The sequence below is a fragment of the Cellulosimicrobium sp. 22598 genome (genome assembly GCF_052044445.1).
In the GTDB taxonomy this organism is placed as follows: Bacteria; Actinomycetota; Actinomycetes; order Actinomycetales; family Cellulomonadaceae; genus Cellulosimicrobium; species Cellulosimicrobium cellulans_G.
The window spans coordinates 1-56,653 of record NZ_JBQEMZ010000010.1 but is presented as its reverse complement, the minus strand read 5'-3'; the positions used below and the strand labels follow the sequence as shown (position 1 = coordinate 56,653).

At 75.7% G+C, this 56,653-nt stretch carries 52 protein-coding genes and 1 riboswitch; of the genes, 25 read left to right on the top strand and 27 right to left on the bottom strand.

Going from position 1 to position 56,653, the window contains the following annotated elements:
* Positions 1–67: 67 nt before the first annotated feature.
* Entirely contained in the window at positions 68–658 is a 591-nt protein-coding gene (locus ACTJIY_RS12335; protein ID WP_440674065.1) for a GNAT family N-acetyltransferase, read from the bottom strand.
* A gap of 91 nt (positions 659–749) precedes the next feature.
* Between ACTJIY_RS12335 and ACTJIY_RS12330 the strand changes: the two genes are divergently transcribed.
* Positions 750–923, top strand: a complete 174-nt coding sequence (locus tag ACTJIY_RS12330; RefSeq protein WP_047233613.1) for a CsbD family protein — start codon at positions 750–752, stop codon at positions 921–923.
* Positions 924–1,025: 102 nt separating this feature from the next.
* Here ACTJIY_RS12330 and ACTJIY_RS12325 read toward each other — a convergent pair whose 3' ends face one another.
* The 3 genes from ACTJIY_RS12325 to ACTJIY_RS12315 form a co-directional block, all read right to left on the bottom strand.
* The gene (locus ACTJIY_RS12325; RefSeq protein ID WP_440674064.1) at positions 1,026–1,673 is read right to left on the bottom strand and encodes a GNAT family N-acetyltransferase; all 648 of its coding nucleotides are present in this window, start codon (positions 1,671–1,673) and stop codon (positions 1,026–1,028) included.
* 191 nt (positions 1,674–1,864) lie between these two features.
* A complete protein-coding gene (locus tag ACTJIY_RS12320) occupies positions 1,865–3,301 on the bottom strand; it encodes an aminotransferase class V-fold PLP-dependent enzyme (protein WP_440674063.1) in 1,437 nt (478 codons plus the stop codon).
* Between the two features lie 35 nt (positions 3,302–3,336).
* Positions 3,337–3,452, bottom strand: a riboswitch (SAM riboswitch).
* Positions 3,453–3,496: 44 nt separating this feature from the next.
* On the bottom strand, positions 3,497–4,069 hold the full coding sequence (locus ACTJIY_RS12315) for a hypothetical protein (protein ID WP_440674062.1): 573 nt from the start codon (positions 4,067–4,069) through the stop codon (positions 3,497–3,499).
* A 264-nt stretch (positions 4,070–4,333) separates the two neighbouring features.
* On the opposite strand from ACTJIY_RS12315, the gene ACTJIY_RS12310 reads away from it, so the two are divergent.
* From ACTJIY_RS12310 to recD, 6 genes are all read left to right on the top strand, one after another.
* Positions 4,334–4,813, top strand: coding sequence for a rhodanese-like domain-containing protein (locus tag ACTJIY_RS12310; protein WP_440674061.1), 480 nt, complete (start codon positions 4,334–4,336; stop codon positions 4,811–4,813).
* Positions 4,810–6,060 carry an O-succinylhomoserine sulfhydrylase gene (locus ACTJIY_RS12305; RefSeq protein ID WP_440674060.1) on the top strand — a complete coding sequence of 417 codons (1,251 nt, stop codon included), beginning with the start codon at positions 4,810–4,812 and terminating at the stop codon, positions 6,058–6,060. The genes ACTJIY_RS12310 and ACTJIY_RS12305 overlap by 4 nt, the downstream gene beginning before the upstream one ends.
* 104 nt (positions 6,061–6,164) lie before the next feature.
* Positions 6,165–6,902 carry a class I SAM-dependent methyltransferase gene (locus ACTJIY_RS12300; RefSeq protein WP_440674059.1) on the top strand — a complete coding sequence of 246 codons (738 nt, stop codon included), beginning with the start codon at positions 6,165–6,167 and terminating at the stop codon, positions 6,900–6,902.
* A gap of 213 nt (positions 6,903–7,115) precedes the next feature.
* Positions 7,116–10,577, top strand: coding sequence for an exodeoxyribonuclease V subunit gamma (gene recC / locus ACTJIY_RS12295; RefSeq protein ID WP_440674147.1), 3,462 nt, complete (start codon positions 7,116–7,118; stop codon positions 10,575–10,577).
* Positions 10,574–14,161, top strand: coding sequence for a UvrD-helicase domain-containing protein (locus tag ACTJIY_RS12290; RefSeq protein ID WP_440674058.1), 3,588 nt, complete (start codon positions 10,574–10,576; stop codon positions 14,159–14,161). The genes recC and ACTJIY_RS12290 overlap by 4 nt, the downstream gene beginning before the upstream one ends.
* Entirely contained in the window at positions 14,158–16,173 is a 2,016-nt protein-coding gene (gene recD / locus ACTJIY_RS12285) for an exodeoxyribonuclease V subunit alpha (protein ID WP_353707458.1), read from the top strand. Before ACTJIY_RS12290 ends, recD begins: the two co-directional genes overlap by 4 nt.
* On the opposite strand, the gene ACTJIY_RS12280 is transcribed toward recD, so the two are convergent.
* Positions 16,149–16,271, bottom strand: coding sequence for a hypothetical protein (locus tag ACTJIY_RS12280; RefSeq protein WP_353707457.1), 123 nt, complete (start codon positions 16,269–16,271; stop codon positions 16,149–16,151). The two genes, recD and ACTJIY_RS12280, sit on opposite strands and share 25 nt — an antisense overlap.
* Positions 16,272–16,343: 72 nt before the next feature.
* Between ACTJIY_RS12280 and ACTJIY_RS12275 the strand changes: the two genes are divergently transcribed.
* The 4 genes from ACTJIY_RS12275 (at position 16,344) to ACTJIY_RS12260 (ending at position 19,971) form a co-directional block, all read left to right on the top strand.
* The gene (locus ACTJIY_RS12275; RefSeq protein WP_440674057.1) at positions 16,344–17,408 is read left to right on the top strand and encodes an LLM class flavin-dependent oxidoreductase; all 1,065 of its coding nucleotides are present in this window, start codon (positions 16,344–16,346) and stop codon (positions 17,406–17,408) included.
* Between the two features lie 140 nt (positions 17,409–17,548).
* Positions 17,549–18,037: a DUF7832 domain-containing protein gene (locus ACTJIY_RS12270; RefSeq protein ID WP_440674056.1), complete on the top strand. Its 489-nt coding sequence runs from the start codon at positions 17,549–17,551 to the stop codon at positions 18,035–18,037.
* A gap of 11 nt (positions 18,038–18,048) precedes the next feature.
* Positions 18,049–19,056, top strand: coding sequence for an MBL fold metallo-hydrolase (locus tag ACTJIY_RS12265; RefSeq protein WP_440674055.1), 1,008 nt, complete (start codon positions 18,049–18,051; stop codon positions 19,054–19,056).
* 42 nt (positions 19,057–19,098) lie between these two features.
* Positions 19,099–19,971 (top strand): LLM class flavin-dependent oxidoreductase, encoded by an 873-nt coding sequence (locus tag ACTJIY_RS12260; RefSeq protein ID WP_353707453.1) that lies wholly within the window; start codon positions 19,099–19,101, stop codon positions 19,969–19,971.
* Here ACTJIY_RS12260 and ACTJIY_RS12255 read toward each other — a convergent pair.
* The 6 genes from ACTJIY_RS12255 to ACTJIY_RS12230 all read right to left on the bottom strand — a co-directional run bounded on the left by ACTJIY_RS12255 (position 19,958) and on the right by ACTJIY_RS12230 (position 23,640).
* On the bottom strand, positions 19,958–20,269 hold the full coding sequence (locus ACTJIY_RS12255) for a hypothetical protein (protein WP_253055155.1): 312 nt from the start codon (positions 20,267–20,269) through the stop codon (positions 19,958–19,960). The genes ACTJIY_RS12260 and ACTJIY_RS12255 overlap by 14 nt on opposite strands.
* Before the next feature lie 71 nt (positions 20,270–20,340).
* Complete coding sequence (locus ACTJIY_RS12250) at positions 20,341–21,492, bottom strand: GNAT family N-acetyltransferase (RefSeq protein WP_440674054.1); 1,152 nt, start codon at positions 21,490–21,492, stop codon at positions 20,341–20,343.
* Between the two features lie 10 nt (positions 21,493–21,502).
* Positions 21,503–22,222, bottom strand: coding sequence for a phosphoribosylformylglycinamidine synthase subunit PurQ (gene purQ, locus ACTJIY_RS12245; protein WP_253055153.1), 720 nt, complete (start codon positions 22,220–22,222; stop codon positions 21,503–21,505).
* On the bottom strand, positions 22,222–22,509 hold the full coding sequence (purS, locus tag ACTJIY_RS12240) for a phosphoribosylformylglycinamidine synthase subunit PurS (RefSeq protein ID WP_087470936.1): 288 nt from the start codon (positions 22,507–22,509) through the stop codon (positions 22,222–22,224). The genes purQ and purS overlap by 1 nt, the downstream gene beginning before the upstream one ends.
* Positions 22,510–22,696: 187 nt before the next feature.
* The gene (locus ACTJIY_RS12235) at positions 22,697–23,269 is read right to left on the bottom strand and encodes a hypothetical protein (RefSeq protein WP_253055152.1); all 573 of its coding nucleotides are present in this window, start codon (positions 23,267–23,269) and stop codon (positions 22,697–22,699) included.
* Complete coding sequence (locus ACTJIY_RS12230; protein ID WP_253055151.1) at positions 23,266–23,640, bottom strand: PadR family transcriptional regulator; 375 nt, start codon at positions 23,638–23,640, stop codon at positions 23,266–23,268. The genes ACTJIY_RS12235 and ACTJIY_RS12230 overlap by 4 nt, the downstream gene beginning before the upstream one ends.
* 173 nt (positions 23,641–23,813) lie before the next feature.
* On the opposite strand from ACTJIY_RS12230, the gene ACTJIY_RS12225 reads away from it, so the two are divergent.
* Positions 23,814–24,191 carry an HNH endonuclease signature motif containing protein gene (locus tag ACTJIY_RS12225; protein WP_253055150.1) on the top strand — a complete coding sequence of 126 codons (378 nt, stop codon included), beginning with the start codon at positions 23,814–23,816 and terminating at the stop codon, positions 24,189–24,191.
* Here the strand turns inward: ACTJIY_RS12225 and ACTJIY_RS12220 are convergent.
* Positions 24,169–25,113 (bottom strand): phosphoribosylaminoimidazolesuccinocarboxamide synthase, encoded by a 945-nt coding sequence (locus ACTJIY_RS12220; protein WP_440674146.1) that lies wholly within the window; start codon positions 25,111–25,113, stop codon positions 24,169–24,171. The genes ACTJIY_RS12225 and ACTJIY_RS12220 overlap by 23 nt on opposite strands.
* A gap of 372 nt (positions 25,114–25,485) precedes the next feature.
* On the opposite strand from ACTJIY_RS12220, the gene ACTJIY_RS12215 reads away from it, so the two are divergent.
* Positions 25,486–27,081, top strand: coding sequence for a ricin-type beta-trefoil lectin domain protein (locus ACTJIY_RS12215; protein WP_440674053.1), 1,596 nt, complete (start codon positions 25,486–25,488; stop codon positions 27,079–27,081).
* Positions 27,082–27,228: 147 nt separating this feature from the next.
* Here the strand turns inward: ACTJIY_RS12215 and purD are convergent, their stop codons facing one another.
* Both purD and ACTJIY_RS12205 read right to left on the bottom strand, forming a co-directional pair.
* Entirely contained in the window at positions 27,229–28,551 is a 1,323-nt protein-coding gene (gene purD / locus ACTJIY_RS12210) for a phosphoribosylamine--glycine ligase (protein WP_440674052.1), read from the bottom strand.
* Positions 28,552–28,638: 87 nt separating this feature from the next.
* Positions 28,639–29,925 carry an adenylosuccinate synthase gene (locus ACTJIY_RS12205; RefSeq protein WP_047233596.1) on the bottom strand — a complete coding sequence of 429 codons (1,287 nt, stop codon included), beginning with the start codon at positions 29,923–29,925 and terminating at the stop codon, positions 28,639–28,641.
* A gap of 305 nt (positions 29,926–30,230) precedes the next feature.
* On the opposite strand from ACTJIY_RS12205, the gene ACTJIY_RS12200 reads away from it, so the two are divergent.
* Positions 30,231–30,665, top strand: a complete 435-nt coding sequence (locus ACTJIY_RS12200; protein ID WP_087470930.1) for a DUF3151 domain-containing protein — start codon at positions 30,231–30,233, stop codon at positions 30,663–30,665.
* A gap of 75 nt (positions 30,666–30,740) precedes the next feature.
* Positions 30,741–31,103: an STAS domain-containing protein gene (locus tag ACTJIY_RS12195; protein ID WP_047233594.1), complete on the top strand. Its 363-nt coding sequence runs from the start codon at positions 30,741–30,743 to the stop codon at positions 31,101–31,103.
* A gap of 27 nt (positions 31,104–31,130) precedes the next feature.
* Here ACTJIY_RS12195 and ACTJIY_RS12190 read toward each other — a convergent pair whose 3' ends face one another.
* Positions 31,131–33,353 carry a SpoIIE family protein phosphatase gene (locus tag ACTJIY_RS12190; protein ID WP_440674051.1) on the bottom strand — a complete coding sequence of 741 codons (2,223 nt, stop codon included), beginning with the start codon at positions 33,351–33,353 and terminating at the stop codon, positions 31,131–31,133.
* A gap of 138 nt (positions 33,354–33,491) precedes the next feature.
* On the opposite strand from ACTJIY_RS12190, the gene ACTJIY_RS12185 reads away from it, so the two are divergent.
* Positions 33,492–33,917, top strand: a complete 426-nt coding sequence (locus ACTJIY_RS12185) for an STAS domain-containing protein (RefSeq protein WP_440674050.1) — start codon at positions 33,492–33,494, stop codon at positions 33,915–33,917.
* A 141-nt stretch (positions 33,918–34,058) separates the two neighbouring features.
* Here ACTJIY_RS12185 and fbaA read toward each other — a convergent pair whose 3' ends face one another.
* The 3 genes from fbaA to ACTJIY_RS12170 form a co-directional block, all read right to left on the bottom strand.
* Positions 34,059–35,081 carry a class II fructose-bisphosphate aldolase gene (gene fbaA, locus ACTJIY_RS12180; RefSeq protein ID WP_253055145.1) on the bottom strand — a complete coding sequence of 341 codons (1,023 nt, stop codon included), beginning with the start codon at positions 35,079–35,081 and terminating at the stop codon, positions 34,059–34,061.
* Between the two features lie 69 nt (positions 35,082–35,150).
* The gene (locus ACTJIY_RS12175) at positions 35,151–35,933 is read right to left on the bottom strand and encodes a TrmH family RNA methyltransferase (RefSeq protein ID WP_440674145.1); all 783 of its coding nucleotides are present in this window, start codon (positions 35,931–35,933) and stop codon (positions 35,151–35,153) included.
* Positions 35,934–35,956: 23 nt separating this feature from the next.
* A complete protein-coding gene (locus tag ACTJIY_RS12170) occupies positions 35,957–36,796 on the bottom strand; it encodes an SDR family oxidoreductase (protein WP_440674049.1) in 840 nt (279 codons plus the stop codon).
* Positions 36,797–36,913: 117 nt separating this feature from the next.
* Between ACTJIY_RS12170 and ACTJIY_RS12165 the strand changes: the two genes are divergently transcribed.
* Together ACTJIY_RS12165 and ACTJIY_RS12160 are read left to right on the top strand one after the other, a co-directional pair.
* Positions 36,914–37,729 (top strand): VTT domain-containing protein, encoded by an 816-nt coding sequence (locus ACTJIY_RS12165; protein ID WP_374615324.1) that lies wholly within the window; start codon positions 36,914–36,916, stop codon positions 37,727–37,729.
* A 1-nt stretch (position 37,730) separates the two neighbouring features.
* Positions 37,731–38,504, top strand: a complete 774-nt coding sequence (locus ACTJIY_RS12160) for an HAD-IIA family hydrolase (protein WP_047233591.1) — start codon at positions 37,731–37,733, stop codon at positions 38,502–38,504.
* Here the strand turns inward: ACTJIY_RS12160 and ACTJIY_RS12155 are convergent.
* The 7 genes from ACTJIY_RS12155 to ACTJIY_RS12125 all read right to left on the bottom strand — a co-directional run bounded on the left by ACTJIY_RS12155 (position 38,407) and on the right by ACTJIY_RS12125 (position 48,177).
* On the bottom strand, positions 38,407–42,843 hold the full coding sequence (locus tag ACTJIY_RS12155; RefSeq protein WP_440674048.1) for an HtaA domain-containing protein: 4,437 nt from the start codon (positions 42,841–42,843) through the stop codon (positions 38,407–38,409). The genes ACTJIY_RS12160 and ACTJIY_RS12155 overlap by 98 nt on opposite strands.
* A gap of 265 nt (positions 42,844–43,108) precedes the next feature.
* Positions 43,109–43,684 (bottom strand): orotate phosphoribosyltransferase, encoded by a 576-nt coding sequence (gene pyrE / locus ACTJIY_RS12150; protein WP_253052456.1) that lies wholly within the window; start codon positions 43,682–43,684, stop codon positions 43,109–43,111.
* Positions 43,685–43,709: 25 nt separating this feature from the next.
* A complete protein-coding gene (locus ACTJIY_RS12145; protein WP_253052454.1) occupies positions 43,710–44,474 on the bottom strand; it encodes an SDR family NAD(P)-dependent oxidoreductase in 765 nt (254 codons plus the stop codon).
* A 59-nt stretch (positions 44,475–44,533) separates the two neighbouring features.
* A complete protein-coding gene (locus tag ACTJIY_RS12140) occupies positions 44,534–44,932 on the bottom strand; it encodes a universal stress protein (RefSeq protein ID WP_440674047.1) in 399 nt (132 codons plus the stop codon).
* Positions 44,932–46,503: a tripartite tricarboxylate transporter permease gene (locus ACTJIY_RS12135; protein ID WP_440674046.1), complete on the bottom strand. Its 1,572-nt coding sequence runs from the start codon at positions 46,501–46,503 to the stop codon at positions 44,932–44,934. The genes ACTJIY_RS12140 and ACTJIY_RS12135 overlap by 1 nt, the downstream gene beginning before the upstream one ends.
* On the bottom strand, positions 46,496–47,122 hold the full coding sequence (locus ACTJIY_RS12130) for a tripartite tricarboxylate transporter TctB family protein (RefSeq protein ID WP_440674045.1): 627 nt from the start codon (positions 47,120–47,122) through the stop codon (positions 46,496–46,498). The genes ACTJIY_RS12135 and ACTJIY_RS12130 overlap by 8 nt, the downstream gene beginning before the upstream one ends.
* Positions 47,119–48,177 carry a Bug family tripartite tricarboxylate transporter substrate binding protein gene (locus ACTJIY_RS12125; protein WP_440674044.1) on the bottom strand — a complete coding sequence of 353 codons (1,059 nt, stop codon included), beginning with the start codon at positions 48,175–48,177 and terminating at the stop codon, positions 47,119–47,121. Before ACTJIY_RS12125 ends, ACTJIY_RS12130 begins: the two co-directional genes overlap by 4 nt.
* Before the next feature lie 183 nt (positions 48,178–48,360).
* Between ACTJIY_RS12125 and ACTJIY_RS12120 the strand changes: the two genes are divergently transcribed.
* From ACTJIY_RS12120 to ACTJIY_RS12100, 5 genes are read left to right on the top strand one after another with little or no spacing between them, the layout of a single operon-like run.
* Entirely contained in the window at positions 48,361–50,052 is a 1,692-nt protein-coding gene (locus ACTJIY_RS12120; protein ID WP_440674043.1) for an ATP-binding protein, read from the top strand.
* Positions 50,049–50,783: a response regulator gene (locus tag ACTJIY_RS12115; RefSeq protein ID WP_440674042.1), complete on the top strand. Its 735-nt coding sequence runs from the start codon at positions 50,049–50,051 to the stop codon at positions 50,781–50,783. The genes ACTJIY_RS12120 and ACTJIY_RS12115 overlap by 4 nt, the downstream gene beginning before the upstream one ends.
* Positions 50,784–50,825: 42 nt before the next feature.
* Positions 50,826–51,611 (top strand): exodeoxyribonuclease III, encoded by a 786-nt coding sequence (locus ACTJIY_RS12110; RefSeq protein WP_440674041.1) that lies wholly within the window; start codon positions 50,826–50,828, stop codon positions 51,609–51,611.
* Positions 51,612–51,645: 34 nt separating this feature from the next.
* Positions 51,646–52,248, top strand: coding sequence for a DUF4190 domain-containing protein (locus ACTJIY_RS12105; protein ID WP_440674040.1), 603 nt, complete (start codon positions 51,646–51,648; stop codon positions 52,246–52,248).
* A 2-nt stretch (positions 52,249–52,250) separates the two neighbouring features.
* Complete coding sequence (locus tag ACTJIY_RS12100; RefSeq protein ID WP_440674039.1) at positions 52,251–53,033, top strand: septum formation family protein; 783 nt, start codon at positions 52,251–52,253, stop codon at positions 53,031–53,033.
* Positions 53,034–53,056: 23 nt separating this feature from the next.
* Here the strand turns inward: ACTJIY_RS12100 and ACTJIY_RS12095 are convergent, their stop codons facing one another.
* Positions 53,057–53,734: a TetR/AcrR family transcriptional regulator gene (locus ACTJIY_RS12095; RefSeq protein ID WP_353707441.1), complete on the bottom strand. Its 678-nt coding sequence runs from the start codon at positions 53,732–53,734 to the stop codon at positions 53,057–53,059.
* Positions 53,735–53,832: 98 nt separating this feature from the next.
* Positions 53,833–54,636, bottom strand: coding sequence for a peptidoglycan-binding protein (locus tag ACTJIY_RS12090; protein WP_440674038.1), 804 nt, complete (start codon positions 54,634–54,636; stop codon positions 53,833–53,835).
* A 292-nt stretch (positions 54,637–54,928) separates the two neighbouring features.
* On the opposite strand from ACTJIY_RS12090, the gene ACTJIY_RS12085 reads away from it, so the two are divergent.
* The gene (locus ACTJIY_RS12085) at positions 54,929–55,642 is read left to right on the top strand and encodes an ABC transporter ATP-binding protein (RefSeq protein ID WP_440674037.1); all 714 of its coding nucleotides are present in this window, start codon (positions 54,929–54,931) and stop codon (positions 55,640–55,642) included.
* Positions 55,642–56,535, top strand: coding sequence for a hypothetical protein (locus tag ACTJIY_RS12080; RefSeq protein WP_440674036.1), 894 nt, complete (start codon positions 55,642–55,644; stop codon positions 56,533–56,535). Before ACTJIY_RS12085 ends, ACTJIY_RS12080 begins: the two co-directional genes overlap by 1 nt.
* Positions 56,536–56,653 lie beyond the last annotated feature (118 nt).

The window sequence follows — 56,653 nt, the reverse complement described above, 5'->3', positions numbered from 1 at the left end:
GTCGAGCGGATAGCGACACCAACCCGTCCTCGACACCACGGAGGCTCGTGCTCGGCGAGCCCGCCGATCAGGCCAGACGGGCCAGCAGGCCGTCGCGGACGGTCGGCCACTCGTCGAGCAGGACCGAGAAGTAGGCGGTGTCCTGGCGCGACCCGTCGGGCGCGACGCGGTGGCTTCGGAGCACGCCCTCGGGCACGGCGCCCAGACGCCGGATCGCGCCGATGGACCGGCTGTTGCGCGCGTCGGCCCGCAGCGCGACGCGCGCGACGCCCAGGTCCTCGAACGCGTGCCGCAGCAGCAGGTACTTGCACGCCGGGTTGGTCACTCCGCCCCACCACTCGCGCGCGTAGAACGTCGAGCCGAGCTCGATCCGGCCCTGGGAGGGCACCCACTCGTAGAGGGACGTCGACCCGCGGACGACGTCGGCGCCGTCGGTCGCGGCATCGGCCCCGGGGCCGACGACGGCGAACGCGAGCCTCCCGGGGGCGGCGACGGCGTCCCGGACGTACCCGGCCATCGCGTCGGTCCCGCTCGGAACGCGGCTGGACATGCCGGCCCAGATGCCGTCGTCGACGAGCGCGCCGAGCGCGGGCGCATGGCTCTCGTCGAGCGGGACGAGGCGGACTCCGAAGCCTTCGAGGGTGGTGTCGTGCAGCACCCGCACATCCCACCACACCCGGGGTGCCCGACCGCGTGCGAGCGACCGGGACCGTGCCTACGGTCGAGCGGTACCGACGAGAGGAGCACTCATGGGACTCGGAGACAAGGCCAAGCACGCCGCCGAGGAGGCGGGTGGCAAGCTCAAGGAGGGCGCGGGCAAGCTCACGGACAACGAGCGGCTCGAGGCCGAGGGCAAGAAGGACCAGGCGAAGGCTGACGTCAAGCAGGCGGGCGACGACGTCAAGGACGCGTTCGACCGCTAGTCCCTGCCCCTGATCTGCTCGCGAGGGCTCCGCTCCGGCGGGGCCCTCGCGGTGTCCCGCGTCCGCGGCACCGCCGTCGAGCCTGCCGGCCAGGGCGACGGCCTACGACGCGGCGAGCGGCAGCGAGGTCACCGGGTGCGCCGGGGCGAGCACGGGCACGACGCGCGGCGCGTTGATGCGCTCCAGGAGGCCGACCTCGACGGTCGGCCACTCGGGCGCGAGGATCGAGAACATCACGGAGTCGGCGCGCGTCCCGTCGGGCGCGGTGCGGTGGCCGCGCATGACGCCCTCCTCGTAGGCGCCGAGCCGCCGCATGGCCCCGAGCGAGCGCGTGTTGCGCGTGTCGACGCGGAAGCCGACACGGTGCACGTCCCACGTCTCGAACGCGTGCCGCAGCAACAGCCACTTGGTCACGGGGTTGACGAGGCTCCCCCACGTGGAGCGGGCGTAGAACGTCCGGCCGACCTCGACCCGGCGGTCGACGAGCGACAGGTCGCGGAACGCCGTGCTGCCGAGCACGTCGCCCGGGGCCCCGTCGGGGCCGGTGGCGCGCACGACGAAGCCCGTCAGGTCGGGCGCGGCGCGCGTCGCGGCCACCAGCTCGGCCATCCCCGCGACCCCGAAGGGCATGGGGATGCTCATGCCTGACCACATCGCCTCGTCGACGAGGCCGGCCAGTGTCTCAGCGTGCTCCAGGGCCAACGGCTCCAGGCGGAAGCCGTGCCCCGAGAGGACGACGTCGTGCAGCACAGCGCATATCAGAGCACACGCGGACGACGCCGCCAAGAGGCTCCGGCGACACGGTGGACAACGCTCGTCGACGCTCGGGTGAACAGCTGCCCGAGCGGCCGCGAGAGAGCGACGCCCGTCCGAGGTAGCGACGTCCGGTGCCTCGACGGGGCTGCACGTCGCTCCCTCAGCGGGAGGTCGCTATCTCGTGGTCATGCGGCGGGGCCGCACCCCGCGGCGTCGGCGAGGAAGCCCGCCGCGGCGGTCGCGAAGAGGCCCTCCAGGCCCGAGCCCGCCGGCACCGGGCGCGGGTCGTCGGCGACGGCCCAGCAGCCGTCGACGACCTCGTACCGCGTCGTCGGCCCCTGTTCCACGTACGACCGCACGGCCTCGACGAGGCGGACGACGTCGGCACCCGTCGTCCCGACGCCGACGGACGCCCGGATGGCGCCCGCGTCGTACCCGAGGCGCGCGAGCAGCGGGTGGGCGCAGAAGCGACCGTCGCGCACGCCGATGCCGTGCTCGGCGGAGAGGTACGCGGCGACGAGGCCCGGGTCGTGGCCCTCGACGGAGAACGTCACGACGCCGACCGGGTCGACGGCGTCCTCCCAGACCCGCACGACGCGCACGCCCGGGACCGCCTCCAGCCCGGCGACGAGCGCCGCGCGCAGGGTCGCCTCGTGGGCGTGGAGGTCGGCCGGGTCGAGCGCCGCGAGCGCGTCGCACGCGGCCGCGAGCGCCGCGGCGCCCACGACGTTCGGCGACCCTGCCTCGTGGCGCGCGGGCGCCGTCTGCCACTGCGTGCCGGTGAGGGCGACCTGCCGCACCGCCCCACCTCCGGCGAGGTACGGGGTCCCCGCGTCGAGCCAGTCGCGGCGACCCACGAGCGCGCCCGCGCCGAACGGCGCGTACGTCTTGTGGCCGGAGAACGCGACGTAGTCGACCCCGGAGCCCGCGAGGGAGAACCCGCGGTGCGGGACGAGCTGGGCGCCGTCGAGCACGACGCGCGCGCCGGCGTCGTGGGCGGCCCGCACGACGTCCGCGACGGGGAGCGACTCGCCCGTGACGTTCGACGCCCCGGTCACGGCGACCAGGGCGTACGGGAAGCGTGCGAGCTCGGTGCGCAGGCCGGACAGCGTCTCCGCGACGGACGCGCCGCCCGCGAGGACCGTCGCGCCGCCCGTGCGCTGCCACGGCAGGAGGTTCGCGTGGTGCTCGACGTCGAGGACGAGCACGCGCCCGGGCGTCCCGTCCGCGTTCGCCGGGACGCAGCCCGCGAGCAGGTTGAGCGAGTCGGTCGTGTTGCGCGTGACGACCGTGACGTCGTCCTCGCGCGCGCCGACGAACGCGCCGATCGTGCGGCGCGAGGCCTCGTAGAGCGCGGTCGAGACCTGCGACAGGTACCCGGCGCCCCGGTGCACGCTCGCGTAGAGCGGCAGCACCTCGGTCACGCGGTCCGCGACCGAGCGGAGCGCCGGCGCCGACGCCGCCACGTCGAGGTTCGCGTACGGGACGCTCCGGCCGTCGACGAGCGGGACGAGCGTGTCCGCGCCGACGACGGGCAGGAGGGCGGGCGCGCCGGCGACCGCTGCGAGGTCGGGCGCCTCCGAGACCTCGGTCGGACACGAGACGTGGGCGAGAGCAGTCATGACACAGTCCTCCGAGGGCAGTCCGGGGACGGTGATCCCCGCGCTTGCCGCGCGCCGGTCGGCGTACGGCCTGGTCGTCACCCGGGGCACCCCGCCGCGAGAGGAGGGTTGCCGGCCAGCAAACCGGGGTTTCACGCTGGCACTCATGACCTGCGTCCAGGATGTGCGCGCGGGACGGAGCGTGTCAACCGGTGGTCACGGTGTCTCGGATGGCGGGACGCAGTCCATGGGCAGGTCGAGGCGCCACCCGGACTCGTCGACCTCGAACGCGTCGAGCACCGCGCCGGTCCGCGCGTCGAGCACGACGACGGAGTCGGGCGGCCACTCGGCCGGGTCCCCCGGTGGCGTCTGCGGAGGACGCTGGAGCCGTACGCCGTTCGTGTGCGCCTCGACGACCTCACCGGTGCGCGTGCTGACCAGCACGACCTCCGGGTGCGCGTCGGCGGAGGCGTCGCACGCCTCGCCGTCGCCGTCCGAGGTCCACCAGCCCTCGTACCCGCCGACGGTGTGCTCGGCCAGGTCGATCGGCTCCCCCGTGTGCGCGTCGCCGTCGAGCGCCTCTCGGGAGGGGAAGGGCGAGACGAGGTCCTCGTCGGGTTCGACCTGGACGACCCGCGGCCGCTCGGTGGGCAGCCCGGGGACCGCGTCCCCGACGACGTGCACCACCGTCTGCGGGGCGTCCCCGCCTCCGGGCGCCGTCCACAGCAGGACGACGCCCGTCCCGACCACGCCCGCCACCACGGCCGCGCCCACCGCCCGTCGTCGCACGCTGGCCACCGTCTCCCCCCTTCGCTCCCGGGACCCCGCCCCGGCGCGCGATCACGCTAGCGCGACCGTCCGACGTCGGGCACCCCCTCCCGGAGGCCGCTCCCCGAGACGGGCGTTCCACGCGTCGGACGGGTGGCGTACGATCCCGAGCAACCATCCGGAGCGGCCGAGTGACGTGGCACGTCGACGCCGCAGCAACCCCCCGGTCCGTCGCGAGGCGGCCGGGCGCAGGGTGCTACTGCCACGATCGATGGAGGAGGACTCATGAGCGACCAGTCCCAGCAGAAGTCGGCCGTACCCGACGCGCGGCCCGCCGTCGGCTACGCCGGCGACCTCACCCCGCAGCAGGCGTGGGACCTGCTGACGAGCGACGAGCGCGCGGTGCTCGTCGACGTCCGCACCGAGGGCGAGTGGCGCACGATCGGCGTGCCCGACGCCACGGACCTCGCCCGCGACGTCGTGTTCGACGAGTGGGTGACCCCGGCCGGCCCCAACCCGCGCTTCCTGGACCAGCTCGTCGAGGCCGGGCTCACCCCCGGCGACGAGCGCCCCGTCGTGTTCCTGTGCCGCTCGGGCCAGCGGTCGATCGGCGCCGCGCGCGCGGCCACGGCCGCCGGTCTCGGGCCGTCGTACAACGTGCTCGAGGGCTTCGAGGGCGCCCAGGGGCTCTCGGGCCTGCGCGACGTCGAGGGCTGGAAGGTGCGCGGCCTGCCCACCACGACCTACGACGAGGCCGCCCGGTGAGCGCCGCGCAGCCCGGGAGCGTCCCCGGCGGCTCCGGCCGCAAGCCCCTGCCCGCGAGCGCGCGCCCCGCGACGCTCGCCGTGCGCGGCGGCCACCACCGCACGGAGTTCCAGGAGACCTCCGAGGCGCTGTTCCTCACGCAGGGGTACACGTACGACCGCGCCGCCGACGCCGAGGCGGCGTTCAAGGGCGAGCTCGACCGGTTCGTCTACTCGCGCTACGGCAACCCGACCGTGCACGCGTTCGAGGAGCGCCTGCGCCTGCTGGAGGGTGCCGAGGCCTGCTACGCGACGGCGTCCGGCATGTCCGCGGTGTTCACGTCGCTCGCCGCGCTCGTCGGTTCCGGGTCGCGGATCGTCGCGGCGCGCGCGCTGTTCGGGTCGAGCATCGTCATCTTCGACGAGATCTTCGCGAAGTGGGGCGTCCGGACGGACTACGTCGACGGGCACGTGCTCTCCCAGTGGGAGGAGGCGCTCTCGACGCCCGCGGACGTCGTGTTCTTCGAGACCCCGTCCAACCCCATGCAGGACATCGTCGACGCGCGGCGCGTGAGCGAGCTCGCGCACGCCGCGGGCGCGGTGGTGGTGCTCGACAACGTCTTCGCGACGCCGCTGCTGCAGAAGCCGCTCGAGCTCGGCGCGGACGTCGTCGTGTACTCGGCGACCAAGCACATCGACGGGCAGGGCCGCGTGCTCGGCGGCGCGATCCTCGGGACCGAGGAGTACGTCAACGGGCCCGTGCAGACGTTCCTCCGCAACACGGGGCCGTCGCTCTCGGCCTTCAACGCGTGGGTGCTGCTCAAGGGCCTCGAGACGCTCCCGGTGCGCGTCGCGGCGCAGAACGCGGCGGCCGCGCAGGTCGCCGAGGCGCTCGAGCAGCTCCCCGGGATCGGCCGCGTGCGCTACCCGTTCCTCGCGTCGCACCCGCAGCGCGAGCTCGCGCGGTCGCAGCAGAGCGGCGGCGGCACGGTCGTGACGTTCGACCTCGCCGTCCCCGAGGGCACCGACCCCGAGACGGCGAAGAAGCGCGCGTTCACGTTCCTCGACGCGCTCCAGGTCGTCGACATCTCCAACAACCTCGGCGACGCGAAGTCACTGATCACGCACCCCGCCACGACGACGCACCGCAAGCTCGGCCCCGAGGGCCGCGCCGCCGTCGGGATCGCGGAGACGACCGTGCGCCTGTCGGTGGGTCTGGAAGACCCGCTCGACGTCATCGAGGACGTGGAGCAGGCGCTCGACGCCTGACGACCCTCGCGCCGACCACATGGTCGGCGGGCAACAGGCGCATGGTCGGCGCGGTGCTCCGGAATGGTGTGGACCGGCCGTGCGGGCCTTCGTAGCGTCGGGGGATGCCCGACGCGATCTTCGACGACCCTCGCCTCGCCGCGCTCTACGACCCGCTCGACCCGGACCGCAGCGACCTCGACGCGTACGTCGCGATCGTCGACGAGCTCGGCGCGCGGCGCGTGCTCGACGTCGGGTGCGGCACCGGGACGTTCGCGTGCCTCCTGGCGGGGCGTGGGATCGAGGTGGTCGGCGTCGACCCGGCGGGCGCGTCGCTCGACGTCGCGCGCACCAAGCCGGGCGCCGACCGCGTGCGCTGGCTGCACGGCGACGCGACGACGCTCCCGCCGCTCCGGGTCGACCTCGCGACGATGACGGCGAACGTCGCGCAGGTGTTCCTCACCGACGACGCGTGGACCGCGACGCTGCGCGGCATCCGTTCCGCGCTGGTCCCGGACGGGTGGCTGGTCTTCGAGACGCGCGACCCCGCGCGCCGGGCCTGGGAGGGCTGGGTCCGCGAGGCGACGACCGTGCGCGTGGACGTGCCCGACGTCGGGCGGGTCGAGTCCTGGACCGACCTCACCGACGTGTCGCTCCCGTTCGTGTCCTTCCACGACACGACCGTGCTGCCCGACGGCACCGAGCTGCACTCCGACTCGACGCTGCGCTTCCGCGAGCGCGACGAGGTCGAGGCGTCGCTGGTGGCGTGCGGCTTCGAGGTCGTGGACGTCCGCGACGCGCCCGACCGCCCGGGCCGCGAGTGGGTGTTCGTCGCACGGCGCGCTGAGCCGGAGGTCGAGTGACGCACGTCCGAGCGAGCGACGCGCTCCGGCGTGCGCCTCTCGGTCGGGCGTGCGTCAGCCGGCACGTCCGCCCAGGACGGCACCGTCGTTCCCGACGATGTGGACGGCGGTTCGACGGTGTGGGACGCACCTCGTAGATTCCTCGTAGCGCCCGGCCGACCGGCGGGCGCGACGACCGGTCCGCCACCACCGACAGGGGTCCCCTTGCTGCACGTGCACCGCTCCGAGCGTGCCGAGGCGCTCGTGGCGCCGCTCGCCGCCGTGCTCGCCGAGGCGCCGGAGGACCCGTTCACGCCGGACGTCGTGGCCGTCCCGACGCGCGGGGTCGAGCGGTGGCTCGCGCAGCGGCTCTCGCACCACCTGGGCGCGGGCGAGACGTCGGGGATCTGCGCGAACGTGGACTTCCGCGGCCCGCGCCGGCTCGTGGAGCAGGTCGTCGCGGACCTCACCGACCTCGACCCCGACCACGACCCGTGGCGCCCCGAGCGGCTCGCCTGGTCGGTGCTCGAGGTGCTCGACGCGCACCTCGCCGAGCCCTGGGCGGCACCGCTCGCGCGGTACGTCGGCGACCCGGGCGACGAGGTGCGCCGGGGCCGGCGCCTGACGCTCGCGCGTCGGCTCGCGGACCTGCTCGTCGACTACGCGCGGCAGCGGCCCGAGGTGGTGCTCGCGTGGTCGGCCCCATCGCCGAAGACCGGCGACACCCCGGACGACCTCGCCTGGCAGCCCGAGCTCTGGCGCCGCCTGGTCGACCGCGTCCCGGCCACGGACCCCGCACGTCGTGTCGAGGACGCGGTCGCCGCGCTCCGCGCCGACCCCGCGGCCGTCGACCTCCCGCCGCGGCTGTCCGTGTTCGGCCCGACGCGGCTCCCGGAGGACGAGCTGCGCGTGCTGCACGTGCTCGCCGAGCACCGCGACGTCCACCTGTGGCTCGTGCACCCGTCGCCCGCGCTATGGGAGAAGGTCGCGGCTTACGACGGCGCCCCCGCCACGAGCGACGACCTCACCGAGGACACCGCCCCGGACCACGCAGGCACGCGGCGTCGCGCAGACCTGCCCACGCTCGCCCGACACCCGTTCCTCGCGTCGACCGGCCGTGACGCGGTCGAGCTGCAGCTCCGGCTCTCAGCCGGCGGGTCGGTCGAGACGCACCACGCAGCCGCGCCGACCCCCCCGACGCTGCTCGGCGCGCTGCAGTCCGCGCTGCGGGCGGACGAGCCCGACGGCGCGCACCTGCTCGACCCGGCGGACCGGTCCGTGCAGGTGCTCGCCTGCCACGGCCGCGCGCGCCAGGTCGAGGTCCTGCGCGAGACGCTGGTCGGCCTGTTCTCCGCCGACCCGACGCTCCAGGCGCGCGACGTGATCGTGCTGTGCCCCGACGTCGAGACGTTCGCGCCCCTCGTCACGGCGACGTTCGGCGCGGTCCCCGAGCTCGGCGAGGACGCGCACCCCGGTCAGCGCCTGCGGGTCAGCCTCGCCGACCGCGGCGCCGGGACGACCAACCCCGTGCTCGCGCTGCTCGCCACCCTGCTGCGCCTCGCAGACGGCCGCGTCACGGCGTCGGAGGTGCTCGACCTCGCGGCGAGCGCGCCGGTCCGGCGCCGGTTCCGGTTCTCCGACGACGACGTGGACCGCCTGCGCCAGTGGGCCGTCGAGGCGGGCGTGCACTGGGGCGAGGACGGCGCGCGCCGGGCCCGGTTCGGGATCGACGGGCACGTGCGGCAGGGCACGTGGGACGCGGCGCTCGACCGGCTCCTGCTCGGCGCGGCGATGGCGGACGAGGACGCGCGGTTCGTCGGGCCGGCGCTGCCGCTGGACGACGTCGGCTCGACCGACGTGGACCTCGCGGGCCGCCTCGCAGAGCTCGTCGCACGGCTGACGGAGACGCTGCGCGCGCTCGACGGGGTGCACCCGCTGGCGCACTGGCTCGACGCGCTCGACCGCGCGCTCACGCTGCTCGCCGAGGCGCCGCCCACGGAGGGGTGGCAGATCGGCTCCGCGCGCCGCGTGCTGGGCGACGTGCGCGCGGCGGGCGCCGCGCACGGCGGGGTCGCGCTGCGGCTCGCGGACGTGCGCGCGCTGCTCGACGACCGTCTCGCGGGGCGCCCGACCCGTGCCGGGTTCCGCACGGGCGCGCTGACCGTGTGCTCGCTCGAGCCGATGCGCTCGGTGCCGCACCGGGTCGTGTGCCTCCTGGGCCTCGACGACGGCGTCTTCCCCCGCACCGCCGCTCCCGCGGGCGACGACCTGCTCGCGCGGCACCCGGAGATCGGCGAGCGCGACGCGCGCAGCGAGGACCGGCAGATCTTCCTCGACGCCGTCGCGGCGGCGGGCGACCACCTCGTCGTCGTGCACACGGGCGCCGACGAGCGCACCGGCGCCGCCCGCCCGCCGGCGGTCCCCGTCGCGGAGCTGCTCGACGCGCTCGACCGCGTGGCGCGGACTCCCGACGGGCGCCCGGCGCGCGAGCACGTCGTCGTGCAGCACCCGCTGCAGACCGTGGACGAGCGCAACTTCATCCCGGGCGCTCTGGGCGTGCCGGGTCCGTTCAGCCACGACGGCGCGGCGTTCGACGGCGCCCGCCAGGCGCGCGAGACGCGTCAGCCGGTCGGGGCGCTGGTAGGCGCGCCGCTCTCGCTCCCGGCCGTGGCCGAGAGCGGCCCGCAGGCCGGCGAGGTCCCGGACGCCGGGGCGGACGCCCGCGCCGACGTCGAGCTCGACGACCTGGTCCGCCTGCTGGAGAACGCGCCGCGCTGGTTCGCGCAGCACACGCTCGACGTCGGGCTCGTGCTGGAGGAGGACGACGTCGAGGACCGCCTCCCGCTCGCGCTCACCGGCCTCGCGGGATGGGGCGTGGGCGACCGCGTGCTCCGCGCCGCGCTCGCCGGCGTCGACCCGAACCGGGCGATGCAGGCCGAGTGGCGCCGGGGCCAGGTCCCGCCGCGCGAGCTGGGCCGCTCGGCGTTGCAGGAGGTGGTCCGCGCCGTCGGCCCGCTGCGCGTCGCCGCCGTGGAGGCCGCGCGCGAGGCCGACCTCGCCGCGGGCCGCCCGGTGAGCCAGGACGTGCTGAGCTCCGCGGAGACGGTCGACGTCCGCGCCGTGCTGCCCGACGGCCGCACCCTCGTCGGGAGCGTGCCGGGCGTGCACGGGGCGCGGGTCGTGCGCACCGAGTACTCGCGGCTCGGTCCCAAGCACCGGCTGCGCGCCTGGGTCCAGGCGCTCGCGCTCACGGCGAGCGACCCGGGCCGCCCGTGGGACGCCGTCGCGATCGGTCGCTCGTCCCGGGGCCCGGGCGTCGCGTGGTCCACCCTCACCCCGCCGGACCGCGAGACGGCGTCCCGGGTCCTCGCGGACCTCGTGGCGCTGCGCGACGAGGCGGCGCGCGAGCCGTTGCCGCTGCTGCCCGACGTGTCGCTGCGCTACACGGAGGAGCGGCGCACGAGCGACGCGCGCGACGCCCTGATGCGCGCGGGCTGGGCGTGGAACAAGGGCTTCGAGTGCAAGGACCCGTACGTCGTCCTCGCGTGGGGCCAGGACCCGGCCCTCCCCGACGTCGCGGGGCTCGCCACCACGGCCGACCTGGGCCGCTTCCCCGACGACCCGACCCGCCTCGGTGCGCTCGCGCGCCGCGTGTGGGAGCCCCTGCTGGAGAACGAGCTGCGAGGTGCCCGGTGAACGGCGCGACGTCCCGGACCGCGACCGACGGCGCCCCCGCGCACGGGGGCACGGCGGGGACGAGCAGCGCACCCCGGCGCTTCGACCCGTTCGGCGCGCTGCCGAGCGGGACGGTCGTGCTCGAGGCGAGCGCCGGCACGGGCAAGACCCACACGATCGCGACCCTCACGACGCGCTACGTCGCCGAGGGCGTGGCCGCCCTGCCGGAGATCATGCTCGTGACCTTCGGCCGCGCCGCGACCTCGGAGCTGCGCGACCGCGTCCGCGAGCGCCTCGTCGCGACCGAGCGCGCGCTGCGCGGGCCCGCGCCGGCGTCCAGCCGGGACGACCTCGTCGCGTTCCTCGCCGCGGTCGACGACGACGAGCTCGACCGCCGCCGCGAGCGCTTGCGCGTCGCGCTGTCCCAGCTCGACGCCGCGACCATCACCACGACGCACGGCTTCTGCCAGCAGATGCTCACCGCGCTGGGGACGGCGGCCGACGTCGACCTCGCGACGAGCTTCCTGCCGGACGTCGCGGACCTCGTCGAGGAGGTCACCGACGACCTGTACGTGCGGCGGTTCGCCGACGAGCCGGAGCCGATCCTCTCGCCGCGCGACGTGCGCGACGTCGCCCGGGCGGCGGTGAGCGACCACGGGGCGGTGGTCGCGCCGGCGGACGCGGCCGAGGGGTCGGTGGCGGCGGCGCGGTACGAGGTCGCGGTCGCGGCCCGTCGCGAGGTGGAGGCGCGCAAGCGCGCGATGCACCTGCTCGACTACGACGACCTGCTCGTGCTGCTGCGCCGCGCGCTGACCGACCCCGAGCACGGCGCGACCGCGGCGCGACGGGTCCGGTCGCGGTTCCGCGTCGTCATGGTGGACGAGTTCCAGGACACCGACCCCGAGCAGTGGGAGATCCTGCGGACGGCGTTCCACGGGCACCCCGAGGAGTGCCGCACGCTGGTGCTCATCGGCGACCCCAAGCAGGCGATCTACGCGTTCCGCGGCGCGGACGTCGTGACGTACCTGCGCGCGGTCGAGGACGCGACGGACACCGCGACGCTCAGCACGAGCTGGCGCAGCGACGGACCGCTCCTCGCGGGCCTGCACGCGCTGCTGGGCGAGACGGCGCTCGGCGACCCGCGCATCGTCGTGCGCCCGGTCGACGCGGCGCACCCCGAGCCGCGCTTCTCCGGCGGCGCGCCGGTGCGGCTGCGGCAGGTCACGCGGCGTGCCTACCGCCTCGGCGGGTCGTCGGCGCCGTCGGCCCCGGACGCCCGCAGCCTGCTGGCCCGGGACGTCGCGGCGGACGTCGCGGGGCGGCTGGGGACCGCCGACGGCGGCGGCGACCGCGTGCGCGACGACGCCCTCGGCGCGACGGGCGACGACGGCGTGGGCACCGGCACGGGGCGGTGGCGGCCGCTGGAGCCGCGCGACGTCGCGGTGCTCACCCGGACGAACGCGCAGGCCGAGGCGGTGCGCTCCGCGCTCGTCGCGCTCGGCGTGCCCGCGGTCGTGTCGGGGCCGTCGAGCGTGTTCGGCTCGGCGGCGGCCCAGGACTGGCTCACCCTGCTCGCCGCGCTGGAGCAGCCCGGTCTGCACCGCCGCGCGACGGCGCTCGCCCTCACCCCCTTCGTCGGCTGGGACGCGCAGCGGCTCGCGACCGCCGGCGACGCCGACCACGACGAGCTCGGGGACACCGTCCGGACCTGGGCGCGTCTGCTCGCGGACCGCGGCGTGGCCGCGGTCGCGGAGGTCGCGGCCCGGGGAGGTACGACCGCGCGGGTCATGGCCCGGGTCGACGGCGAGCGCTACCTCACCGACCTGCGCCACGTCACGCAGGCGCTCCACGAGGCCGCCGTCACCGACGGGCTGGGCACGGCCGCCCTCACGGCGTGGCTGCGCGCCCGGATCGCCGAGGTCGGCACCGTCTTCACCGACGAGCGCACCCGGCGCCTCGAGACCGACGCCGCCGCCGTGCAGGTCGTCACCGTCCACGCCGCGAAGGGCCTGGAGTTCGGCGTCGTGTACGTCCCGTTCGGCTGGGAGCGGTTCGAGTCGGACGACCAGGAGCTGTTCGCGTTCCACGACGACCACGGGCAGCGCGTCCTGCACCTGGGCGGTGTCGGCTCCCCCGGGTTCGTGGACGCCAAGGCGCGCTGGCGCGACGAGGAGCTGGGCGAGGACCTGCGGCTGCTGTACGTCGCCCTCACGCGCGCCCGGCACCAGGTCGTCGTGCACTGGACGCCGACCAAGCGCAGCACCGGGTCCGGCCCGCTCACGCGCCTGCTGCTCGCGGACCGGATGCTCGGCGGCGAGCCGGGCCGCCACGCCCGCCCCGACGCGATGCGCGACGACGCCGTCCGGTCCGCGTTCGAGGCGGTCGCCGCGCGCTCGGGCGGGACGGTCGTCGTCGAGCAGGTCGATGCCCGGCCGAAGGGCGAGCGCTGGTCGCCCGGAGCCCGCGCCGGGTCCGACCTCGCCCTCGCCGCCGCGACGCACCTGCCCGACCGCGAGTGGCGGCGCGCGTCGTACTCGGCGCTCACCGCGGCGGCGCACCACGGTCCGGTCGGCGGGATCGAGAGCGAGCCCGAGGACCCGGGTGTCCAGGACGAGCCGGAGGAGACGCCGGACGACGACGGGACGGGCGCTGTGCCGGCCGAGGTGCCGGGCGGAGCGCCCACGACCCGTCCGGGCGCCGACGTCCCCTCGCCCTACGAGGGGCAGCCGGGGGGCACGGCGTTCGGCACGCTGGTGCACGAGATCCTCGAGTACGTCGACACCGCGGCGGACGACCTCGATGCCGAGGTCCGCGCCCGGTGCGCGCAGGCGGCGACGGTCCGCGTGCCCGGGGTGGAGCCCGTGTCGCTCGCGGCGGCGCTGGGCCTGTCGCTGCGCACCCCGCTCGGACCGATCGCGGGCGGGCTCACGCTCGCCGACGTCGACCCGCGCGACCGCCTGCCCGAGCTCGAGTTCGAGCTCCCGCTCGCGGGCGGGGACGAGACCGAGGGCGTCACGCCCTCGACGCTGCGCGACCTCGCCGACGTCCTGCGCGCCCACCTGCCCGCCGACGACGCGTTCGCCCGCTACCCCGACCTGCTCGCCGCGCTGGCCGACGAGGCGGCGGACGGCTCCGGGGCGACCGGAGCGGCGGGCGGCGGCGTCCCGCTGCGGGGGTACCTCACAGGTTCGATCGACGCGGTGCTGCGGGTTCCCGTCGCGAGGCCGGACGGTCGTCCCGACCCCGCGGGCCGCCGGCGCTACCTCGTCGTCGACTACAAGACGAACCGGGTCGGTCCGCCCGGGGTGCCGCTCGCCGTCGGCGACTACCACCCGGACGCGACGCGCGACGCGATGCTCGCCTCGCACTACCCCCTCCAGCTCGTGCTCTACCTCGTCGCGCTGCACCGCTACCTGCGCTGGCGCGTGCGCGACTACGACCCCGACCGCGACCTCGCGGGCGGCGCGTACCTGTTCGTGCGCGGCATGGCCGGCCCCGACACCCCGACCGGTCCCGACGGCGCGCCGTACGGCGTCGTCGCCTGGACGCCCCCGCCGGGGCTCGTCGTCGCCCTGTCCGCCCTGCTCGACGGAGGTCGCGCATGACCACGGCCCCTCTCGGCGCGACGGTGCCCGCCGCGCCCCCGGCCCCTCCGGTGGACGAGGGCGACCCGCGCCTCGCCGTCGGGGTGCGCGCGTGGCTCGCCGCGTTCAACGCCGCGCGCGTGGTCTCCGCGGCCGACCTGCGCGTCGCGCTGCGGCTCGGCCACCTCACGGGCGAGCAGGACGACCAGGTGCTGCTCGCGGTCGCGCTCGCCGTGCGCGCGGTGCGCAGCGGGTCGGTGTGCGTGCGCCTCGACGACCTGGGGTCGCTGGAGCTGCCCGAGGACGAGGAGGCGGCGCGCACCGACGCCACGGACCTGCCCTGGCCGGACCGGACCGCGTGGGCGTCAGCGGTCGCGCGCAGCCCCCTCGTCGCGGCGGGCGTCGACGGGCCGGCGGACCGTCCCGCGCGCTGGGTGGGCGGCGCCCTGTACCTCGACCGGTACTGGCGCGACGAGCTCGCGGTGCGGCACGACGTCGACGGTCGGCTCGCCGCGGACGACCTGCCCGTGGACGGCGACCGCCTCGACGCCGCCCTCGCCCGCCTCTTTCCCGCGGCGGACGACACCCGGCAGCGCCTCGCCGCCGCGCACGCCGCGACGCGCCGGCTCACGGTGCTCACGGGCGGTCCGGGGACGGGCAAGACGACGACGGTCGCGCGCCTGCTCGCCGTCCTGCACGACGCCGCGCTCCCGACCTCGTCGTCCGCCGGCACCACGTCCGGCGCCGCGCTGCGCGTGGCGCTCGCCGCGCCCACGGGCAAGGCGGCCGCGCGCCTGCAGGAGGCGGTGCGCGAGGTCGTCGCCGGGTTCCCGGACGCCGCCGACCGCGAGCGCGTCGGCGCCCCCGTCGCGACGACGCTGCACCGCCTGCTCGGCTTCCGGCCGGGCAGCAGCACCCGGTTCCGGCACGACGCGCACCACCATCTGCCGCACGACGTGGTGGTCGTCGACGAGACCTCGATGGTCGCCCTGCCGCTCATGGCGCGGCTGCTCGAGGCGCTGCGGCCCGACGCGCGGCTCGTGCTCGTCGGCGACCCCGACCAGCTCGCGTCCGTCGAGGCCGGGGCCGTGCTCGGGGACCTCGTGCACCGGGCGCCGGTCGCCCCGCCCGCGACGGCGGGCGTCGTGGTCGCGACGGCCGACGTCGCGCTCGCCGGCTCCCCGCCGCCCGCCGTCGGCGAGGTGGACGACCGCGCGGTCCTGGGCAACGGCGTCGTGCGGCTGCGCACCGTCCACCGCCAGGACCGCGACTCCGAGATCCTGCCGCTCGCGGCGGCGATCCGGGCCGGGGACGCGGAGGCGACGCTCGCGCTCCTGCGCGCGGGCCACGGGACCGTCCAGTTCCTCGAGACCCCCGACGACGTGCCCGACGAGGCCGTGCTGGCCACCGTCCGCGCGGACGCCGTGGCCGCGGGCACGCTGCTCGTCGAGGCGGCTCGGGCGGGTGACGCGCGGGCCGCGCTCGACGCCCTCGCCCGGCACCGCGTCATGGTCGCGCACCGGCGCGGCCCCGCCGGTCGGGGCCGGTGGGCGGCGCAGGTCGAGGCCTGGGTCGAGGAGGCCACGGGCCACCACGCGACCGACTCCCCGTGGGTCGCGGGCCGACCGCTGCTGGTCACGACGAACGACGCCGAGGTGGGTCTCTACAACGGCGACACCGGCGTGCTCGTCGCCGAGCCCGGGGGCGTCGGCGTCGTCGCCGTGTTCGGCGACCCGCGTGCGCCGCTGCGCGTGCGGACGCACCGCCTCCCGCCGGTGGAGACCGTGCACGCCATGACGGTCCACCGCGCGCAGGGCAGCCAGTTCGAGCGCGTGACGCTCGTGCTGCCGCCCGCGACGTCGCCGCTGCTCACGCGCGAGCTGCTCTACACGGCGGTGACGCGCGCGCAGTCGTTCGTGCGTGTCGTCGGCTCCGAGGACGCGGTCCGCACGGCGGTCACGAGCCCGGTCCACCGGGCGAGCGGGCTGCGGACGCCGCTTCCGGGCGGTCAGTCCTCCGCGCGCTCCGCCTGATCCCGCTCGCGCAGCTCCTTCAGCCGGCCCCACGGCACGAGCACGATCCAGGCGACGGACGCGATCGCGGCGCCCATGATCATCGAGGGGACGTCCATGGCGACCATCCTGGCAGACGTGCCGCGGCACTCACGGGGAATGAGGCTCGGGGGTCGCCGGTTGGCACGAGGGTGAGCACCCAGACCCCCCGCCTGTCCGTCCTCGACCTCGTGCCCGTCCGCTCGGGCCAGTCCAGCACCCAGGCGGTGCGGGCGTCGCTCGACCTGGTCCGCCTCGCGGACCGGCTCGGGTACGAGCGCTACTGGTTCGCCGAGCACCACAACATGCCCGCGGTCGCGGCGTCGACGCCGCCCGTCATGATCGCCGCGGCGGCGTCGGTCACCGACCGCATCCGGGTCGGCTCGGGTGGGGTCATGCTCCCCAACCACGCGCCGCTCGTCGTCGCGGAGCAGTTCGCGGCGCTCGAGGCGATCGCCCCCGGCCGGGTCGACCTCGGCATCGGCCGCGCGCCGGGCTCCGACCCCGTCGTCACGCAGCTCCTGCGCATCACCGGCCCGACGGCCGACGTCGACCGGTTCCCCCAGCACGTGACCGACATCCTCGCGCTCATGAGCCCGCAGGGCGCGACCCTGCGCCTCACGAGCGGCCAGGTGTACGACGTGCACGCGACCCCCGCCGCCGACGGCGCACCGACCGTCTGGCTGCTCGGGTCGAGCGACTACTCCGCGCGCCTCGCGGCCGAGCTCGGGCTGCCCTACGTGTTCGCCAACCACTTCTCCGGGCAGGGCGTCGACGAGATCCTCGCGCTCTACCGCGAGGGCTACCGCCCGAGCGAGGCGTTCCCCGAGCCGCGCACGTTCCTCACGCTCAACGCCGTCGTGGCGGAGACGGAGGACGAGGCGCGCGCCCGCGCGCTCCCGCAGGCGCGCATGATGTCGCGGCTGCGCACCGGTCAGCCGCTCACCGCGCTGGAGACCGTGGAGGAGGCCCTGGCGGCGCCCCTCGACGGTGCGGCCGGGCAGATGGTCGAGGACAGCCTGCGCCGCTGGGCCGTCGGGACGCCCGACGACGCCGCGGCCGAGGTCCGCCGGCTCGCCGAGCGCCACGGCGTCGACGAGGTGATGATCGTGCCGGTCGCGGCGTCGCGCGCCGACGAAGCGCTGGACTCCACCCCGGGCCGCACCCGCACGCTCGAGCTCCTCGCGGCCGCCCTCGCCGGCGACCCGGCGGCCTGACCCGCCGACCGCCCGTCGGGCCATCCACCCGCCTCGCTGCCGAACACGACCTGGCACGCGGTCGAACACGACATGAGGGTCGTGATCCGCGGGATATCGACCCTCATGTCGTGGTCGGCGGGAGGCTGTAGCGTCACCGCATGACGACGACGTACGACGACGCGGCCTGGCACTCCGACGGCGAGGGGTACCCGCCGGAGGCCGGCCCCGAGGCGGGCGCGACGCACATCGGCATGTTCCTCGCGTGGGCGGTGCTCGGCGGGCACGTCTCCGAGGAGCTCGCCGACGACGCCGCGGACGAGCTCGCCGCGCTGCGCGACCGGAGGACGACGCCCGGCGCGTTCGTGCTCGACGTGTGCGACGGCAGGCTCGTCGACGAGGACCTCGACGCCGTCGGCGCGGCCTTCGCGAGCGCGTACTACGCCGGCGACGAGGAGGACGAGGACGACGGCGGCCTCTACCTGGAGGACTACGTCGACGCGGTGAGCCCCGGCGACGGCGAGCCCGAGGACGTGTACCGCGTGCCGGACACGTGGGAGACGTACGACCTCGTCGGCCCCCTCATCGACGCGCGCTTCTCCCAGTGGGACGACGAGGGGCGCCCGTCGGTCCTGCGGCACCGCGCCTGAGACGGCCCGAGATGACCGCGCCCACGCCCGTGACCCGGCTCGCCGCGGTGCTGCGCGCCGACAACCCGGGCCCGATGACGCTCGACGGCACGTGCTCGTACGTGCTGCGCGCGCCCGGGTCGGCGACGTGCGTCGTCGTGGACCCGGGGCCCGACGACGCGGTGCACCTCGACGCGCTGGCCGCGGCCGGGCCTGTCGAGCTCGTGCTCGTCACGCACCGCCACGCCGACCACACGGCCGGGGCTCCCGGGCTGCGGGAGCGGACCGCGGCGCCGGTGCGCGCCGCGGACCCGGCGCACTGCCACGGTGGCTCGCCCCTGCGCGACGGCGAGGTCATCGAGGCCGCCGGGCTGCGCGTCGTCGTGCGCGCCACCCCGGGCCACACCGCCGACTCGGTCTGCCTCGTCCTGCCCGACGACGGTCCGCTCACCACGCCCGGCGACCTCGCCCGGGGCGGCGCACGCCCGGACGGCGAGGCACCCGCCGACCAGCATCTCGGCGACGCGACCCTCGGCGACGTGCCGCCCGGCGGCACCCGGTCGGGTGACACCGCCGCCGGCGACGCGGGGCCGCCGTCGGGCACGACGGTCCTCACCGGGGACACCGTGCTCGGGACCGGCACGACGGTGATCGCCGCACCCGACGGCTCCCTCGGCGCGTACCTCGCGAGCCTCGACGCGATCGAGGCCGTCGCCGCCGCGGGGCCGGGCCGGACGACGGGGCTCCCCGGCCACGGGCCGGTGGTCGACGACCTCGCGGAACGGGTGCGTGCGTACCGCGCGCACCGGCTCGAGCGCCTGTCCCAGGTCCGGGCGACGCTCGCCGCGCTCGGCCTGACCGCGGGTGCGGACGACGCCGTGGAGCGGGTCGTCGCGCGCGTCTACGCCGACGTCGACCCGTCCGTCCTCGCCGCGGCACGCCAGTCCGTCGCGGCGCAGCTCGCCTTCCTGGCGCGGGCCGACGAGCTCGCACGACGGTCCGCCCGCGGCAGGTCACGCGCTCGCCGCGACGACGGCTGAGCGGACGGCCGGGTGTCGGTGGCGTCCGGCACGATGACGAGCATGACGACACCACGGCTCGGTATCGCGTTCGTGCCCACCCACGCCCCGGAGAGCCTGCGGCGGCTCGCCGCGACCGCGGAGGAGGCCGGCCTCGACGACCTCTGGGTGTGGGAGGACTGCTTCAAGCAGTCGGGCCTCGCGTCGGCTGCCGCCGCGCTGGCCTGGACCGAGCACGTGCGCGTCGGCATCGGGCTCATGCCGGCCCCGCTGCGCAGCACGACGATCACCGCGATGGAGGTCGCGACGCTCGCCCGGATGTTCCCCGGACGGCTCGTCGCGGGCGTCGGCCACGGCGTGCAGGAGTGGATGGGGCAGGCGGGGGTCCGTGTCGCGTCACCGCTGACGTTGCTGCGCGAGCACGCCACGACGCTGCGGAGCCTGCTCGCGGGCGAGGAGGTCACGACGGCGGGGCGGTACGTCACGCTCGACGACGTGCGGCTCGACTGGCCTCCCACGCAGCCCGTCCCCCTGTGGCTCGGGGGCGTGGGTCCCCGCTCGCTCGCGCTGGCGGGAGAGCTGGGCGACGGACTGATCCTCGCGAACGCGCTCACCCCGGACGACGTGCGCGTCGCGACGGACGCGGCACGCGCGGGCGGAGCCGTCGACGGCTTCGACGTCCACGCGACGCTCATCGCGGCGACCGGGCCCGGCGCGCAGGAGCGCGTCGACCGCGAGGTGCCGCTGTGGGGGAAGGAGGCGGGTCAGGGCATCGGCGCGGGCGGCGACGCCGCGACGATCGCCGCAGCCGTCCTGGCCCTGGCGGACGCGGGCGCGACGGCCGTCGCGGTCCAGCCGACCGCGGACGAGCCGGACGTGGAGGGGTTCGTCCGCTTCCTCGGGCGGGAGGTCGCGCCGCTGCTCAGCGCCCGCTGACGCGCGACGCGTCGGTGGACCCGCCGGCGCGCTGACGCTCCCGGAGGCCGTGCACGAGCGCGACGACCGCGCACACGAGCGCGACCGCCCCGACGGCGAGCGCGAGGCGCACGGGGAAGGCGGCGTAGAGGTCGGACACGTCGCCGACCGGGAGCCCCCACTCGACGGCGGTCTCGCGCAGCTCGCCCGCGAGGACCCCGACCCGGCCCGGCACCCGCGACGCGACCGCGGCGACCCAGCCGAGGAGCTCGATGACGACGGAGGCCACGGAGTAGGCACCGGTCGCGAGGGGGATCACGGGGACACCCTAGCGGAGGCGGACACCGCGGGCATATCCGGCACGACCCCGAGAATCCCCTGGTGCGACCCTCAGACCAGCGGCTTCGCGAAGCAGAGCGCGACGTGGTTGTCGCCGACGTACGGCGGGAAAGCGAGGACGGCGCGGTACCCGAGCGAGCGGTAGAGCGCGATCGCGCCCGGTTGGCGGATCCCCGTCTCGAGCAGGAGCCGGGCCGCCCCGCGCTCGCGCGCGACGGCCTCGAGCCCGTCGAGGAGCCTGCGGGCCGTCCCGGTCCTGCGTGCCCGTGGGCGCACGTAGACCTTCTTCACCTCGAGCGCGTCGGTGGGCGCCCCGGGTGCGGGGCGACGCAGCGACGCACACCCGACGGCCTCCCCGTCCCGGTAGGCGACGAGGGTCGTCACCACGTCGTCGCCCAGGCGCGCGTCGACCGCGTCGAACCCGCCCGCGGCGTCGAGCCCGCCGAACAGCTCGGGGTAGAGGACGGCGGACGACGTCTCGTGCATCTCCCGGCGCAGTGCTGCCGCGTCCGGGTCGTCCCACGGGACGGGGCGGACCTCCACGACCTCACGGGCAGCGACGCTCGCGGGCTCGCTCGGGCCCACGGTCGCCCGCGGGATGCTCGCCCCGAGCCGGCCGCTCGTCGCCGACGTCTCGTCCGCGGTGCCGGTGCCGACGCCCGGACCGCACGCGGCCCTCAGGTCGAGCGCGAAGCAGCGCGAGAGCGGGTGCCCGGCGTAGTGGCCGTACGACTCGATCGGGACGTACCCGAGCGCGAGGTAGAGGTCGATCGACTCGGGCTGGAGCGTCCCGGTCTCCAGGACCACGCGTTCGAGCCCGGCGACGACCGCGTGCCGGTGCACGGCCCGCATCGCGGTGCGCGCGTGACCGCGGCCGCGGTGGTCGGGCTCGACCCAGAGGCGCTTCACCTCCCCGGTGCGCGCGGGGTGCGTCCCGCCGCGGCCGTCGGGCGTGCCCGACACGTCGCGCAGCGCGACGAACGCGACCGGCTCGCCGCCCGCCCGGACCACGACGTTCGCGACCGACGCCTCGGGCTCGAACGCGCCCGCGTCGGGCTCGCCGTACCGCGCGGCGAGCTCCGCCTGCTGACGCGTGCGCAGGAGCTCGGCCGCGGCGTCGTCCCCGGGGACCGCCTCGACGGTGACGCGCGTGCCCGGGCCCCCGACGCCGTCGGGCAGGACGCGCGAGCGCGCGCCGGTCACGCCGACCCGGTCATGCGTGGACGAGCGCGCCCAGGACCGACGTGAAGAAGCCGAGCCCGTCGGTGCCGGCACGGGGGCCGGCCTCGTTCGCGGGCCCGAAGCCCGCCTCGACGGCGTGCTCGGGGTGCGGCATGAGGCCGACGACGTTGCCCGCGGCGTTGGTGATGCCGGCGATGCCGCGGCGCGAGCCGTTCGGGTTCCAGCCGTCGTAGCGGAAGACGACGCGACCCTCGGCCTCGAGCTCGTCGAGCGTGCGGTCGTCCGCGACGAACTGCCCGTCCTGGTTCTTCAGCGGGACCGTGATGCGCTGGCCGACCGTGTAGTCGCGCGTCCAGGCCGTCTCGGCGTTCTCGACCACGAGGACCTGCTCGCGGCAGATGAAGTGCAGGTGGTCGTTCTTGACCATCGAGCCGGGCAGCAGGTGGGCCTCGGTGAGGACCTGGAAGCCGTTGCAGATGCCCAGGACCGGCATGCCGCCCGCCGCCGCGTCGACGATCGACTCCATGACGGGCGCGAAGCGGCTGATCGCGCCCGCGCGCAGGTAGTCCCCGTAGGAGAAGCCACCGGGCAGGACGACCGCGTCGACGCCGTGCAGGTCGGCGTCCGCGTGCCACAGCGACACGGCCTCGCCGCCCGCGAGGCGCACCGCGCGCGCCGCGTCGCGGTCGTCGAGCGTGCCGGGGAAGGTGACGACGCCGATCCGCGCCGTCGCGAGCGTCGCGCCGCTCATCAGGCGAGCCCCTCGGACGTGATCGTCGCGGCGGCGTCGGCCTCGATGTCGGCGACACGCACGACGTCCTCGATCACCGGGTTCGACAGCACCTTGACCGCGGCCTCCTCGGCGGCGGCGAGGATCTCCGGCGTCACCGGGCCGTCGACCTCGAGCTCGAACCGCTTGCCCTGGCGGACGGACGTGAACTGGGTGAAGCCGAGGCGCGGCAGCGCCCCGACGACGGCCTTGCCCTGCGGGTCCAGGATCTCGGGCTTGGGCATGACCTCGACGACGACGCGTCCCACGGGGGCTCCTTGGCGAGAGAGTTCGGGAGGGCCGGGGCTCCGGGATCCCGACCACGTCACGGCCGTCGAGGACGGTCGGTGGGACGGGACGAGCGGGAGCCGACGGCGGGATTCCGCGCCCAGTCTACCGGGCGCCCGGGCGACGTCCGGCGGCCGTCCGCACCGTGGCACGACGGCGCTGCCGGGCTCAGGCCCCGGCTGCCCGCGGCGGGTCTGCCGGGACGTCCACGGGGATGTTGCCGTCGAGCACGTGCTTGCGCCACGCTCGCGCGACGTGCGAACGGCGGAAGAGGAGCCCTCCGCCGAGGAACGTCCCGCACCACAGGAGGATCAGCCAGAGGTCGGGCCTGGTGACGTCGTCGGAGAACAGGAGCTGCGCCAGCACCGGCCAGCCGTAGAAGATCGCGAGAGCGGTCCCGAGCCCCGTCATGGTCACGCGCCAGGGGTAGAGCACGCCGTGGATGTCGTCGGCCACCCACCACCAGTAGCGCGCGGGCGGCCGGGCGTCGAACAGCCGGTACAGCAACCAGCGCCCGAGCGGCGGGTGCTCCCGCCGGCGCAGCGCCCAGCCCGCACGCACCAGCCCCCACGCCTCGCGCGCGCCGATGCCGTGCGGCGCCCCGGCGTCGTCGGGTGCGGGCGCGAGGTCGAACAGGACCGCGAGCGCCTCGTCGCCGTGGAGGCGACGCCAGCGCGGCGGGTAGGCGCGGAGCCAGAACCGGGCGGACCGCTCGTACCGGTCCGCGCCGCCCGCGCTCACGCGCCGCTCCCCGCGAGGCCGTCGGCGGCACCCGCCGGGCCGTGGCGTTCCAGGGACCGCCGCGCGCGCTCGGCGAGCTCGGCGAGGCGGAGGGTCTCCGTCCGGGCCGCGCGGCGCCCGTCGTCGGTGGCGCGGTAGTAGCGCCGGAGGCGGCCGTCGACGACCTCTTCGCCGGTCGGCTCGACGAGCCCGGCCGCCACGAGCCGGTCGAGGTTGCCGTAGAGGGTGCCGGCCCCGAGCCGGGTGCGGCCGTCGGACAGCTCGCGCACGGCCTGGATCACCGCGTACCCGTGCCGCGGCTCCGCGCTGAGGGAGAGCAGCACGAGGTACGCCTGCTCGGTCATGCGGAACGCGGGAGGGCTCGGTGCCATGAACGATATATATCGGATGACGACCCATAGAGCCAACCCTCGACGCGTGTCGGAGGGTGCCGCTAGAGTCGAACACGTGTTCGAGACGCACGCTCGGGCACGGTGCGAGGGCGGGGTCCTGCCCCTTCCCCGCCCTCGCACGAACCACGGCTCGACGACGCAGGGAGGTCCGCGTGGCAGCACCGCTCGCACTCGCCCCGGCCATGGAGCGCGGCAGGGCACGACCGTCGCCGCGGACCGTCGCGCGCGTCCTCGCGCGCGACGAGACCTGCGTCTTCCCTGGCTGCCGCGTCCCGGCGTTCCGTTGCGACCTCGACCACGTCGTGGCACCGCGGCCGGGCGCGGACGACGCCGCCGCGGCCGCCGCGCAGGAGGCCGACAACCTCGTCGCGCTCTGCCGGCACCACCGCGTCGTCCGTGCCCGCGACGGCTGGCGGCCCGCCCTGCTCGCCGACGGCTCGGTCCGGTGGACCGCGCCGAGCGGGCACACCTACGTGCGCCCGGGCGCCGCCCGGACCGCCCGACGACTCAGCCGAGCGTCGAGCCCGTGAGCCGCTCGTACGCCTCGAGGTACCGGGCGCGGGTGCGCGTGACGACCTCTGCGGGGATCGAGGGCGGCGGGGTGTCGGACGCGCGGTCCCACCCGGATGCGGGCGACACGAGCCAGTCGCGGACGAACTGCTTGTCGTAGCTCGGCTGCGCGCGCCCCGGCTCCCACTGGTCCGCGGGCCAGAACCGCGACGAGTCGGGCGTGAGCACCTCGTCGCCGAGGACGGTCCGGCCGGTGGTCGGGTCCACGCCGAACTCGAGCTTGGTGTCCGCGAGGATCACGCCGCGCTCGCGCGCGACCTGCTCGGCGCGCGCGTAGACGGCGAGCGTGAGCTCCCGCAGGCGCGTGGCGTCGTCGAGGCCGATCTGCTCCGCGACGACGTCGAAGGAAACGTTCTCGTCGTGCTCGCCCACGGCAGCCTTGGTCGCGGGCGTGAAGATCGGCTCGGGCAGGCGCGAGCCGTCGACCAGCCCGGCGGGCAGCGGCACGCCGCAGACCTCTCCCCCGGCGCGGTACTCGACGAGCCCGGAGCCGGTGAGGTAGCCGCGCGCCACGCACTCGACGGGGAACATGTCGAGGCGGCGACAGATCATCGCGCGGCCGGCGACGACGTCGGGCACGAGGCCGTCGCCCGGCTCCGACGACACCTCGGTCGACACCACGTGGTTCGGCACGAGGTCGGCGAGCTGCTCGAACCACCACAGGCTGAGCTGCGTGAGCACGACGCCCTTGTCGGGGATCCCGGGCGACAGCACGTGGTCGTACGCGCTGACCCGGTCGCTCGCGACGACGAGGACGACGTCGCCGAGCGGGTGCACGCCGCCGACGGCGGGCAGGTCCGGTGCGTAGAGGTCCCGCACCTTGCCGGAGTACACGTGCGTCCAGCCGGGCAGGTCGAGCGCCGCGGTGTCGAGGGCGTCCACCTCGCCGAGCGAGAGGGCCGAGGCAGGATCCTGAGGGGTGTCGGTCACGGCCCCTAGTCTCGCACCGCCCTCCACCGGCGCGGCACCGTGTCCGACGACAGGTCGCCCTCCCCGCCCACCACCGAGAGGCGGCCCGGCCCGGCGTCCCGTCGGGCGCCGGGCCGACCGCACCCGACAGCACGGGACGAGGACCGCCGCCGAGCCCGGACGCGACGAACGTCGCGGAAGTCGCTACTGTGCCCTCAGGACGGTCGTGGGAGCGCTCCCTCACCGTCGGGGGCACGCATCGGAGCGACCCCCTCGGGGGCGCCTGCACCGCCGTCCCGGCCCTGCCGACGACGGCAGGGCGACATCCGCACCGAGGAGGCAACGATGCACCACGGCACGATGCACCATCGCCTGACAGCGCTAGCAACCGGGATCGGGGTGGTCGTCGCGAGCGTCGGGCTCGCGACGGCCGCGAGCGCGAGCGCACCCGCCGGCACCCCGACGTCCGCCGGGAGCGCGGCGCCCGCGCTGCTCGCCGGGCCCGTCCCGAGTCCGGACGACCTGTCCCCCGGCCAGCTCCACGCGCTCGAGCGCGACCTGGGCCTCGACGCGGCCGGCGTCGCCGACCGGCTCGCGCTCGACGCCGCGACAGGCGCCGTCGAGCAGTCGCTGAGCGGCGGTCTGGGCGCGGCGTACGCCGGCACGTGGGTCGACGCCGACGCCGCGACGCCCGTCGTCGCCGTCACGGACCCCTCCGCCGTCCCGGAGGTCGAGGCGGCCGGCGCCGAGGCCGTCGTCGTCGAGCACAGCCTCGCCGACCTGGACGCGCTCGCCGCGGACCTCGACCACGCGGCGACGCCCGACGCCGTCCAGGCCTGGTACGTGGACGTGACGACGAACGAGGTCGTGGTCGAGTCGCTCGACGCCGGCGCGGCCGAGGCGTTCGTCGCCGCGTCGGGGGTCGACCCGTCGGCCGTACGGACCGAGGTCGTCGACGCACCGTACGAGCTCGCGGCCGACGTGCGCGGCGGCGACCGGTACATCACGCGGGACCCCGGGGCGTCGTCGGGCTCGGCATGCTCGATCGGCTTCGCCGTCCAGGGCGGCTTCGTCACGGCCGGGCACTGCGGCGCCGCCGGCAAGGAGGTGCTCACGGCGAGCTGGGCGCGCATGGGCACGGTCCAGGCGGCGTCGTTCCCCGGCCACGACTACGCCTGGGTGCGCGTCGACGCCGGGTTCACCCCCGTCCCCCGCGTGAACAACTACGCGGGCGGCACGGTCGACGTCGCCGGGTCCGCCGAGGCGCCCGTGGGCGCGTCCGTCTGCCGGTCCGGCGCGACGACGGGCTGGCGCTGCGGCGTCATCGAGCAGAAGAACATCACCGTGAACTACGGCAACGGCGACATCCCCGGGCTCGTGCGCGGCTCCGCGTGCGCCGAGGGCGGCGACTCCGGCGGCTCCGTGATCTCGGGCAACCAGGCGCAGGGCGTCACGTCGGGCCGCATCAACGACTGCTCGAACGGCGGCAAGTTCATCTACCAGCCCGTGAACCCGATCCTCTCGGCGTACGGGCTGTCCCTCGTCACCACGGGCGGCGGCTCGGGCAGCGCGCTCGTCGGGCTCGCGGGCAAGTGCATCGACGTGCCGAGCTCGGACTTCAGCGACGGCAAGCGGCTCCAGCTCTGGACCTGCAACGGGACGAGCGCGCAGCGCTGGACGTTCGAGCCCGACGGCACGGTCCGCGCGGGTGGCAAGTGCATGGACGTGGCCTGGGCCGCCACGGCCGACGGGACCGCCGTGCAGCTCGCGAACTGCAGCGGCAACCCCGCTCAGCAGTTCGTCCTGAGCGGCGCGGGCGACCTCGTGTCCGTCCTCGCGAACAAGTGCGTGGACGTCCCGAGCAGCAACAGCACCGACGGGACGAAGCTCCAGATCTGGACGTGCAACGGCACCGCGGCCCAGAAGTGGCACCGAGCCTGACAGGACCCACCCCCCAGGGCGCCGAACACGACATGGCGGTCGTTATCAGCGTGAAAGCGACCGCCATGTCGTGTTCAACGGCGGGAGAGGTCGTGCTCGACGGGCGCCCGGGCGCGTCGGGGTCGGCGGGCGGCCCGACGGCGGGCGTCAGCCCGCGAGGTTGACCTCGCCCGCGGCGGCCTTCGCCGCGATGTCCGTGCGGTGGTGCGAGCCCGGGAGCACGATGCGGTCGACCGCGGCGTACGCCCGACGGCGCGCCTCGGCCAGGTCGGCGCCGCGCGCCACGACCGACAGCACGCGGCCGCCCGCGGCGACCAGGCCGCCGTCGTCCCCGCGCGACGTCCCCGCGTGGAGCACGTGCACGCCCTCGACGGCCTCCGCCGCGTCGATGCCCGTGATCGGGTCGCCTCCGCGCACGGCGCCCGGGTAGCCGTGCGCCGCGACGACGACGGTGACCGACGCGTCGTCGTGCCAGCGCAGCGCACCGATCTCGGCGAGGCGTCCCTGCGCCGCCGCGAGCATCACGGCGGACAGCGGCGTCGCGAGGCGCGTGAGCACGGACTGCGTCTCCGGGTCTCCGAACCGCGCGTTGAACTCGACGACGCGCGTGCCGCGGCTCGTCAGCGCGAGCCCCACGTACAGGACGCCGACGAACGGGGTGCCGCGGCGCGCCATCTCGTCGATCGTCGGCTGCGCGACGCGCGTGACGACCTCGTCGACGAGGCCCTCCGGCGCCCAGGGGAGCGGGCTGTAGGCGCCCATGCCGCCCGTGTTGGGACCGGCGTCGGCGTCGAACGCGCGCTTGAAGTCCTGGGCCGGCGCGAGCGGGACGACGGTCGCGCCGTCGCTCACGCAGAAGAGCGAGACCTCCGGGCCGTCGAGGTACTCCTCGACGACCACGCGCGGGTCCTCGGGCGTGCCGTCGGCGGCGCGGCGCGGGGTCGCGAAGCACGCCGCGGCGTGCTCGAGCGCGGCCTGCCGGTCCTCCGTGACGACGACGCCCTTGCCCGCGGCGAGGCCGTCGTCCTTGATGACGTAGGGGGCGCCGAACGCGTCGACCGCGGCCGCGACCTGGTCGACGTCGGTGCAGACGTGCGCGAGCGCCGTCGGGACGGACGCCGCCGCCATGACGTCCTTGGCGAACGCCTTGGAGCCCTCGAGCCGCGCCGCCTCGGCGCTGGGCCCGAACACCGGGATCCCCGCCTCGCGCACCGCGTCCCCGACGCCCGCGACGAGCGGCGCCTCCGGGCCGACGACGACGAGGTCGACGCCCAGGCCGGTCGCGAGCGCGGCCACCGCGGCGCCGTCGTTCTGGTCGACCGCGTGCAGCGTCGCGAGGTCCCCGATGCCGGGGTTCCCGGGGGCGGCGTGCAGCTCGTGCGGCTCGGCGCCCGGGCGGTCGGCCTCGTGCGCGAGGGCGTGGACGATGGCGTGCTCGCGGGCACCGGTCCCGACGACGAGGATCTTCACGGGCGCCGAGTCTACCGAGACGGCCCGGACACCCCGCGGGGCGTCCGGGCCGTGGTCGGCGTCCGTCGTCGGCTCGGCGACGAGGCGTCAGTGGATGAGGTCGTGGCGCGGGATGATCGCGTCGCGGCTCGGGCCGACGCCGATCGCGGAGATCCGGGTGCCGGACATCTCCTCGAGCGCGAGCACGTAGCGCTGCGCGTTCGTCGGCAGGTCCTCGAACGTGCGGGCGCCGGAGATGTCCTCCCACCAGCCGTCGAGCTCCTCGTAGATCGGCTTCGCGTGGTGGAACGCGGTCTGGTCGAGCGGCATCTCGTCGTACCGGACGCCGTCCACGTCGTACGCGACGCACACCGGCACCTTCTCGAAGCCGGTGAGGATGTCGAGCTTGGTGAGCACCATGTCGGTGATGCCGTTGACGCGGGTCGCGTAGCGCGCGATCACCGAGTCGTACCAGCCGCAGCGGCGCGCGCGGCCCGTGGTCACGCCGTACTCGCCGCCCTGCTTGAGCAGGTACTCGCCGTTCGCGTCGAACAGCTCGGTGGGGAACGGGCCCTCGCCCACGCGCGTCGTGTACGCCTTGATGACGCCGATCACGGAGCTGATGCGCGTCGGCCCGACGCCGGAGCCCGTGAGCGCGCCGCCCGCGGTCGCGTTGGACGACGTGACGAACGGGTACGTCCCGTGGTCGACGTCGAGCATCGTCGCCTGCCCGCCCTCGAAGAGGACGTTCTTGCCCGCGTCGAGCGCCTTGTTCAGCTCGAGCGCCGTGTCCGCGACCATCGGCTTGAGGCGGTCGGCGTACTGCAGCAGCTCCGCCACGGTCTCGTCGACCGTGATCGCGCGGCGGTTGTAGACCTTCACCAGCAGGTGGTTCTTCTGGTCGAGCGAGCCCTCGATCTTCTCCGCGAGGATCTTCTCGTCGAACAGGTCCCAGATGCGGATGCCGACGCGGTTGATCTTGTCCGCGTACGCCGGGCCGATCCCGCGGCCGGTCGTGCCGATGCGGCGCTTGCCGAGGAACCGCTCGCTCACCTTGTCGATCGTGCGGTGGTAGCCCGCGATGACGTGCGCCGAGCCCGAGACGAGCAGGCGCGAGACGTCCACGCCGCGCGAGATCAGGTCGTCGAGCTCCTGGAACAACACCTCGATGTCCACGACGACGCCGTTCGCGATGACCGGCGTGACACCCGGGGACAGGATGCCCGACGGCAGCAGGTGGAGCGCGTACTTCTCGTCCCCGATGACGACCGTGTGGCCGGCGTTGTTGCCGCCGTTGAACTTGACCACGTAGTCGACCCGGGAGCCGAGGAGGTCGGTCGCCTTGCCCTTGCCCTCATCGCCCCACTGGGCACCGACGAGCACCACGCCTGGCATGGAATCCCCACTTTCGCACTGCCTGTTCCTCGGGCCGGTCATGGTCGTGGGCGCACCGGCGTCCGGAGCGGAGCGGGCAGGTCGTGCCCGACGGCGCTGGGCCCGCGGGCCCGAGGCGTCACCCGGGCGGCAGTCACCCGGGGACCGGCGCCGAGTTTACCGGCCATTGACCTTTCGGGCGTCCGTCGTCCACGGCGCGTCCGCCGACCCCGTGATCGCTCCTCATCGTGCGGCCCGCGTGGGGAGCGACCCCGGGTTCGGCACGTTCCGGTGCCGGGCGCATCCCGGGCGGGCAGAATGGCTCCATGAGCGACACGCACGCGAACCTCCTCGACGGCCCCGCGCCGGTCCGCCTCCCCGACGACTTCGCGCACGTCCGCGACGCCATCGCCGCCGACGGCGACCCGTACGAGATCGCGGCCCGCACCCCGGCGAGCTCGCTCGCGTGGGCGTACCTCGCCGAGGACTTCCTCCACGAGAACGGGTCCCGCGGCGCCGTGACGGCCTACGCGTTCGCGCGCACCGGGTACCACCGGGGCCTCGACTCCCTGCGCCGGGCCGGCTGGCGGGGTCAGGGACCGATCCCCGCCGACCACGTCCCGAACCAGGGCTTCCTGCGGGCGCTGCTCGCGCTCGCGGAGTGCGCGGCGTACATCGGCGAGGTCGAGGAGGCCGAGCGCTGCGAGCAGTTCCTGCGCGACTCCGGCACGTCGGCCGACGAGGTCCGCGCGCTGCGCTGACGGCCCGGGTCGCGCGACCGCCGTGCAGGGGCGGTGGGCGCGCGACCCACCCGAGCGACGATTAGAGTCGACGACATGATCGAGATCGCCACCTCCCCCGCGACGACGACTCTCGTCATCGCCGGAGACCTCGATCTCGCCGAGCGCGACCAGTTCCCGGAGATCGCGGCCCGCGTCGTCGGGCTGCGCCGCCAGCTCCTCGTGATCGACATGTGCCGCGTGACGTTCATGGACTCCACCGGTGCCGCGTTCCTCATCTCCCTCGCGGACTCGGGGCGCAAGCGCGGCGGCGCCACGGTGCTGCGCGGCTGCGACGACCGCGACCTGTTCGTGCTGGAGGTGTGCGGGGCGCTCGAGCTCTTCCGCATCGACTCCGACCACCGCTGCGAGCCCGCGACGCCGCCGTCCGGCTTCGCAAAGGTCGAGCCCCCGGCCTGACGGTCGGGTCTCCTCGGCGACGACCGGCTACCGCCCGGAGGGCCGCAGCGTCGCCCAGACGAGCTTGCCGGACGCCGTCGGGCGCCAGCCCCAGTCCGCGAGCCGCTCGACGATCTGCATGCCGAACCCGCCCATGCGGTTCGGGTGCCCGTCCGTCGGGACGGGCGGCGCCGGGTTGGAGTCCTCCACCTCGACGCGGATGCCGTCGCCCGTGTCGAAGAGGCGCAGCGCGAGGTGCCCCCAGCCGTGCAGGACGCCGTTCGCCACCAGCTCGGAGACGACGAGCTCCGCGTTCGCGCTGTCGCGCACGCCCCACGCCTGGCACGTGCGCACGACGGCGTGCCGCGCGCGCCCGATCGACGCGGGCTCGCTCGGCAGGAGCCAGCGGCGGCTGCGCGGGCTCAGCACGACGGCCGACGCGTCGTGCACCGGGTCGGGGATGCGCACGACGACGAGCGCGACGTCGTCCTCGGGGGCGTCCGCGAGGCGGGACAGCAGCTCCTCGCCCACGCCCGCGGCGTCGACGGCCGTGACGGCCTCGGACGCCGCGACGAGCGCCTCGAGCCCCACCCGCAGGGCGCGGTCCCGGCGCTCGATGAGCCCGTCGGTGTAGAAGACGAGCGTGTCGCCCGGCGCGAGCGCCGCGACGCCCGTCGACCGGCTCCGGCCGCCGAACCCGACGAGCGCGCCCCCGGCGTCGTCGAGCTGGGTCACCGTGCCGTCGCGCAGCAGGAGCGGGGGCAGGTGCCCGGCGCGCGAGTACTCGATCCGCCACGCGTCCTCGGGCTGCGCGGCGTCCGGCTGCGTGAGCGCCGCGTACACGAGGCTCGCGGAGCGCGGGATGCGCATGCCCTGGACGAGCTGGTCGACGCGCTCGAGCACCGGCCCGGGCGTCGTGAGCTCGTACGCGTACGACCGGACGACCGAGCGGAGCTGGCCCATCGCGGCCGCCGCCTCGACGTCGTGGCCCACGACGTCGCCGATGACGAGCCCGACGACGTCCGGCGCGATCTGCAGGACGTCGTACCAGTCGCCGCCCACCTGGGCGTGCTCGGAGTTGGGCGCGTAGTAGGTCCAGACGTCGAGCCCGGTGACGTCGGCCTGCTCGGGCAGCATCGCCCGCTGCAGCGTCTCGGCGAGGCGGTGCTCGCGCGCGTAGAGCCGCACGTTGTCGATCGCGGTGCCGGCGCGGCGCGCGATGACCTGCAGGAGCGTGCGCACGCCCTCGCGCGCCTCCGTCTCGGTGCCGAGCCGGTGGGGCCCCACGTCGGACGCGTCGCCCGTGACGAGCAGGCCGAGGATGCGGCGTCGACCCGGGACCGCCGTGACCGTCACGGAGCCCGGACGGTGCGGCAGGCCGGCGAGCCGGTGGTGCAGGTCGCGCTGGAGCCAGCCGGAGGCCGACCACTGCGGGTACGTCGAGGAGAGGTCGAGGGTGACGGGGCCCTCGATGCGCCCGTCCAGGACGTCCTGGACGCGGTCGGGCACGTCCACCAGGCGCACGCGCGGCACCGAGCCGGTGACGGCCGCGGAGTCGCCGAGCGCGTCGGTCGTGTGCAGGCCGGGCGCGACCGGGAACGCGCCGGGCGTGTAGCGGCCGTGGCGCTGACCCCGGCCGCTCGGGGGCGCTGCCGTGTCGACGCCCTCCGCGTACCGGAGCCCGTCGTCGTTGAGGTAGAAGCCGGCCCAGTCGACGACGTACCCCGCGAGGAGCTCGGTGATGTCACGCAGCGCGTACGGCTGGTCGAGGTCGGCGAGGAGGTCCGAGCTGCGGGAGACGACGTCGAGCACGGCCCGCTCGCGCCGCTCCAGCGCGAGGGACGCGACCTGGGCCGCGTACCGCTCGAGGTGCTCGGAGACGTCGACCTGCACCCCGACCCAGTGGGTGACGGTGCCGTCCGGGCCGGCGAGCGGGGCGAGCGAGAGCTGCGTCCACACCGGGGAGCCGTCGCGGCGCAGCGCGCGGACCGTGTGCGTGATCTCGCGCTCCTCCGCGATGGCCGTGCGCAGCTCCTGCGCGTCCACCGGCTCCGACAGGAGCGACTCGAGGACGTGGGGGCTGCGGCCGACGACCTCGGCCGCGGCGAACCCGGTCTGGCGCTCGAACGCGGCGTTCACCCACACGATCGGCATCTCGTCCGAGCGGGGGCCGGTGACGAACATCGCGACGCCGGCGCCCTCCATGGCGCGCGTGCAGAGCTCCTGGACGTGCGCGGGCAGGTCGGTGCCGAGCCCCGGCGAGCTGCCCATCGTCACCTCCGACGGTCCGTGCGTCGATCGTCTGGATCCGGACGCCACGGTCGCGTTACTGTCCCGACTGGACATTCAACCGTAGATTGGTGCTTCCCGAGACCGGAACGGGTCGGGACCACGCAGAGAGGAGCGCCGGTGCGCGAAGGTACACCCTCGGCCGCCGACCGTCCGGTCGGCGTCGCCGGCGACCCCGCCGGGGCGGGCGACCCGGCGAGCGTGCACGTCATCGTGGGGACGACGCGGGCCCGCATCGTCCTCTCGGGCGAGATCGACGCCGACCTCGGCGCCGACCTCCAGGAGGCGACCGCCGCGGCGGAGGACTCCGGGCTCCCCGTCGAGATCGACGCGCACCACGTCACCTTCATGGACTCGTCCGGCGTGGCGTTCCTCGCGCGTCTCGCGTCGCGCGGCCCGCACCGGGTCCGCGTCCTGCGCGCTCCGCCGACGGTCCGGTTCCTCCTCGAGGTGACCCGCATCGGCGAGCTGCTCGACATCGTCGACGTGGACCCCGGCTTCGACCTCGACGAGCCTCCGGGCAACGGCGCGGACGCCACGGACTGAGGCCGGCGCCACCCTGCCGCACGGGTCACGACCCGGCGTCACCGGAATCCCACCGGCACGACCCACGACGAAGGCCCCCGGTCCGTACGGACCGGGGGCCTTCGCGCGTCCGGAGCCGGCGCAGCGCCGGCTCTCGGGGCGTCAGCGGATCTTGTTGCCCGCCGAGCGCAGCTGCTGCGACGCCTCGATGATGCGGGCGGCCATGCCGGCCTCGGCCAGCTTGCCCCAGGCGCGCGGGTCGTAGGCCTTCTTGTTGCCGACCTCGCCGTCGACCTTCAGGACGCCGTCGTAGTTCGAGAACATGTGGCCGACGACCGGACGCGTGAACGCGTACTGCGTGTCGGTGTCGATGTTCATCTTGATGACGCCGAAGTCGACCGCGGCCGAGATCTCCTCGGCCGTGGAGCCCGAGCCGCCGTGGAAGACCAGGTCGAACGGGTTCGCCTTGCCGACCTTCGCGCCGACGGCGTCCTGGATCTCCTTGAGGATCTCCGGGCGGAGCTTGACCGCGCCCGGCTTGTACACGCCGTGCACGTTGCCGAACGTGAGGGCCGTCAGGTAGCGGCCCTTCTCGCCCGTGCCGAGCGCCGCGACCGTCGCGAGGCCGTCCTCGACCGTGGTGTAGAGCTTCTCGTTGATCTCGGCCTCGTGGCCGTCCTCCTCGCCGCCGACGACGCCGACCTCGATCTCGAGGATCGTGCGCGCGGCCTGCGAGAGCTCGAGGAGCTCCGCCGCGATCGTGAGGTTCTCGTCCAGCGGGACGTCGGAGCCGTCGTACATGTGCGACTGGAAGGTCGGCAGGCCGCCGTTCTTCACCTGCTCGGCCTCGAGGGCCAGGAGCGGGCGGACCCACGAGTCGAGGTTCTTCTTGACGCAGTGGTCGGTGTGGATCGCGATCTGCACCGGGTAGTTCTTCGCGACCTCGCGCGCGTACGCCGCGAGCGCGAGCGAACCGGCGATGCGGTCCTTGACCGTCGAACCCGAGCCGTACTCGGCGCCGCCCACGGAGACCTGGATGATGCCGTCGGACTCGGCCTCGGCAAAGCCCTGGAGCGCGGCGGTGATGGTCTGCGACGAGGTGATGTTGACGGCCGGGTAGGCGAACGAGCCTGCCTTCGCCCGGTCGATCATCTCGGCGTAGACCTCGGGGGTTGCGATGGGCATGCGGAGCTCCTGTGGAGTCGTGCGGGGTGGACTGTCAGGTCAAAGTCTGGCATGGATGACAGCGCAGGGTCAGGGCCGTTCGACCTGTGGTCGCCGCGTGACCACGGCCCGGCCCTCCGTCGCGCCGTCGCCCGGGGCGAGGTGCTGCGCGGCCCACGCGTGCAGGGCGATCGCGCCCGCCGCCCCGGCGTTGAGGGATCGGGTCGAGCCGTGCTGGGTGATGTGCAGGACGGCGCGGCACGCGGCGACCGCCTCGGGCGTCAGCCCGGTCGACTCCTGGCCGAGCAGCAGCACGCACGACGCGGGCAGCGCGTACCCCTCGATCGGGACGGAGCCCGGGAGGTTGTCGATGCCCAGGAGCGGCAGCCCCTCCCCCGCGGCCCAGGTCGCGAGGTCGTCGACGGACGCGTGGTGGTGCACGTGGAGGTAGCGGTCGGTGACCATCGCGCCGCGACGGTTCCACCGGCGCCGCCCGACGACGTGCACGCCCGCCACGTTGAACGCGTTCGCCGTGCGCACGACGGAGCCGATGTTGAGGTCGTGCGCCCAGTTCTCGATCGCGACGTGCAGGGAGCGCGCCGGGTCGCGGCGCGCGTCGAGGTCCGCGACGACCGCCTCGACGGTCCAGTAGCGGTAGGCGTCGACGACGTTGCGCCGGTCGCCGTGCGCGAGCAGCTCGGGGTCGTAGCGCGGGTCGACGCGGGTCGCCCCGGGCGGGCCCTCGGGGTCCGGGACGCGCGGCCACGCGTCCGGCCCGCCGGGCCACGGCCCGACCCCCACCTCCCGCTCCTCGGCGCGGTCCTCGGCGTGCTCGCCGTCGTGCCCGACGGCGGGGCGCGCCCCGGGCGGCACCTCGCGCGGGGCGTCGGACGGCGTCACGCGCGGGACCCGAGCCAGTCGCGGTAGGTGAGCGTCCCGTAGCGGCGCTCGGGCACGAGGTTGCGGCCCGCGCGGAAGAACTCGCCCAGCGGCCCGGGCAGAGGCACCCCGACGACGGGGCGGCGCGCGCCGTGCGCAGCGCGCCACGCGCGGGCCATGTCGCGGGCGTCGAGGACCTCGGGGCCGCCGATCGTCACCGTCGTCGCGTCCGGCCCCGGCCCCGGCACGCCGCCCGCGGGCGGCGTCCCCTCGGCGGCGTCGACGAGCGCCCGCGCGACGTCGGCGAGCGCGATCGGCTGGAACCGCACCCCGCGCGGCACGGGCAGGAGGCCGAGGCGAGCCCACCGGCCGAGCCGCCCGTCGCGCCCGAGGAAGATCTCGAGGAACTCGTGGAACTGGGTCGCGCGCACGACCGTCGTCGGGACGCCGCCCGCCGACAGCACCCGCTCCTGCTCGGCCTTCGCGCGGTAGTACGCGTAGTCGCCCTGGTCGACGTTCACGATGGAGAGCACGACGACGCGGCCCGTCCCGGCGCGGCGCGCCGCCTCCGCCAGGCGGCCCGCCCCGACCGTGAACACCTTCATCGCCCCCGGCGACATCCCGTTGCTCGCGTCGACCACGGCGTCGGTCCCGGCGAGCGCCGCGTCGAGCGCCGCGACGACGGCGCCGTCGGACCCGAGGAGGTCGACGCGGTGGTGCGCCGTGCCCGGGACGCGCGCGTCGTCGTCGGGCGCGTGCCGCGAGAGCACGCGCACCTCGTGGCCGCGCGCGGCGGCCTCCTGCACGACGGCGCGGCCTGCCGCGCCGGTCCCGCCCACCACCGCGATGCTCGCCATGCCGGACATTCTGCCCGGCGCCGGTCCCGACCGGCAGACGGGCCGCGCGGGACCTTCACAGCCGGAGCACACCCGCCGTCGGGGGCGGGTGCCCGGCCCCCACTACGCTGGTGACCCGTGAACACCCTCGCCGAGCTCGCCTCCGCCCTGCCCGGGGCCGCGCACGCCGCGGGCCTCGGCGCCGCCGGACCCGTCGCCGCCCTCGGCCCGGACTGGATGGACCCGATGACGCTCATCGAGCGCTTCGGGGACGCCGCGCTCGTCGGCATCGTGGTCGTGATCTTCATCGAGACGGGCCTGCTGTTCCCGATCCTGCCGGGCGACTCGCTGCTCTTCACCGCGGGCGCGCTCGTCGCGCAGGACTCGCTGCAGATCAGCCTGCCCGTGCTGCTCGCGCTGCTCTTCGCCGCGGCGTTCCTCGGCGACCAGACGGCGTACCTCATCGGACGCACCGTCGGGCCCAAGGTGTTCGACCGCCCGGACTCGCGGTTCTTCAAGCGCAAGTACATCGACCAGACCAACGCCTACTTCGAGAAGTACGGCGGCCGGACGATCGTCATCGCCCGCTTCGTGCCCATCGTGCGCACGTACGCGCCGGTCGCCGCGGGCGTCGGCAAGATGCACTACCGGCACTTCGTGGGGTTCAACGCGCTCGGTGCGCTGCTGTGGGCCGTGGGCCTCACGTGGCTCGGCTACCTGCTGGGGAACATCACGTTCGTCAAGGACAACATCGAGGCGCTCGTCCTGCTCATCGTGTTCCTCTCGGTGGTCCCGATGATCGTGGAGGTCTGGCGCGGGCGCCGCGCCGAGAAGCGCGCCGCGGCGCTCGAGGCGCAGGTCGCGGCCGACGCGGCGGGCACCGACGGCGATCCGGCCGTCACCGAGGGCACGACCGCCGTCGGGCAGGGCGAGAAGGACGGGAAGGACGCCTGAGATGACACGAGAGATCACGAGCTGGCTGACGGACATGGACGGCGTGCTCGTCCACGAGGGGCACGCGATCCCCGGCGCGCCGGAGTTCGTGCGGGCGCTGCGCGACAAGGGCCGCCCGTTCCTCATCCTCACGAACAACTCGATCTTCACGGCGCGCGACCTGCGCGCGCGCCTCGCGACGTCGGGCATCGACGTGCCCGAGGAGTCGATCTGGACGTCGGCGCTGGCCACCGCCCAGTTCCTCAGCGACCAGATCCCGAGCGGCAGCGCGTACGCGGTCGGCGAGGCGGGGCTGACGACGGCGCTCTACGAGGCGGGCTACACGCTCACCGAGTCCGACCCGGACTACGTGGTGCTGGGCGAGACGCGCACGTACTCGTTCGAGGCGATCACCAAGGCGATCCGCCTCATCCTCGGCGGCTCGCGCTTCATCTGCACCAACCCGGACACGACCGGCCCGTCCCAGGAGGGCCCGCTGCCCGCGACGGGCGCGGTCGCGGCGATGATCACGGCCGCGACGGGCCGCAAGCCGTACTTCGTCGGCAAGCCGAACCCGATGATGTTCCGCTCGGCGCTCAACCGCATCGACGCGCACTCGGAGAAGACGGCGATGATCGGCGACCGGATGGACACGGACGTCGTCGCGGGCATCGAGGCCGGGCTGTACACGTACCTCGTCATGACGGGCTCCACGAAGATGTCCGACGTCGACCGGTTCCCGTTCCGCCCGAGCAAGGTCGTCGACTCCGTCGCGGACCTCGTCGACCTGGTCTGACGCCCCCGCTCCCCCCGCACGCACGACGGCGCCGCACGGCCAGGATCGCCCCGCCCGTGAGCAGCAGGGTCCCGGCGAGGAGCGCGAGGCTGCCCGCGTCCGTCCCGGTCGAGGCGAGCGCGCCCGAGTACGCGTCGCACTCCACGTCGCCGCCGATCGGGAAGCCGAACGTCACGGGCGACAGCGCCGTGCCGGCCTCGTAGAACCCGGCGAAGGCCTTCGCCCCGGCGGCCGTGAGGGTCGCGGGAGCGCCGCTCCACGTGATCGTGGAGCCCGACGTCGACTTCTTGCCCGACAGGTCCAGGCTCGCGAACGCGACGCCGTTCGACGAGCTCTTGGTGCCCTCCATGTCGCTGCTCCGGACGTCCACCACGAGCGTGCCCGACGAGCCGTTCACGACGACGCGCGGGTTGCTGATCTGCAGGTCGAGGATGCCCTCGTGCCCGGAGAACGACACCGAGCCGCCGAAGCTCGCGCGCCCCTTGCCCAGGTCCGTGTTGAACGAGCCCTTGCCGCCGCTCCACGTGAACGCCGAGCCGGAGTCCTGCACGCCGCTCGTCGAGACCGAGCCCTTCGCGATCGGGCCCGTCACGTACGCGCGGAACCGGTCGCTCACGCCCCACGAGAGCGTCGCGCCGTTGACGCCCTGCGCGAAGCACTGCTCCGCCGCGCCGCCCGTCCCGGTGCCGGTGGTCCCGGTGCCGACGATCGTGATGGGCGCGGACGCCGTGTGGTTCGCGCCGACCAGCAGCAGCGTGTGCTCGCCCGGGGCGACGTCCTGGGGGATCGTCACCGTAGAGGTCGCGGCGCCGCCGGCGTTCGCCGTGACGCCCGTCGCGAGCGTGCGCGGCGTCGAGCGGATCTCCGTGCGGATCCCCGCCTCGTTCGTGCCGAACCCGACGCCGCTGATGGTGACCTCGTCGCCCGGGGCGGCCTGGTACGCCGAGAGCGTCGCCTTCGTCCGGTCCACCGAGCCGCCCGTCGACCCGTCGCCCGGGGTGCCGATCGTGCCGCCGCCCCCGGGTCCGGTCGCCGTCGCGCCGACCGTGAACGTCACCGGGTCGAGCGCGGTCCCGGCCGGGTAGAAGCCGACGAACGCGAGCGAGCCGTCCGCGGTGAGCGTCGCCGCGGCGTCCGTGTACGTCACGGACCCGTCCGCGCTCGTCGTCGGCGCGCCGAGCGCGAGGGTCGCGACCGCGACACCCTTGCGGTCGAACGTCGAGCCGTCGAGGCCCGTGGAGCGGGCGTCGACGAGCAGGCGGCCAGCGCCCGGGCCGGTGACCTCGACGACCGGGTTCGCCAGGGTGAGGTCGAGCGCCCCCGCGTGTCCGGTGAAGCGGACCGTCCCGGCGTACGCGACGGTCCCGCGGCCGCTCGCGGCGGTCCACGTGCCACCGTCGGCCTGGCCGAAGCGGAAGACGCCGTCGACGACGCTCGCGCCGTTCGTCGCCGTCGCGCCACCGCCCGCGACCGGGCCCTGGATGTAGCTGCGGAACGACTCCTTGACGCCCCAGGTCAGAGCGCCTGCCGTCGTCGGGACCGACGGCTTCGCCGTCACCGTCACCGTGACCGGCGACGAGGTCGAACCGACGAACGCGGTGCTGTCCGCCGGGACGAACGTCGCCGTCACGGCGTGCGACCCGGCCGCGAGACCGGTCGCCCGGTACGACGCGGCGCCGTCGACGACCGTCGCCGTGCCGAGGGCCGTGTCCCCGGCGGTGAACCGGACCGTGCCGGCCGCCTTCGGGGTGACGGTCGCCGTGAACGTCACCGCCGTCCCCTCGACGACCGAGGTCGCCGAGGAGGCGAGGGTCGTCGTGGTCGGTCGAGCCCCCGGAGCCGGGGCCGTGACGGTGAGCGTCGTGCTGCCGGTCACCCCGAGCTCGGAGGTCACGACGACGGGGACGGGCCCCGCGGCGGCGTCGGCCGGGACGGTGAGCAGGATCGCGGTGCCGTCGCGCGAGAAGGTCGCGGCCTTGCCGCCGAACGTCACGCCCTTGACGTCGTCGCCCTCGACGAGGCCGCCCACGGTGAGCCGGACGCTGCCTCCGGCCGCGACCGTCGTCGTGGCGGGTGTCAGCGTGAGCGACGCGGGGGCGTCGAACGCGACGGGAGCGAAGAGCTCCTGGTCCGCGTTGCTCACGCCGCCGGCGCCGTAGGTGTAGACGCCGTACCGGCCGCCGTCGAGCAGCCCCGGGCTCTTCACCACGAGCCGCGCCTCGAACGTGCCGTCCGCGGCGATGTCCGTCCACTGCGCGCGGACCACCGACTGGTACTGGGCGGGGACCTGGTCGAGCACCGGCTCGGCGAGGGCCCACACCTGCGACCCGACCTTGCGCGCGGACGACGCCGCGCCCTCGGACGGGCGCCACTGCTCGGCGAAGCTCCCGAACACGACGTACGTGCCCTGCGGCAGGTTCGCCGGGATCGGGACGCCGCGGCCACCCACGTTCGCCGCGGGGTCGAAGCCCGAGCCGCGGACCACGATCGTGTCGCCCACCGAGACCGCCGTGTCACCGAGCGGCGTCACGCCGTCCTCGGCGAGGACCGCGATCTCCGGCTCCCACACGGGAGCGGCGGGCTCGGTCGTGAACGCGACGGGCGCGTAGAGCTCCTGGGCGGCGTTGACGGTGCCGCCGGCGGCGTAGGTGTAGACGCCGTAGCGGCCGCCGTCGAGCTCGAGCTCGCTCGCGACGAGCTCGGCCGTGAACGTGCCGTCCTCGGAGAGCTCTGCCCACTGGGCGCGGATCGCGCCCTGGTAGCGCGGGTCGACCTGGTCGAGGGCCGCGGACGCGAGCGCCCACTGCTGCGACCCGGCCTTGCGCGCGGACGACGCCACGCCCTGGGACGGCCGCCACTGCGGCGCGAACTTGCCGAACACCACGTAGGTGCCCGCCGGGATGCCCCCGGAGATCGGCGGGCGGTTGCCCTCGGGGGCGACGTTCGCCTCCGGGTCGAAGCCCGAGCCCTTGACGACGATCGTGTCGTCCGGACGGACCGGGGTGTCGCCGAGCGGGGTGGTGCCGTCGGCGGCGAACAGCTCGATCGACGGCTCCCAGCCGGGTTCCGGGGTCGTGGCGCCCTGCACCGCGACCGGCGTGAACGTGTCGAGGCTGCGGTCGGTCGCGGAGAGCGCGTGGGCGGCGGACGTCGCGACCACGTACTCCGTGGCCGGGTCCAGCGTGCCCGCCGGGACGGTGAGGGTCGTGGTGAACGCGCCGTCGCGCACCTGCTGCGGCATGACCCAGCCCTGGGCGAGCCAGCCGCTCGCGACGAGCGGTCCGCTGCCGTCCCAGATCGAGGCGTCCCCGAGGAGCACGTAGGCGCCGTTCGCGGCGCCCGCACCGACGAAGCCGGTGCCGGAGACCGTGAACGTGTTCTCCACGGCCGGGTCCACCGGGGCCGACGGCGAGACGGTCACCACCGGGTCGGCGACCGGCTCCGGCTCGGGCTCGGTCGCGGGCTCCGTCACCGTGTGCGCGACGGCGCCGGAGGCGGACGCCACGAACGCCGCCGGGTCGGCGGGCGTGAACGCCGCGCTCAGCTCGTGCGCACCCGTGGCGAGGGCCGACGTCTCGAGGCGCGCGACGCCGTCGGTCACCGGCGCGGCGCCGAGCACGGCGCCGCCGTCGCGGAACTCGACCGTGCCCGCGGCGGCGGGCGCGACGGTCGCGGTGAGCGTCACCGGGGCGCCCGCGACGGACGCGCCGGACGGTGCGACGGCGAGCGCCGTCGACGTCGCGGTCGCCGGGGCGACCGGCGCCGGGACGTCGAGGGTCGCGGTGAGCGTCGAGATCGGCTCGTCGACGTAGCCGCCGAACTGGGGGTCCACCGCCGCGATGCCGGCGGCGAAGGTGCCGTTCGCGGTGAGGACGACCGTGTCCCCCGCGCGTGCGGTGCCGACGGTGACCTCCGCGACGACCACGTCGTCCGACACGGTGCCCGCCGACGTGAAGTCCGCGGTGAGCACGCCCGACGTCGGGCCCGTGACGGCGAGCCGGAGGTCGGAGATCGTCAGGTCGAGCGTGCCGCCGTGCGCGGAGTAGCGGACGGAGCCGCCGAGGCGGACGGTGCCGACGGCGGTCTCCGGGTCGACGCTCCCGGACGCGGAGGGGTAGACGGACTTCCCGCCCACGAGCGCGGGCGTGATGGTGCCCGCGCCGCCGACGTAACCCGTCCAGGAGTCCTTGAAGTTCCAGGTGGCCGAGCCGCCCCGGATCTCGGCCGGCGCGGCCTGGGCCGGGGCGGACGCGCCGGCGACGGTGAGGCCGGCGGCGAGGGCCGCGGCGAGGAAGGAGGCGAGGCCGCGGCGGACGCGTCTCGACGAGGAAGTGCGCACAAGGTCTCCCGTGCTGGTCCGGGCGAGGTCCCGGCGGGGAGCGGGACCGACGACGCGGAGCGTGCTGACGCTCCGTCGTGACGGACCATATAAGGCTCGCCTCACCAAAGCAAGGTAAGCCTGACCTATCTCGATGTGACGCACGCCTCGTGGCGCGTCGCTCCGCACACCTGACCGCACGCCTGACCCGCACGACGACGCCCCGCGGCTCGGCCACGGGGCGTCGTCGGGCAGGCGGCGGCGCTGCGCCGGGGACCGTCCGGGCTCAGGCGAGGCCGAGGTCCTCCAGGCTGAACAGGAAGTGGTACGGCACGCCGAGCGCCTCGATCTTCTCGCCCGCGCCCGTCGCGCGGTCGACGATCGTCGCCACCCCGACGACCTCGCCCCCGGCGGCGCGCACGGCCTCGATCGCGGTGATCGGGGACCCGCCCGTCGTCGTGGTGTCCTCGACCACGACGACCTTGCGGCCGGCGACGTCGGGACCCTCGATCTGCCGCTGCATGCCGTGGGCCTTCGCGGCCTTGCGCACGACGAACGCGTCGAGGTCCTGCCCGCGCGAGGCCGCGGCGTGCAGGAGCGCGGTCGCGATCGGGTCCGCCCCCAGCGTCAGCCCGCCCACCGCGTCGACCTCGGCCGTCCCGAGCCCGCGCTCCTCGAGGAGGTCGAGGAGCTGGTGCCCGATGAGCGGCGCCGCGCGGTGGTGCAGCGTCACGCGCCGCAGGTCGACGTAGTAGTCCGCCTCCTTGCCCGAGGAGAGCGTCACCCGGCCGTGCACGACGGCGAGCTCGCGGATGAGGTCGAGCAGCTGCTCGCGGGGCGTCGAGGAGAGATCACTGGTCACGCCGCCAGCGTAGTCGGCTCCCGGTCTACCGGTACTTGCCGATCGCCCGGACGGCCGAGCGCGGCATCGCCCGCAGGGCGGCCGACGCGACGCGGTAGCGCACCGACGGGGTCGAGATGACGACGCCGCGCCGCACGTCCGCGAGCGCCGCGGAGACCACGCGGTCGGCGTCGAGCCACGCGAGGTCGGGCAGGACGGACTTGTCGATCCCGGCGCGGTCGTGGAACTCCGTGTGGGTGAAGCCCGGGCACAGCACGGTCGCGGTGACGCCGGTGCCGTGCAGCTCGACGGCGAGCCCCTCCGTGAACGAGCGCACCCACGCCTTCGCGGCGGCGTAGGTGCCGCCCGCGGTGAGCGCCGCGACGGACGCGACGTTGAGGATCGCGCCCCGGCCCCGCGCGGTCATCTGACCGGCGGCCGCGTGGGACAGGACCAGGACGGCCCGCACCATGACGTCGAGCGCACGGAGCTCGACGTCGAGGTCGCCGTCCACGAAGTGCTGCTGGGTCGCGAAGCCCGCGTTGTTCACGAGCAGCCCGACCGGGCGCTCGTCCGGGCCGCCGGGCGAGGCGAGGCGCTCGGCCACGCGCGCGACGTCGTCGGGCACGGAGAGGTCTGCCGGGAGGACCTGGACCCGCACGCCCGCAGCGGCCCGGATCTGTCCGGCGACCTCCTCGAGGCGCGCCTCGTCGCGCGCGACGAGCACGAGGTCGTGCCGCGCCGTGGCGAGCTGCCACGCGAACTCGAGGCCCAGGCCGGCGCTCGCGCCGGTGATGAGTGCTGTCGCCATGGCCACAGCCTACGGGCGCCCGGGACCGGGACGCCCGCAGGCGGGGGTGGGGCCGCGGCTCACCGCGCGGGCGGCTTGACCGCGAGCACCGGGCAGGTCGCCCCGAGCAGGATCTGCTGGGCGGTCGAGCCGAGGACGAGCTTGCCGACCGGGGTGCGGTGACGGACCCCGACGACCACGAGGTCCGCCTGCACCTCCTTCGCGACCCCGAGCACGACCTCCGCCGGGAGCGCGGACGACTGCAGGTGCCGCACCGTGTGCTCGATGCCCGCTCCCTCGAGGAGGGTGCCGACCTCGACGAGCTGGTCGTGGTCGGCCCACCGTGGGTCGACGAGGCGGTCGCCGCGCGTCGTGTTCACGACGACGACGTCGGTCCCGAGGAGCAGGGCCGCGCGGCCCGCGGCCCGGGTCGCGGCGGTCCCGAGCTCTCCGGGCGCGTAGGCGAGGACGACGGTCATCAGCGCACCTCCTGGTCCTGGGCCTCCGCGCGGACGTCCTCCGCGAGGTCGGCGAGCTCCGTGCCGGAGCCGGGGCCGGCGCGGCGCTCCCGCCGGCGCAGCCACAGCCCGGCGAGCACGACGAGGCCGACGAGCGCGTACGCGGTGGCCGCGAACGGGCTGGTCACGAGGGTCGTGAGGTCGCCCTGGCTGATCGCGAGCGAGCGCCGCAGACGGTCCTCGGCCATGGGGCCGAGGATCATGCCCACGACCATGGGGGCGACGGGGTAGCCGTAGCGGCGCATGAAGAAGCCGATCGCCCCGACCACGAGCAGGACGAGGACGTCCACCGGCGAGAAGTTCAGCGCGTACGAGCCCAGCGCGCCGAACAGGAGGATGCCCGCGTACAGGTAGTTGCGCGGGATCTGGAGCACCTTCACCCACATGCCGACGAGCGGCAGGTTGAGCACCACGAGCATGAGGTTGCCGACGTACAGGCTCGCCACGAGCGCCCACACGAGCGCCGACTGGTTCTCGAACAGCAGCGGGCCGGGCTGGATGCCGTACGACTGGAAGGCGACGACGATGATCGCCGCGGTCGCCGTCGTCGGCAGCCCGAGGGTGAGGAGCGGGACGAGGACGCCGGTCGAGGCGGCGTTGTTCGCCGCCTCCGGCCCGGCGACGCCCTCGATCGCGCCCTTGCCGAACTCGTCCTTGTGCTTCCCGGCGGCCTTGCGCTCGGCGGCGTAGGACAGGAACGTCGCGACGTCCGCCCCGCCGGCCGGGATCGTGCCCACCGGGAACCCGATCGCCGTGCCGCGCAGCCACGGCTTCCAGGAGCGCCGCCAGTCCTCGCGCCGCATCCACGAGCGCCACCCCTTCGCCACCGGGATGACGTGCACCGGACCGTGGCGCAGGCGCGAGCCGACGTACAGCGCCTCCCCCACGGCGAACAGCCCGACCGCCACGATGACGACGTCGATCCCGTCGGCGAGCGTCGGCACGCCGAACGTGAACCGCTGCTGACCCGTGAGGGTGTCCGTCCCCATGAGACCGAGGAACAGACCCAGCGACAGGGACGCCATGCCGCGCGGCACCGACGAGCCGAGCAGCGCCCCGACCGTCACGAACGCGACGACCATGAGGGCGAAGTAGTCGGGCTCGCCGAGCTGCACGGCCCACCGTGCCACGTACGGCGCGACGAACGTCAGCGCCACCGTCGCGATCGTGCCCGCGACGAACGAGCCGATGGCGGCCGTCGCGAGCGCCGCCGCGCCCCGCCCGAGCTTCGCCATCCGGTTGCCCTCGAGAGCCGTGACGATGGACGCGGACTCGCCGGGCGTGTTGAGCAGGATCGACGTCGTCGACCCGCCGTACATGCCGCCGTAGTAGATGCCCGCGAACACGATGATCGCGGCGGTGGCGTCGAGCGAGTACGTGAGCGGCAGGAGCAGCGCGATGGTCATGGCCGGCCCGATGCCCGGCAGCACGCCGACCGCCGTCCCGACGAACACGCCGAACAGCGCGTAGAGCAGGTAGACGGGCTGGACGACGGTCGCGAACCCGTCCATCAGCGCGGAGAAGTTATCCACGGAGCCAGGTCACCCCCTCCAGGAGCGGTCCGGGAGGGAGGGACAGGCCGAGCAGGCCGCCGAACACCACCTGGATCACGAAGGCCAGGACCACGCCGAGCACGACGGCGCGCCACCAGGGGCGCGCCCCGAGGACGATCGCGCCCCCGGCGAAGAGGACCGTCGCCGCGACGGGCCAGCCGAGCAGGTTGATGGTGTAGACGTGCGCGAGCAGGAGGGCGCCGAGCAGCCCGACCGTCGTCCAGTCGGTGCGGGCGTCGGGGTCGACGTCCTCCCCCTCCTCGGGGTCGCCGAGGCGGCCGCGCCAGACGGCCACGAGCAGCACGAGGCCGGTGACGAGGAGCATCCCCCCGACCAGGTACGGGAAGGCGCGCGGCCCGAGCGTGTTCGTCGACCCGGGCACGACGATCGACCCGGCGTCGACGAGCACGAAGACCCCGAGGGCTGCGGTGGTCCCGGCGACGACGAGCTCACCGGGACGCCGCCGGGGCCCCGCGGCGGGGGTGTCGTCCGCGGGTGCCCCGGCGGCCGGGGCGCCGACGTGGTCGTCGGCGACCGGAGCCGACGTCGCCCCGGGGCGGGGGACGACGTCGACCGGTTCGGGGGCGTCGGCACTCACGGGGCGACCAGCCCGATGTCGACGAGGGTCTTCTGGATGTCCGCGATGTTCTCGCCGAGGTACGACTCGAACTCGGAGCCGAGGAGGAACGCGTCGTCCCACCCCTTCTCCTCGAGCGTGAGCTGCCACTCCTCCGAGGTGGCCATCTCCTCGACCACGGTCTCCAGCGCTTCCCGGTCGGCGGCGCTCAGGTCGCCCGGCGCCACCACGCCGCGCCAGTTCGTCAGGTGGACGTCGTAGCCCGCCTCGATCGCGGTCGGGGTGTCAGGGAGCGTCGTGGTCCGCCCGCCGCCCGAGACGGCCAGCGCACGCACCTCGCCGGCGTTGATCTGCTCGGCGTACTCGGCGACGCCCGAGATCCCGGCGCTGACCTTGTTGCCGAGTAGCGCCGCCAGCGACTCGCCACCGCCCGAGTACGGGACGTAGTTGAGCTTCGTCGCGACGTCCGCGGGGGCGACGCCCGCGGCCTGCAGGAGCATGCCCGCGAAGATGTGGTCGGCGCCGCCCGCGGAACCGCCCGTGATCGACACGTCCTTCCCGTTCGCGACGACGTCCGCGACGAGGTCCTCGAGCGTCTGGTACGGGGACTCGGCGGGGACGACGACGACCAGCTGCTCCTCCGTGAGGCGCGCGATGGGTGTCGTGTCCTCGAGGCGGGCCTGCGACTCGTTCGTCTCGACCGCGCCGACCATCACGAGGCCCATGACCATGAGGGTGTGGGGCTCGGACGTGGTGGCGAGCGACGCGAGCCCGACGGTGCCGCCCGCGCCGCCCACGTTGGTGACGGTCGCCGTGCCGACGAGACCGGTCTCCTGCAGGTTCTGCTGCATCGCGCGGCCGGTCTGGTCCCAGCCGCCGCCGGGGTCGGCCGGCACGATGATCGCCAGCTCGTCGACGGACACCGCCTCGGCCGACCCCCCGCCCTGCGGGGTGCTCGGCTCGAGCCCCGAGCACGCGGCGAGCGTGAGACCCAGACCGACCGCGAGGGCCGAGACGGAGAGCGCGGAGCGCGGACGGACGGGGTGCCCGGGGAGCGGGCGGACGACGGATCGCATGTCTCCTCCTTGAGCGGGCCCGCACCGGCGCGGGCCTCACGACCTGGTCCGGGGAGCGTAGGAGCGGCGCCCGGCCCGCCGGGGGCTGCGGTCGTACTGGACGTTGTGGTCGATCCGGACGTTGCGGTCGTTGTGGTCACGGCGCGTGGCGGAGCGGCCTGCCGCCTGGGGCACACTGGTGCGGTGGGTCGGGCAGTGTCGCTCCGTGTGCAGCTCCTCGTGCTGCAGGTCGCCATCGTGCTCCTGGTCGTGTCCGCGGCCGGCGGCGTCGCCTCGACGCTGCAGCAGCGCCAGCTCCGCGACGCCTACCTCGACCGCATGACGGCCGTCGCGCTCTCCGTCGCACGCCTGCCCGCGATCATCGACGCGTTCGACGACGACGACCCGGCCGCCACGATCCAGCCCATCGCCGAGGTCATCCGCGAGGCGTCCGACGTCACGTACGTCGTCGTCACCGACGACGCGGGCGTGCGCTACTCGCACCCGGAGCCCGACCGCATCGGGCAGCGCGTGTCGACGGACCCGTCCGTCCCGCTCTCCGGGGAGGTCTGGACGGGCACCCAGACCGGGACGCTCGGCGAGTCGTGGCGCGTGAAGGTCCCGGTGTTCGACGCCGACGGCGAGGTCATCGGGACGGCGAGCGTCGGCATCCTCGAGTCCCACCTCGCGGACGACCTCGCCGACGACCTCGGGTGGCTGCTCGCCGCCCTCAGCGCCGCGGCGGCGCTCGGGGTCGTGTGCGCCGCCCTCGTGACGCGCGCCGTGCGGCGCCGGATCTTCCGCCTGGAGCCGGAGGAGATCGGCGCGCTGCTCGAGACCCGGGACGCGATGCTCCACGGCATCTCCGAGGGCGTCGTCGCGATCGACCGCGAGGGCCGGGTGGTGCTCGTCAACGACGAGGCCCAGCGCCTGCTCGGGCTCGGTGCCACCGCGGAGGTCGTCGGGCAGCCCGCGCACGACGTCCTGGACCACCAGCTCCTCGCGCTCGTGCCGGACGGCACCGCGGAGCCGGGCGGCCCGGGGCCGGAGGCCGACGAGGGCGGGGCGCTCGTGCTCGCGGGCGAGCGCGTCCTGCTCGCCCGCGCCGACCGTGCGCGCGTCGACGGGCGGCCGGTCGGCACCGTGCTCCTCCTGCGCGACCACACCGAGCTGCACGCGCTCCTGCGCGACCTCGACGGGGCGCGCGGGCTGACCGACGCCCTCCGCGCGCAGTCGCACGAGTTCGCGAACAAGCTCCACGTCGTCTCCGGCCTGCTCGAGCTGGGGCAGCCGGACGAGGCGGTCGCGTTCATCGAGCGTGCCGGCCACGGCGGGCTGCTCACGGCGTCGGGCGTCGCGCCCGGCGTCCACTCCCCCGAGGTCGCCGCGCTGCTGCTCGTCAAGGCGACGACGACGCGCGAGCGCGGCTCACGGCTCGAGGTCTCGCCCGCCGCCCACCTCGCCGCGCCGGACGGCACGGACGGCGCCGTGCTGCACGGGGACGTCCTCACCGTGGTCGGCAACCTCGTGGACAACGCGGTCGACGCCGCCGGGCCGGGCGGTCACGTCCGGGTGCTCGTCACGGACCGCGACACCGAGGGCCCGGCGCCGACGCGGGACGGCGTGGTCGTCGTGGTGGAGGACGACGGTCCGGGCGTCCCGCCGGGCGCCCGGTCCGACGTCTTCGCCGCCGGGTACACGACGAAGGCGGGGCCGCACGGCCGCGGCATCGGGCTCGCGCTGGTCCGCCGCGTGGCCGCACGGCGCGGCGGGACGGTCGACCTCACGACGTCGACCCTCGGCGGTGCACGCGTCGTCGTGGTCCTCCCCGCGACGGCCACGGACGGGCCGCCCGCCCGCGCCGCCGCGTCGCCGGGGCTCGGGGTGACGTCGTGATCCCGGCGACACGCACCGCCGTGGCGGCGGGGACGCCGACCGCGGACGACCGCCTGCGCGTCCTCGTCGTGGAGGACGACCCGACGATCGCCCGGCTGCACCGCGGCTTCGTCGAGTCGCACCCCCGCTTCGTCGTCGTGGGCGAGGCCCGGACGGCCGCCGAGGCGCTGCGCGCCTTCGCCGTGCTCGACCCCGACGTGGTGCTCCTCGACATCTACCTGCCCGACGCGACCGGCCTGCACGTGCTGCGCCAGATCCGACGGCGGCCGTCGCCCCCCGTGGACGTCGTCGCGACGACCGCCGCGCGCGAGCTCGAGAACGTCCGGCAGGCGATGGCGGGCGGCGTGCAGCACTACCTCGTCAAGCCCTTCACGGCCGCCGCGCTGCGCGGTCGGCTCGACGAGGTCGTCCGGCTGCGCGCCGAGCTGCGGGCCGCGGGCGACGAGCTCGACCAGGACGCGGTCGACCGGCTCGTGCGACGCGGCGCGCCCGGCTCCGGGAGCATGCCCAAGGGCCTGTCGGAGCGGAGCCTGCGCCTCGTCGTCGAGGCGCTCGCGGCGGTGAGCGCCGAGGCCGGCGACGCGTCGGCGGGCGAGGTGGCCGCACGCACCGGCATGTCGCGCGTGAGCGCGCGCCGCTACCTCGAGCACCTCGTCGCCTCCGGCCGTGCCGAGGTCGCGCCGCGCTACGGCGCCGCCGGCCGCCCGGAGAACGGCTACCGCCCGGCCTGACCGAGAGCCTGCTCGACCGTCCGAGGCCGTACCGTGGGGCCCGTGCGCCTCGCGACCTGGAACATCAACTCCGTCCGCGCCCGGGTCGACCGGGCGATCGCGTTCCTCGAGCGGACGGGGACCGACGTCCTCGCGCTCCAGGAGACCAAGTGCGCCGACGCGCAGTTCCCCGTCGTGCCGTTCGAGGCGGCGGGGTACGAGGTCGCGCACGTGGGCGTGAACCAGTGGAACGGCGTCGCGGTCGTCTCGCGCGTCGGCCTGGACGACGTCGCGACCTCCTTCCCGGGCCAGCCCGCGTTCGGCGAGCAGGTCGAGGCGCGCGCGCTCGGCGCGACGTGCGGCGGCGTGCGCGTGTGGAGCCTGTACGTCCCGCACGGCCGCGAGGTCGGGGACCCGCACTACGCGTACAAGCTGCGCTGGCTCGACGAGCTCCGCGCGCAGGCGGCGGGCTGGCTCGCGGACGACCCGACCGCGCGGGTCGCGCTCGTCGGCGACTGGAACGTCGCGCCGCTGGACACCGACGTGTGGGACGTCGCGTACTTCGCGGGGAAGACGCACGTGACGCCGGCGGAGCGCGACGCGTTCGCGGCGTTCGGCGCGGCCGGGTACACCGAGGTCACGCGCGAGGCGATCCCCGGCGAGCACACGTACACCTACTGGGACTACCAGCGGCTGCGGTTCCCGCGGAACGAGGGCATGCGGATCGACTTCGCGTACCTCTCCCCCGCCGCGCGCGCCCGCGTGACCGGCGTCGCGATCGACCGCGACGAGCGCAAGGGCAAGGGCGCGTCCGACCACGTGCCGGTCGTCCTCGACCTGGCGGACTGAGCGACCGCCTCGCGCGCGTCGCTACGGTGTGTCCATGACCACGCCCCCCGTCCCGCCGTACGGGTCTCCCGACGAGCCGGTCGACCCGTACGCCGCACCGCGCCCGCACCAGCCGCCGCTCACCCCGTACAACCCGCCGGCGGACGCCCCGGCACCCGAGAAGGGCGGCTTCGTCGCACCGTCCGGGGCGGGCGGCGCGTACCCGGGCGCACCTGGGGCGGGCGCCCCCTACGGCTCGCCCGCCGCTCCGGCCGGGCCCGCCTCGCCCTACGGCCCCGGCGCGGGACCTGCCTACGGGTCGGCCCCGGGCGCGGGCCGCGCGCCGTCGGACCCGGCGGGCTACGCGGGCAGCTCCGGCTACGGCGCGTACCCGCCCCCGTACGGGTCCGCGTACACGCCGCCGCCGCGGACGAACGGGCTGGCACTGGCGTCGATGATCGTCTCGATCGCGAGCCTCGTCGTCTGCGCCGGCTTCCCCGGGATCGTCGGCCTCGTGCTCGGGATCGTCGCCCTCAACCAGGTGATGCGGGACGGGACGCGCGGGCGCGGGTTCGCCGTCACCGGCATCGTGGTGGGCGCCGTCTGCACGGCGTTCGCGATGCTCATCGTGCTCGCCGCGACCCTGAGCGACTCGTAGCCGTGGCCGACGACGACCTCTTCGCCCCGCCCGGCGGGCCGGCCGTCCCGCCCCGACCCACCGCCCCGGTGCCGCCGCCGCCCGCGGGTGTCCCGGCGCCTCCGGGCACCGCGGTGCCACCCCCGGCCGCCCCGGCCGGGCAGGCCGGACCGGGGTTCGCGCCGGAGACGTACTACGCGCCCGGGTGGCAGCCGGCCGCGCCGCGCGTCGAGCCGCTGGCCGTCGCGAGCGTGCCGGCGGGCCTGGTGCTCGGCCCCGTCGGGATCGGGCTCGGTGCCGCGGGCCTCTCCCGCGTGCGGTCCCGGAGGACGCGCGGGCGCGGTCTCGCGGTCGCCGGCATGGTGGTCGGTGCCGTCGTCACGCTCGCGTGGACCGCGGGCGCGCTCGCCTGGTGGCAGGGCGAGCAGGCGCGCGTGCCGCTCGCGGGCGACGTCTCCACCCCGCAGACGGTCAACGCGGTCCAGCTCGTGCTCGGGACCTGCCTCGACGAGCTCCCGCCCGACGGCGAGGTGACGCAGGTGCGGGCCGTGCCCTGCGCGGACGAGCACCGGGCCCAGGTCGTCGCGCGGACCGACCTCGGCGCGGACGAGGTGTGGCCCGGTCAGCAGGCCGTGGACCGGCGCGTGGCGCGGGTGTGCACGCCGGACGTGCTGGGGGCGGACGCGCCCGAGGGCGTCGAGCTCGTCGTGTGGTCGCCTACCGAGGCGTCGTGGCGCGACGGCGACCGGACCGGCCTGTGCCTGGCCGCCGGCACCGACCCCCTGCCGGGCGACCTGCTCGGCTGAGCCGCGACCGGGGGCCACCGGGCTCAGCGCGCGGAGACGTCCTCGGCGAGGATGAGCCGGAGGTAGGCGCGCAGGTCGGCCGCCATGTCGACGCGCTCGGCCCGGGGGCGGTCGAGCGACAGCAGCCACTGGACCTGGAGCCCGTCCATGAGCGCGACGATCTGCCGCGCCGCGGCGCGCGGGTCGACCCCGGCCCGCAGCCCGCCCGCGCTCGCCCGGCGGGAGAGCTGCTCGACCGCCCGAGCGACCGCCCACTCGTACCGCCGGACGAAGTACTCGTGCGCCGGGTGGTCCGGGGACGTCGCCTCGGCCGCGAGCGCCGTGAACAGCTCGACGATGTGGCGCCGCAGGGCGTTGCGCTCGACCAGGCGCACGAGCGCGTCGAAGTAGTCCGTCCCGCGCGCGAGGTCCTCGTCCAGGTCCGCCTGGTCGACGGTGTCGCGGTAGTCGAGCACCGCCTCGAGCAGCGCGACCTTCGTCGGGAAGTGGTGGAGCAGGCCGGGGTGCGACATGCCGACGCGCGACGCGAGCTCGCGCAGCGAGGCGGCGTGGAAGCCGACCTCGCCGAAGAGGACGACCGCGGCCTGGATGATCTCCTCGCGCTTGGCGCGGCCCTTCGCGTAGCCGCGCCCGAGGTCCGGGGTCGCGGCGCGGCCGGGTGCCCCGCGGTCCTGACCCGCGCCGATCGCCGCGCTCGTCATGGTCCTGCTCCGTCCGTCGTCCGACGAGGGAAAACCCTACCGACCGCGGCGCGGTCCGGGGCCCGCACGCCGCGAGTTCACCCGCGGCCGGCCGGCGCTCAGGACGCGGGCGTGAGGGCCGGGTCCGCCGGCCCGCCGGAGCTCGGGGCCGTCGCGCCGGGCACGGTGGCCGACGGCGTGTCGGTGGGCGACGGCGGCGCGGGCTCCGTCGGGGCGGCGCCGCCCGGGTCGGTGGACTCCTCGCCCCCGCCGGCAGGTGCGGCGGCCAGCGCCTCGGCGGTCGCGGCCGTCACGGCGCCGTCCGCGGGCAGCCCGTGCGCCTGCTGGAACGCGCGCAGCGCCGCACCGGTCGCGTCGTCCATGGTGCCCGTGACCTCGACGTCCGCGCCGTGCACGCGGAGCCGCTCCTGGAGCCAGGTCACGGACGCGGCGTCGTCCGTCGGTGCCGTCGGCGCGGGATCCGGCGTGCCCGCGCCCGGGGTGGCCGCGGGCTCCGACGTCGGCGCCGACCCGGGGTCGGCCGACGAGGGGGGCGTGCCCGTCCCCCCGGACGACGGTCGCGGCGCGGGCGTCGCCGCCGGGTCGCCGCCCTCCTCCGGTTCGTCCGCGTGGTCGGGCGGCGGGATGCGCGTCACCTCGGGGCGGGGCGCGTCGGGGCGGGGCGTGACGGCCGGGACGCCGTCCTCGACCGCGGTGCCGCCGTCGGTCGAGGCGCCGACGACGACGGCCTCGCCACCGCCGGTCGCCGCGCCCACCATCCCGGCGACCGCGACGACGAGCGTCACCGCACCGGCACCGGCCGCGACCGTGACCCACGGCGTGGCCGCGCGGTGCGCGACGGGCGTCGGCGAGGCGGCGTTGCGCCCCTCGGGGGTGGCGGACGAGTCGTGACGTCGGCGCACGTCGCCTCCTTCCGGGGCGGTCGGGGACCGGCGGACGACGCGTGGCGCTGCCCGCCAGAGCGGTCGGGTGAACGTCCACCCTGCCCCATGCGCCGGTCGGATGTCACGCCCGGCGCCCTCACCTGCGGCGACACCGGGCCCGTCGGCGCGGGTCCCGTCGTGCCGACGACGCTTGCGACGGAGGTCGCAACCCAGGTTCCTCCCTGCGCCGCAAGACCCGGCGTCCCCCCGCGCGACAGCCTGGTGGGGCACCGCGCGGGAACCGTGCGGGACGCGACGAGAAGGGACCGGCATGACCACCATCCACGTCTCCGGGCTGCGCAAGTCCTACGGGGCGTTCGACGCCGTGCACGACGTGACGTTCACGGCCGCGCCCGGCCGCGTCGTCGGGCTGCTCGGGCCGAACGGCGCCGGGAAGTCGACGACCCTCCACGTGCTCCTGGGGCTGGCCGCAGCCACCGCCGGGAGCGCGACGTTCGACGGCCGCGCGTTCGCCGACCTGACCCACCCGGCCCGCACGGTCGGCGCCCTGCTCGACGCGGGCGGCCTCCACCCCGGGCGCTCGGGCCGCGACCACCTGCGCGTGCTCGCCGCCGCGGGCGAGAACCCGGCCCGGCGGGTCGACGAGGTGCTCGCGCTCGTCGGCATGACGCCCGCGGCCGACCGGCGCGTGCGCACCTACTCCCTCGGGATGCGGCAGCGCATCGGCATCGCCGCCGCGCTGCTCGGCGACCCGGAGGTGCTCGTCCTCGACGAGCCCGCCAACGGGCTCGACCCTGCGGGCATGCGCTGGCTGCGCGACCTGGTGCGCGGCTTCGCGGACGACGGCGGGACCGTGCTCCTCGCGAGCCACGTCCTGTCCGAGGTGCGGCAGGTCGCGGACGACCTCGTGGTCGTCGGGCAGGGTCGCGTCGTCGCCGACGGCCCCCTCGACGACCTGCTGAGCGGGGAGTCCCTCGAGGACTTCTACCTCGACCTGACCGCCACGACCGAAGGGGTGCGCTGATGTACCGCGCCGAGATGCTCAAGCTCCGCACGACCCGCGCGACGTGGGTCGTCGCCGCCGTCGCCGTCGCCGGGATGCTCGTCGTCCAGGCCTTCACCCTCCTGCTGCCCACGATCCTGCGGGGCACCGAGGCGCTCGGCGGGGGCACGACCGTCGGGTTCCAGGCGTCACCCGAGATGCTCGAGGACCTGGCACCGGACCTCGGCGCGCTCACCGACGCCGCCCAGCCGGCGTTCCAGCGCGGCATGCTCGACCTGCTCGGCAACGGGCTCAACGGCTCGGGGTCGGTCGGCGTCGCGACCATGTGCATGCTGCTGCTCGGCGTGCTCGCCGTGACCACGGACTTCCGCACGGGCGGCATCGTGCCGACCGCGCTCGTGCAGCCGTCGCGGCTGCGCATCCTCGCGGCCAAGGCCGGCGCGACCGCGACCGTCGCCCTCGGCGTCGGCGTGGTGCTCGCCGTCGTGGGCGCCCTGGGCCTCACCGTCGCGATCGTCACGACCCCGGGCGCGTCCCTCGCGCTCGGTCCCGGCGAGGTCCTCGGCGTGTGGGCGCGCGGCCTTGCGGTCCTCGTGCTCCTCACCTGGTTCGGGCTCGGGATCGGGACGCTCGTGCGCGGCCAGGTGGCCGCCGTCGTGACCGTCGCGGCGCTCGCGCTCGCCGAGCCGATCGTCCGGGGCGCGGTGACGCTGCTGTCGGGCGGCGAGTCCGCCGCGGCGGAGTGGCTCCCGCTCGGCCTGGGCGCGCTCGCCTCGACCGGACAGTCCGGGGCGGCGCTCCTGGGCGGCGCCGCGCCGCTGGGGACGCTCGCCGCGCTCGCCGGGCTCGTCGCGTGGGTCGCCGTACTCCTCGGGAGCGGCGCCCTCACCCTCCAGCGCCGCGACCTGGTCTGACGCCCGCCGGGGGAGAGCCCCGGTACCGCGAGGTAGAGGCGGACCACGGATCCTTCTATGTTCGTCAAGCTGGGGTGGTGGCGGGTTCGGTGGTGTTGAGGGTCCTGTAGATCTGGCG

Bases quoted from the DNA above. Each gene is read 5' to 3' on its own strand.
- ACTJIY_RS12230 (WP_253055151.1), bottom strand. From the start codon at position 23,640: ATGGCACCGAGCCCTCCCGCGTTCCGCATGACCGAGCAGGCGTACCTC.
- ACTJIY_RS12265 (WP_440674055.1), top strand. From the start codon at position 18,049: ATGACCGCGCCCACGCCCGTGACCCGGCTCGCCGCGGTGCTGCGCGCC.
- ACTJIY_RS12320 (WP_440674063.1), bottom strand. From the start codon at position 3,301: ATGACTGCTCTCGCCCACGTCTCGTGTCCGACCGAGGTCTCGGAGGCG.
- ACTJIY_RS12105 (WP_440674040.1), top strand. From the start codon at position 51,646: ATGACCACGCCCCCCGTCCCGCCGTACGGGTCTCCCGACGAGCCGGTC.
- fbaA (WP_253055145.1), bottom strand. From the start codon at position 35,081: ATGCCCATCGCAACCCCCGAGGTCTACGCCGAGATGATCGACCGGGCG.
- ACTJIY_RS12205 (WP_047233596.1), bottom strand. From the start codon at position 29,925: ATGCCAGGCGTGGTGCTCGTCGGTGCCCAGTGGGGCGATGAGGGCAAG.
- ACTJIY_RS12200 (WP_087470930.1), top strand. From the start codon at position 30,231: ATGAGCGACACGCACGCGAACCTCCTCGACGGCCCCGCGCCGGTCCGC.
- ACTJIY_RS12310 (WP_440674061.1), top strand. From the start codon at position 4,334: ATGAGCGACCAGTCCCAGCAGAAGTCGGCCGTACCCGACGCGCGGCCC.
- ACTJIY_RS12260 (WP_353707453.1), top strand. From the start codon at position 19,099: ATGACGACACCACGGCTCGGTATCGCGTTCGTGCCCACCCACGCCCCG.
- ACTJIY_RS12080 (WP_440674036.1), top strand. From the start codon at position 55,642: ATGTACCGCGCCGAGATGCTCAAGCTCCGCACGACCCGCGCGACGTGG.
- ACTJIY_RS12170 (WP_440674049.1), bottom strand. From the start codon at position 36,796: ATGGCGAGCATCGCGGTGGTGGGCGGGACCGGCGCGGCAGGCCGCGCC.
- ACTJIY_RS12095 (WP_353707441.1), bottom strand. From the start codon at position 53,734: ATGACGAGCGCGGCGATCGGCGCGGGTCAGGACCGCGGGGCACCCGGC.
- ACTJIY_RS12280 (WP_353707457.1), bottom strand. From the start codon at position 16,271: ATGGACGTCCCCTCGATGATCATGGGCGCCGCGATCGCGTCCGTCGCC.
- ACTJIY_RS12085 (WP_440674037.1), top strand. From the start codon at position 54,929: ATGACCACCATCCACGTCTCCGGGCTGCGCAAGTCCTACGGGGCGTTC.
- ACTJIY_RS12145 (WP_253052454.1), bottom strand. From the start codon at position 44,474: ATGGCGACAGCACTCATCACCGGCGCGAGCGCCGGCCTGGGCCTCGAG.
- ACTJIY_RS12160 (WP_047233591.1), top strand. From the start codon at position 37,731: ATGACACGAGAGATCACGAGCTGGCTGACGGACATGGACGGCGTGCTC.
- ACTJIY_RS12215 (WP_440674053.1), top strand. From the start codon at position 25,486: ATGCACCACGGCACGATGCACCATCGCCTGACAGCGCTAGCAACCGGG.
- ACTJIY_RS12330 (WP_047233613.1), top strand. From the start codon at position 750: ATGGGACTCGGAGACAAGGCCAAGCACGCCGCCGAGGAGGCGGGTGGC.
- ACTJIY_RS12125 (WP_440674044.1), bottom strand. From the start codon at position 48,177: ATGCGATCCGTCGTCCGCCCGCTCCCCGGGCACCCCGTCCGTCCGCGC.
- ACTJIY_RS12270 (WP_440674056.1), top strand. From the start codon at position 17,549: ATGACGACGACGTACGACGACGCGGCCTGGCACTCCGACGGCGAGGGG.
- recD (WP_353707458.1), top strand. From the start codon at position 14,158: ATGACCACGGCCCCTCTCGGCGCGACGGTGCCCGCCGCGCCCCCGGCC.
- ACTJIY_RS12195 (WP_047233594.1), top strand. From the start codon at position 30,741: ATGATCGAGATCGCCACCTCCCCCGCGACGACGACTCTCGTCATCGCC.
- ACTJIY_RS12300 (WP_440674059.1), top strand. From the start codon at position 6,165: ATGCCCGACGCGATCTTCGACGACCCTCGCCTCGCCGCGCTCTACGAC.
- ACTJIY_RS12190 (WP_440674051.1), bottom strand. From the start codon at position 33,353: ATGGGCAGCTCGCCGGGGCTCGGCACCGACCTGCCCGCGCACGTCCAG.
- purQ (WP_253055153.1), bottom strand. From the start codon at position 22,222: ATGAGCGGCGCGACGCTCGCGACGGCGCGGATCGGCGTCGTCACCTTC.
- ACTJIY_RS12140 (WP_440674047.1), bottom strand. From the start codon at position 44,932: ATGACCGTCGTCCTCGCCTACGCGCCCGGAGAGCTCGGGACCGCCGCG.